The sequence below is a fragment of the Streptomyces sp. BE20 genome (assembly GCF_036322525.1).
Classification (GTDB): Bacteria; Actinomycetota; Actinomycetes; order Streptomycetales; family Streptomycetaceae; genus Kitasatospora.
Map to the genome: position 1 here is coordinate 1 of NZ_JAQYWW010000533.1, position 54954 is coordinate 54954.

The following is a 54954-nucleotide window of genomic DNA, read 5'->3' on the forward strand; positions in this document are numbered from 1 at the left end:
CGACGGCTACCGCCTGCTCGTCAACCCGACCGGCCGGTTCGAGATCGGCGGCCCGATGGGCGACGCCGGCCTGACCGGCCGCAAGATCATCATCGACACCTACGGCGGCATGGCCCGCCACGGCGGCGGCGCCTTCTCCGGTAAGGACCCGTCCAAGGTGGACCGCTCGGCCGCGTACGCGATGCGCTGGGTGGCGAAGAACATCGTCGCCGCCGGCCTCGCCCGCCGCGCCGAGGTGCAGGTCGCGTACGCGATCGGCAAGGCCGAGCCGGTCGGCCTGTTCGTGGAGACCTTCGGCACCGAGACCGTGCCGGTCCTCACCATCCAGAAGGCCGTCACCGAGGTGTTCGACCTGCGTCCGGCCGCGATCATCCGCGACCTGGACCTGCTGCGGCCGATCTACTCGCAGACCGCCGCCTACGGCCACTTCGGCCGTGAGCTGCCGGACTTCACCTGGGAGCGCACCGACCGCGTCGACCAGCTGAAGAAGGCCGTCCAGGCCTGATCCGGTCGTCCGACCGTTTGAGCTCTGACCGCAGGTGGTGGCCGTCCGGTGTGCCGGACGGCCACCACCTGCGGTTTTCTGTCGGTGGGACCTGGTAGTACTTGGGGCGATGAGCAGCACGCAGGGGAGTGACGAGGGCGGGGCGCCGGAACAGCTGGCGTTCATCCGGGAGACGGTCCGCCGGGCCAAGCCGCGCACCTGGCACGGGGCCAAGCGGGCCGAGCACCTGCCGGTGGCCCGGGTGGTCGTCGACAAGGGCGTCCTCACCATCGACAAGTTCTTCGACTACGCGGTGCCCGCCGCGATGGCGGAGGAGGCGCAGCCCGGCGTCCGGGTCCGGGTGCGCTTCGGGGCGCGCGTGGTCAAGGGGCAGCGCGAGGGCGGGGAACTGCACGACGGGTTCGTCGTCGCCCGGCTGGAGAAGAGCGACTTCCCCGGGCCGCTGGCCCCGCTCGCCCAGGTCCTCTCGCCCGAGCCGGTCCTCACCCCGCAGCTGCTCCGGCTCTGCCGCACCGTCGCCGACCGGTACGCCGGCACCCTCGCCGACGTCCTCCAGCTGGCCGTCCCGCCCCGGCACGCCAAGGCCGAGGCCGAGCCCTCGCCGCCGCCGGGCCCCCGCCCGCCCGTGCCGGAGCCCGGCGGCTGGTCGCGCTACCCGGCCGGACCCGACTTCCTCACCGCGCTGGCCGCCGGCGGCGCGCCGCGCGCCGTCTGGACGGCGCTGCCCGGACCGGGCTGGCCGTACGAGGTCGCCCGCGCCGTCGCCGCCACCCTGGCCGGCGGGCGCGGCGCCCTGGTCGTCGTCCCGGACGGGAAGGCGGTCGCCCGGGTCGACCGGGCGCTGACCGAGCTGCTCGGCGAGGGCATGCACGCCACCCTGGCCGCCGACCTCGGCCCGCGTGAACGCTACCGGCGCTGGCTGATGGTCAGCCGGGGCTCGGTGCACGCCGCCGTCGGCACCCGGGCCGCCATGTTCGCGCCCGTCCGTGACCTCGGGCTGGTCGTCGTCTGGTCCGACGGCGACTCCAGCCACAGCGACCCGCGCGCCCCGCACCCGCACGTCCGCGAGGTGGCCCTGCTGCGCGCCGCCGAAGAGGGCGCTGCCGTGCTGCTCGGCGGGCACGTGGTCACCGTGGAGGGCGCGCAGCTGGTGCGGACCGGATGGGCCCGGCCGCTGGCCGCCGACCGGGAGACCGTCCGGAAGGTCGCGCCGCGGGTGCGGACCGTCACCGACCAGGACCAGCACCGGGACGCCGCCGCGCAGGCCGCCCGGCTGCCCTCGATCGCCTGGGAGGCGGCCCGGGAAGGGCTGGCGGCCGGCGGGCCGGTGCTGATCCAGGTGCCCCGGCGCGGCTACGTGCCCCGGCTGTCCTGCGGCCGCTGCCGCACGCCGGCGCGTTGCCGGCGCTGCGAGGGCCCGCTGGAGGCGGCCGGCGCCGACGCCCCGCTGCACTGCGGGTGGTGCGGGGAGGAGGAACGGGACTGGCACTGCCCCGAGTGCGGATCGTTCCGGCTGCGGGCCTCGGTGGTGGGGGCACGGCGGACGGCGGAGGAGCTGGGCAAGGCGTTCCCGCAGGTGCCCGTGCGGACCTCCGGGCGGGACGCGGTGCTGACCACGGTGCCGGACGAGCCCGCGCTGGTGATCTCCACCCCCGGCGCCGAACCGGTGGTCGAGAGCGGCAACGGCTACGCGGCGGCGCTGCTGCTGGACGGCTGGGCGCTGCTCAGCCGCCCGGACCTGCGGGCGGGGGAGGAGACGCTGCGGCTCTGGCTGGCCGCCGCGGCGCTGGTGCGGCCGTCGACCGAGGGCGGCACGGTGGTCGTCGTCGCCGAGCCGACCACGCGGCCGGTGCAGGCCCTGGTGCGCTGGGACCCGATGGGGCACGCGGGGCTGGAGCTGGACGAGCGGGCGCAGCTGCACTTCCCGCCGGTGGCGCGGATGGCCTCGGTGGCGGGCAGCCCGGCGGCCGTGGCCGACCTGCTGGGGCTGATCCGGCTGCCGGAGGGGGCGGACGTGCTCGGGCCGGTGCCGGTTCCGGCGTTGCGGGGGGAGGCGCAGGAGCGTGCGCTGCTGCGGGTCCCGCCCGGGCAGGGCGCGGCGCTGGCGGCGGCGCTGAAAGCGGCGCAGATCGCGCGGATCGCGCTGCGCACGCCGGAGGCGGTGAAGGTGCGGATCGATCCGACGGACATCGGGTGAGGGGCGGGACGGGCTGAGCCGCCCCCCAGCCCGGTGGCCGGTGGGTTGGTCAGCCGCGGAGGGGGACGCCGGGGCGGTCCAGGGGGGAACGGTCGATCGGCGTGCGGTCGATCGGGGCTCGGTCGAGGGCGGTGCGGTCCAGGGGGGAACGGTCGAGGGCGGTGCGGTCCAGGGGGGAACGGTCGATCGGGGTGCGGTCCAGGCTGCCGCGCTCCATCGCGGCCCGGTCCAGGCTGCTGCGGTCGAGCCCGCCCTGGCGGGCGGCCGGGACGGTGGCGGCGAGGCCGGTCGGGGCGGGTGCGGGGGCCGGGTTGTGGCCCGGAGCGTGCGCGGCGGGCAGTTCCTCGGAGCGGTCCGGGCGGCTCGGGTTCGGCACGGTGCCGCCCGCGGCCAGCAGTTCGCCGGCCGGTCGGCGCATCCCGTAGCGACGGTGCACCGCCTGCTTGGTGACCCCGAGAGCGGAGCCCACCGAGTCCCAGGAGAAGCCCAGCGCGCGGTCGAACTCGACCGCCGCCGCCACCAGCGTCTCCACGCTCTCCCTGAGTTCCTGCGCCAGGCGCACCGTCGGCGCGGGGGCGCGCCCGTAGACGACGAACCCCGCCGAGGTGCTCGGCCGGCGGGGCCGGTAGACGTTGCCCAACTGGGCGGTGAGCGTCCGCAGCGCGTCGACCTGCCGCCTCACCCGCTCGATGTCCCGCACCAGCAGGTGCAGGCTCGCCCGCGCCCGGGCGTCGTGGTTGATCTGCTCGGCCATGGCCTACGTGCCACCTTCCGTACGGTTCGGCTCGACCGGAGCGCCCTTCCCGCGCGCTCCGGCGTTGGTCAATCCCACTTGACCAACGCCGGACCGCCCACCGGGGTCACGCGGCAAGGTGGGTCGGGATATGCCAGAAACCGGCGCGGACGGATTGCATAGACTGATCGGCGGCCGATTCCGACGGCCGAAGCCAGCCGCCCGCACCCGATCAGCACCCCGACGGACAGGAGCCCGCATCCGTGGCGATCCAGCCGATCCGCATCTTCGGAGACCCCGTCCTACGGGCCACCGCGCAGCCCGTCACCACCTTCGACAAGGAACTCCGGAACCTCGTCAAGGACCTCACCGACACCATGCTCGACGCCCCGGGTGCCGGTCTGGCCGCGCCTCAACTCGGCATCTCCCTGCGGGTGTTCACCTACCACGTGGACGGTGTCACCGGTCACCTGATCAACCCGGACCTGTCGCTGAGCGACGAGGAGCAGGAAGGCCCCGAGGGCTGCCTCTCGCTGCCCGGCCTGCGCTACGACACCCGGCGCTCGTACGGAGTCGTCGCCAAGGGCTTCGACATGCACGGTGAACCGGTCACCGTCGAGGGCACCCAGTTGCTCGCCCGCTGCATCCAGCACGAGACCGACCACCTCGACGGCATCATCTTCATCGACCGCCTGGACACCGAGCAGCGGAAGGCCGCGCTCAAGGCGATCCGGGACTCGGACTGGGGCAGCGGCCCCGCTCCGGTGGTCAAGGTCTCCCCGCACAGCACCTTCGGCTCGGCGCGCTGACCGTCCCGGCCCGCGCCGCTCCGCCCGTTCCCGACCCGGCACCGCCCCGACCTGGCACCGCCCCTCCCCGGCACCACCCCGACCCAGCACCGCCCCGACCAGTACAGCCGGGCTCCGTACAGCCCGGACCCGGTACAGCAGAAAGGCACTTGATGCGCCTCGTGTTCGCCGGCACCCCCGAGGTCGCCGTTCCCGCCCTGGACGCCCTGCTCGCCTCCGACCGGCACGAGGTCGTCGCGGTGGTCACCCGCCCCGACGCCGTCTCCGGACGTGGCCGCAAGCTGGTCGCCAGCCCCGTCGCCCAGCGCGCGGAGGAGGCCGGGATCGAGGTCCTCAAGCCGGCGAAGCCGAGCGACCCCGACTTCGTCGCCCGCCTCACCGAGCTCGCCCCCGACTGCTGTCCGGTCGTCGCCTACGGCGCGCTGCTGCGCCCGGGCACCTTGGAGATCCCCGTCCACGGCTGGGTCAACCTGCACTTCTCGCTGCTCCCCGCCTGGCGCGGCGCCGCCCCCGTCCAGCACGCGGTGATGGCCGGTGACGAGGTCACCGGCGCGTCCACCTTCCTGATCGAGCAGGGCCTGGACTCCGGGCCGGTCTACGGCGTGCTCACCGAGGAGGTCCGCCCCACCGACACCAGCGGCGACCTGCTCGGCCGCCTCGCGCACTCCGGGGCCCGCCTGCTCGTCGCCACCATGGACGGCATCGAGGACGGTGCCCTGCACGCCCGCCCGCAGCCCGGCGAGGGCGTCACGCTCGCGCCGAAGATCAGTGTCGAGGACGCCCGGATCGACTGGACCACCCCCGCCCTGCGGATCGACCGCGTGGTGCGCGGCTGCGCCCCCGCTCCCGGCGCCTGGACGCTCTTCCGCGGCGAGCGGCTCAAGGTCACCGGCCCGGTCGGGCTGCTGCCGGGCTCGGCGGAGCTGGCCCCCGGTGAGCTGGCCGTCGGCAAGAACTCCGTCCGGGTCGGCACCGGGAGCCACGACGTCGAGCTGGGCGAGGTGCGGCCGCAGGGGAAGAAGGCGATGCGGGCCGCGGACTGGGCGCGCGGCGCGCGGATCGAGTCCGGCGAGCGGCTCGGCGAGGAGCCGATCGGGGAGCCTGACGCGTAGTCCGGCGGTCGGGCCGGAGAGGCCCCGGCACGGGTCGGTCCCGCCGGTGAGCCCGCGGTCCGGGTTTCGCGTTACTGTTCCAGAGATCCCGGGATCCGGAGATCCCGAGATAACCCCCGCAGCACTTTGAGGCACATCCCATGAGCACGCCCAGCAGCACCCCCGGCACCCGCGGCGCCAAGCAGGCGCCCCGTCCGCACCGCCGGCCGAAGAAGGACCCGGCGCGGATCGTCGCCTTCCGCGCCCTGCGCGCCGTCGACGAGCGTGACGCCTACGCCAACCTGATCCTGCCCTCGCTGCTCCGCGAGGCCGAGCAGAAGGGCATGGACCGGCGCGACGCGGCGCTCGCCACCGAGCTGGTCTACGGCACCCTCCGCCTCCAGGGCACCTACGACGCGGTCATCGCCGCCTGCGTCGACCGGCCGCTGAGCAAGGTCGACCCGCCGGTCCTCGACGTGCTCTCGCTCGGCGCCCACCAGCTGCTCACCACCCGCATCCCCAGCCACGCGGCCGTCTCGGCCACCGTCGAGCTGGCCCGGGTGGTGCTCGGCGACGGCAAGGCCAAGTTCGTCAACGCCGTGCTGCGCCGGATCAGCGCCCACGACCTCGACGAGTGGATCGGCCTGGTCGCCCCGCCGTACGAGAAGGACGCCGAGGACCACCTCGCCGTCGTCCACTCGCACCCGCGTTGGGTGGTCGCCGCGCTCTGGGACTCGCTCGGCCGCTGGCAGCCCGACGCCTCCGGGCGCGCCGCGGTGGAGGAACTGCTGCGCGCCGACAACGAGCGCCCCGAGGTCACCCTGATCGCCCGGCCCGGCCGGGCGACCGTCGGTGAGCTGGCCGAGGCGCTGCCCGAGGCCGAGCCGGGCCGCTGGTCCCCGTTCGCGCTCCGGCTCGCCGAGGGCGGCGACCCGGGTGCGCTGGCGGCGGTCCAGGAGAACCGGGCCGGTGTCCAGGACGAAGGCAGCCAACTGGTCGCCCTCGCCCTCGCCGCCGCCCCGCTCGACGGCCCCGACCGGCTCTGGCTGGACGGCTGCGCGGGCCCCGGCGGCAAGGCCGCGCTGCTCGCCGCGCTCGCCGCCGAACGCGGCGCCGCGCTGGTGGCCAGCGAGAAGCAGCCGCACCGGGCCCGGCTGGTCGCCCGCACGCTCGCCGGCAACCCCGGCCCGTACACCGTCATCGCCGCCGACGGCACCCGGCCGGCCTGGAAGTCCGGCGGCTTCGACCGGGTGCTCGTCGACGTGCCCTGCTCCGGCCTGGGCGCGCTGCGCCGCCGACCGGAGGCCCGCTGGCGGCGCCGCCCGCAGGACGTCGCCGCCTTCGGCCCGCTCCAGCGCGACCTGCTCACCGCGGCGATCGACGCGGTGCGGGTGGGCGGTGTGGTCGGCTACGCCACCTGCTCGCCGCACCTCGCCGAGACCCGGGCCGTCGTGGACGACGTGCTGCGGGCCGAGGGCGGCAGGGTCGAGTGGATCGACGCACGACCGCTGCTGCCGGGCGTCCCGGCCCTGGGGGAGGGGCCGGACGTCCAGCTCTGGCCGCACCTGCACGGGACGGACGCGATGTACCTGGCGCTGCTGCGCCGTACGGCGTAGCGGGGCGCGGCAGGACGGACGACGCGACGGGCCGGGGCCCGGTGGACGGCCCCGGCCCGCCCGCCGCGCCCGGCCGGGCCGTCCGCCGGCCCCCGGCGGGCGGTGCGGGTACGGCCTCAACGGCCGCTGAGCGCCGGTGAGTGGGGTGTCTCCCTGGGCGTCGTGGCGCGGGCCGCAACCGTGGCCGAGCCCGCCGCGTGGGGCCTCGTGGCGGCCGGGACTGTGGTGGAACCGTTCGGGGCGGTGCTCGGCCCGGCCTGGGAGGTCACCACGCCGCGGACCAGCTCGCGCAGCCAACGATGGCCCGCGTCCTGGTCGTTGCGCGGATGCCAGGCCATGCTCAGTACCACCTCGGGCAGCTCCACCGGCAGCGGGAACGTGGTCAGCCCCAGCGCGGTGGCCGCCGCGCCGCCGAGCCGGGCCGGTGCCAGGCCGACCAGCTCGGTCTCGCGGAGCAGGAACAGTGCCGCGGTGAAGCTCGGCACGATGGTCACCACCCGCCGGGAGAGTCCGACGTCGGCCAGCCGTTGATCGACCGGGCCGGGCCCGCGGCCGTGCCGGGAGACCGCGAGGTGGTCGGCGTTCGCGAACTCACGGGCGGTGGGCGGCGGGCCGACCGTCAGCGGGTGCCCGGTGCGGGCGACGCCGACCAGACCGGTGGTGGTGAGGGGCTCGGTCCGGGTCTCGGGGTCCAGATGGTCGATCACGCCGACCTCCAGGTCCACCACGCCGTCGCGCATCGCCGTCGTCCCCTCCAGGTGTTCCCCGAGGAAGCGCAGCGTCACGGCCGGCGCCTGCGCGCGGACCGTCTCGACCAGCGTGGAGCCTATCGCCGTCAGCAGGACGTCCCCGGTCTGGAGGGTGAAGCGGCGGTTCAGCTGGGCGGGTTCGGTGGCGGTGTGGGGGACCAGCAGCGCCTGGCCCCGGCTGACCAGCGCCCGGACCTCCGCCCGTAGTTCCACCGCGCGCGGGGTCGGGACCAGGCCGCGGCCGGCCCGGACGAGGATCGGGTCGCCGAGGACGCGGCGCAGCCGCCCCAGGGTGCGGCTCATCGCCGGAGCCGAGGTGTGCAGCCGCTCGGCTGCGCCGGTGACGCTGCCCTCGTCGAGCAGGGCGTCCAGGGCGACGAGCAGGTTGAGGTCGAGATCGGGCATGGGCTTCTCCGCGAGTGTTCGGTCGACTGGGTGGGGGTGGTGGGGGAGGTGGATGACCAGAACTGGAAAGTGTGGTGACCAGGCTTTCACTGGAGTGCATGCAGATTCGGCATCTACCGTCGATCGTGACAACTCCCCTTCGGAGTAAAGGATCTGACGCGATGAATGACAATGACATGTTGGCGGTAGCCTGCCAAGGCGGCCGTGTGCTGGTCTTTCTCTCTGCGGACGGCTCTCGGCGGCTCGGTGAGGTGCCGCTGCCGCCCGAGCCGCACGAGATATTGTTCGACGCCGACCGGAGGCTGCTGTACTGCACGGTCACCTACCGCTCGGGCTTCTACGAGCACCACGGCGAGCAGGCTACCGAGTTGGTCCTGATCGATCCGGATCACTGGGTAGTGGTCGAGACCATTGACCTGGCGCCGGAGTGCGCCCCGCACGGGCTGGCGCTCGATGCGGCGCGCGCGCTGTTGTACGTGAGCGTGGAGGCCGGGCCTGCCGGGGACGGGGCGGTGCTCACGGTCGACCTCGCCGCGCGCAAGGTGGTGGAGCGGACCGGGATCGGCGCGCCGGGGCCGCACTGGTTCGCGCTCACGCCGGACGGGACCAAGGGCTACACGACGAACAAGGAGGCCCCGTTCCTCACCGTCGTGGAGACGGCGTCCGGTCCCGGCGGCCGGGGCCGGACCGGGCGGACGGTGGCGGTGCCCGGCAGCGAGGGCATCGCCATGAGTGCCGACGGGCGGTACGCGGTGGTGGCCACGCCGAAGCTGGACCTGACGGGCGCCCTCGCCGCACCGCCCGCCCTGACGGTGGTCGACCTCCGGACCGACCGGGTGGTGCGCACGCTCCCGCTGGCGGCGCCGGCCGTCCCGGTGCACCGGACGGCGGGCGGCCTGGTGCTGGCCGGGGAGGTCCACCTCGCGGCCCCGGCGGCGGACGGCGGGCCGGTCCCGGCGGCCGGGCGGCTGCGGATCTTCGGTGCGGCCGGCGGTGGGCACGCGGCACCCGAGGAACTGGTGGAACTGGGGGAGGTGACGGTCGGACAGGTGCCGCTGACCGTCCACTCGTCGCCGGACGGCAGGTTCGGGTACGTCGCCACCATCGCCTCGGACACGGTGACCGTGGTGGACCTGACCGAGCGCCGGGTGGTCCGCGAGGTGGACCTGGGCCGGGGCGCCGGACCGCACGGGCTGGCGTACGTGCCGGCGCCCCGGTAGCGACGCCGGCACCGTCCCGGGCGTGGCCGATCACGGTGGTGCCCCGCCCGGCGAGCAGGTTCGCGGTTCGCGAGGTGCGGGCGGGGCGGGGACCTCGTGGTCCCGGGCGTGGCCACAGGGCGGGGAGGGGGGCACGGGCGTCGGGGGGCGTCGGGGGGCGTGGGGTGGGGCCGGGCGACTCGCCGCCGGAGCGGGACGGTTCCCGGCCCGTGGCGGGCCGTCTCGTGCCGGGACGGAAAGGAGCGCGCAGGGTTCTCAGGGCGCGCGAGATGTCTGACGCGCGGGGCGTGCGGCCCGTCCTGGGCGCCCCGTTTCGCCGGTCCCGGGGCGACGGACGGGACCGGTCCTTCCCGCTGGACCGCTGCGGATCCGGCACCTGACGGCCGCTATCGTGCGGGGATGACCACCGGTGCCGGGCTGTTGCCGCTGCTCTTCCTCGACGTCGACGGAACGCTGATCCCGTTCGGGGGCCCGGCCGGGCGGTATCCGGTGTTCCCGCAGAGCGAGGATCCGTCGAATCCGCTGCTGGGGCGGCTCGATCCGGCGCACGGGCGCCGGTTGGCGGCGCTGCCGTGCGAGCCGGTGTGGGCGACGACGTGGGGGCCCGACGCCAATGCGCACCTCGCGCCCCTGCTCGGGCTGCCGGAGCTGCGCGAACTGCCGCAACGGGCGGAGGACGGCGAGGCCGCGGCCGACGCGTGGGCGGGGCTGAGCCCGAAGACGCGCGGGATCGTCGCGTTCGCGGCCGGCCGGGACTTCGTCTGGGTGGACGACGAGATCGGCGGCCCCGACCGGGCCTGGGTGGCGCAACACCACCAGGGGCGGGCGCTGCTGTGGTGGGTCGATCCGGCGGTCGGGCTGACGGACGGCGACTACGCGGCGGTCGGGGCCTGGTTGCACGAACGGGCGGGCGGGTAGCGCGAGGACGAGGGCCCGTGGCTTGCCGGACGGGCCGGGGGAGGACTCCCGGAGGGGGCGTCGGTGGGACGGACGGCGGGTCGGACCGTGGCGGGCTGGGGGGCGGCATGCGCCGTCCTCGGCGCTGCGGTGATGCTGTGGAACCTGGCGGTGGGGTGGCCGTGGGTGGCCTGGTCCGCCGTGCTGCTCGGCGCGGGGCTGGTGGCCGCCTCGGCCGGGCTGCTCCTCGCTCCCGGCGCGGACCGGTGGTTCGACGCGCTGGTGGTCGGCGGGCTGGCGGCGCTGGTCCTGGTGGCGGTGGGGACCACGGCCGGCACGGCCGGGAACGTCCTGCGGTGGGGGCGGACGACCGAGCGGGTGACGGTCGTGCTCGGGGACTGCCGGGTGACGGACCGGCAGTGGGACGAGGTCGGGGGGTGGTCGGAGCGGGTCGAGTGCCGGCACACCTGGTCGGTCGGCGACCGGGTGTTCGACGAGCGGCGTGCGGCGGACCGCCGGTACCCGGACGGGCACGAGCTGCGGAGGTGGGCCACACCGGGGCGGGCGGAGCTGGACGAGCACGGTTGGACGTCGGTCGCCGTGCCGGGGGCGTTCGCGGTGGTGACGGACGGGCTGGTGCTGTTCCTGGCGTGGGTGGTGGCGTGGAGCCGGGTCCGGGGGCCCGGGAAGCGTGCGGCGGGCGCGGCCGGCCCGGACGGCGCTGCCGACGACGGTGCCCCCGACGGCGGTGCCGGGAGTGTTGAGGGGGCCGAGGACGTCGGGAACCCCCGTGTCGGGGGCGGGGAGCGTTCGGCGGCGGGTGCGGCGGGCACCTGACGGTCGGCCCCCGCGCGGCGGGGGCGCCCTCCTGCTCGGCACGGGCGATCGCGCACCCGTGACCCCGCGCGGCGGAGAACGCGCGGGCGGGGCCGACGGCGTCCGGCGGGCGCGCCTGCGGGCCGATCAGCAGGCCGGTGCGGCCCGGTCAGCCCGTGGCGGACCGGGCGGCGCGACGCCGACGCTTGCCGAGCGGGGCCTGTGAGAGGTCCTCGCACTGGGAGCGGAGGTTCTTGTGACCGTAGCCGCGGTCGTCGAGCCAGGTCCGGGCGGACCGCTCGGCACGGTCGGCGGCTTCGAGGATGTCCTCCTCGGCCTCGCCGGTGTCCTGGAACCGGAAGGTGAAGACGGCGCGCGCGTCGAGGTCGTAGCTGAGGTGCCCCTCGGGGGTGAACGACGCGTGGAGCACGTCGTGCTCGGCGGCTCGGGACCGGAGTTCGGCGAGCTGCTCGGGGGTGAGGCCGTCGAAGACGCCGCGGACGGTGATGCGGAAGGTGCGGGTGGTCATCCGTCGAGCCTAGTGAGGGGCTCGGAGCGGGTGCCACGGGTTTTCGGCGGACGCGGTCCGGCCCCCGCCACGGGGGTGGGCGGGGGCCGGACGTTCGGGGGTGGAGGCGCTCAGACCTCCTCGGGGCCGCCGGCGGTGGTGCGGACGCAGCTGTAGGGGAGCGGGGGGATGCCGTTGAACCCCTGGGTGGTGTAGGCGGTCGAGTAGGCGCCGCAGGAGAGGATCCAGACCGGGTCGCCGGAGGCGGCGTCCCGGGGCACCGGCATACCGGGGCCCTCGTCGGCGTAGGCGTCGTCGCTGTCGCAGGTGGGGCCGGCGACCACGGCGGGGACGGTCTCCGCGCCGGCCCGGCCGGGGAACTCCAGCCGGTACCGGAGCTCGTCCATCTCGTACAGGCCGTTGAACTTTCCGCAGCTCAGGTAGAGCCAGTGCACCCTTTCACCGTCGAGCTGCTGACGTTCCGTCAGGCGCGTCACACGGGCGCGGATGGCGCCGTGGTCGGCGACCAGGTGGCGGCCGGGCTCGATCAGGAAGTCCAGCGGCGCGGCGGACGCGTCGCGCAGGCGCTGGATGCCCTCCCGGATCACCGCGAACATCTTGTCCACCGGCGGGTCGAGCGGGCGGCCCTTCCGGTCCAGGACTCCGAGGGCGGGCAGGCCGCCGCCGAGGTTGACGTGGTCCAGCAGGATTCCGCGCCGGCCGGCCTCCTCGACCACGGCGGTCAGGGCTTCCAGGGCGTTCTGCCAGGCCTCCGAGGTGAGCTGCTGGGAGCCGACGTGCACGGAGAGCCCGGCCGGGGTCAGTCCGGCGGCGCGGGCCGCCTCCAGGACCAGGACGGCGTCCTCGGGCGAGCAGCCGAACTTGCGGCTGAGGCCCCAGAGCGCGCCCTCGCCGGTGGTGGCGAGCCGGCAGAAGATCCGGGCGCCGGGGGCGTGCACGGCGATCGCGGCGACGTCCGCCAGGCTGTCGGTCGCGAAGTCCCGTACGCCGAGCCCGTACGCCTCGGCGATCTGGCGGTCCGACTTGATGGTGTTGCCGTAGTGGATCCGGTCGACCGGGACGCCGGTGCGCAGGGCCTGGGTGATCTCCTGGGGTCCGGCCGCGTCGAAGCCGGAGCCCCGTGCGGCCAGGGCCGCCAGCACCTCGTCCACCGGACAGGCCTTCATGGCGAACCGGACAGCGACATCGGGCAGTTCGCGCAGCAGGGCGTCGTACTGGGCCTCGATGCCGTCCAGGTCGAGGACGAGTCGGTCGTCCTCACCGGTGGCCAGGGCGGCGCGCAGCCGGTCGTACTCAGGCATCGTCGGTACTCCAACCGGGGCCGGCGGGGGCCGTGTCGGGCCCGTCCGGCGAAGAGCTGCGGGCGTGCGTCTCCGGGGCGGGCGTCGTCGACAGCTGCCGGACGGCGCGGACGTCTGCGGCGGAGGTGGTGCGGGCGAGGAGGGACTCGCCGTCGTCGCTGAGGCAGGGGTGCTCGGAAGCGGCTCGATACAGGTACCCGTCGGGCTTCGGTATCACGTCACTCCAAGGTTCGGGTCGGGGCATCGGGCTGATGGCCGTGCAGGCGGGCGGCGCCCGGGCATGCCGGAGCGCCGGTTCGCGCGCATGGTGAGGCAGGGCCGGACGCGGCCCTGAGGAGAAGTCGGACGTGCGGTGGTGCCGGCTGACGGGCGTCAGACGGCGGGAGGGTCAGGTGGTGGGCTGTCGGATGTCGGCGCAGGAGGGCGGGATGCGGGAGGCTCCGGCGGCGCGCCGTCGCGCGGCCGGGCGTACCGGGGCGCCGGTCGGCGGTCGGCATCGCCAGGCGTGCGGGCGGATGCCGTGGCCGGAATTCCTGGCCTCCTTCTCGGTCGATTCCCCCGCGTGGGGGCTGACACCCTCGCTGGAACAGGTGGCGTCATTCGTCAACTCGCGTGTTCGCCAAGGTGTCTCGGGAGGTGTTCCGGCCTCGTTAAACGTGCGTTCCCCCTACCGTGGACTAGACCAACTTGCGGTGTCAACCCTTGCTCGGGAGAGCTCTGGGGGTGGCTTCGTGAAGGTGGCGAACCGGGCATGACCTGCGCCGGAGCCTCCGGATCCGTCCTCGCCCGAACGGGTTGTGGAGGTGTCCGGCCGAACGGGCAGCGGAGGGTGCCTGTTCGCGCAGGGCGGCGTCCGAAAGGGCACCAACCACACTCCTCTCGGCGGGCATTGACGATGCGTCCGGCCTTCGCGGGGGCCCGGTCGGCCGTGCGGCCCGGGACGGCCGATGCCCCCGGGGCGTCGGAGCACCGGGGGCATCGGGCGGGGCGGGCGGGCTGGAGGGGGCGGGCCGGGGCGGTCGGAATCCGGCCGTGAGGCCCCGGCCCGGGGAGGTGGTGCGGCGCCGGCGATGGGGCTACGGGTGGACCTGAAGGACGAGCTTGCCCCGGAGGTGTCCCTGCTCGGCGCGCCGGTGCGCGGCCGCCGCCTCTGGGAGCGGATGGACGCCGTCGACGTGGACACGGATCCGGCCGTCGTCCAGCAGGGCGGCGAGCTCGCCGAGGTCGCCCCCGTCGGACCGCACCTGCTGCATCCGGTCGGGCAGTGAGATGCCGAGTCCGGTGGCCCGTTCGCGGTGGTAGTCGCCCAGGTAGACGGGCAGGATCAGGCCGCCGCGCCGGACGGCCGGGAGCAGGCGGTGGGCGTCCGGCCCGCCGACCGTGTCGACCAGGAGGTCCGCCGCGTCCCGGGCGGCCTCGGCCGCGGGCGTCCGCGTGTAGTCGACGAACTGGTCCACGCCGAGCCCGCGGAGGAACTCCTCGTGCCGCCCGGAGGCGACGCCGATCACCCGCTCCGCGCCGGCGAGGCGGGCGAGTTGGACGGCGAAGTGTCCGACCCCGCCCGCCGCGCCGTTGACCAGGGCGGTGCCGCCCGACAGGGGACGCAGCTCCCGGATCAGGAACTGGTAGGCGGTGAGCCCGGCCATCGGTACGGCGGCGGCCTCGACGTGGTCGAGCGCCGCCGGCTTGGCGGCCAGGTGGTCGGCGGGTGTCGTGACGTACTCGGCGTACCCGGAGCCCTGCCCCGGGAAGCGGATCATCCCGAAGACCTCGTCCCCGGGCTGCCAGGCGGTGACGCCGTCGCCGAGCGCGGCCACCACGCCCGAGATGTCGCTGCCGAGGACGAGCGGCGGCGTCCACGGGGGCCGGAGCCCGGCCGGGATGCGGGCGAAGCCGGTGCGCGCGTACAGGTCGGGCGGGTTGATTCCGGCGGCGTGCACCCGGACCAGCACCTCGCCCGGCCCGGGCACCGGCCGGGGGACCTCCTCGTACACCAGTACCTCGGGGCCTCCGAAGGCGTGCAGGCGGACGGCCCGCATGGTCGCGGCGTGGTTTCCCATGGCTGTCTCTTCCTCTCCCCGTGCGCCCCCGGGCCTCTCCCCGGCCGCGGGGGCGACCGCCCGGTAGAATCCGGAGCGGTGCTCCGTTAAGAAAACCGGAGCAGTGCTCCACTTGTCAACGGTGAGGATTCCCATGCCCGTCGAGCCCGCCCCGCCCTCCGCCGGGCGCGCCCCGCGCGCCGACGCGCGGCGCAACCGCGACCGCGTGCTGGAGGTGGCGGCGGAGGTGGTCGCCGAACAGGGGGCCCAGGCGTCCCTGCGCGACGTCGCCCGCCGCGCCGACGTCGGCCTCGGCACGCTCTACCGCCACTTCCCGACCCGGGACGCCCTGTTGGAGGCCCTGCTGCGGCGGCGTTTCGAACTCCTCGCCGACCGGGCGGACGCGCTGGCCGTCGCCGGGCCGCCGGAGCGGGCGCTGAGGGTCTGGCTGCACGAGTTCACCCTCGGTGCGGGCGCCTACCAGGGGCTCTCGACCGCCCTGCTGGCCACTCTCGGCGACCCCGGCTCACCCCTGCACGCCGCATGCCTGACGATGCGTCGGGCGTGCGGTCGGCTGCTGTCGGCGGCGCAGCGGGACGGCCTGGTCCGTGCGGACGTCGACGCCGTCGACCTGTTCGCCCTGGCCAACGCCCTCGCGTGGATCGCCGACCAGGCCCCGAGTCTCGCGGAGCGGCGCGATCGCCTCTTCGGTCTGGTGCTGGACGGCCTGGCACCCCGGGGCGGAGATGCCGCGTCCGCGGGGTGCTGAACATCGGGGCGCCGACGCCCGGATACAAACCCGGGGCGCCGAGGTGCGGGGTGCCGATTCCGGGGCGGCGCGTGAGGACCCGGCCGAGGGCGGTCGCCGGTGCCGGCGACCGTCGCGGACCTGCCTGGCCCGTGCCGCGCCATCGTCGGTGGCCGGTCGCGAAGGGCACCGGGCGCCGGTACGGAAGGGCGGGCCGGTGGACGCCCGGTGCACGGGCGGGCAGCGCGGCGGTGGCCCGCCGGGTACTCCGGTGGCGGTTCCCGGACCGGAGTACCGTCCGGGAACCGCCACCGCCACCGCCACCGCCCCGCGGCGCGGGCGCGCCGCGGGGCGGGTCGTCAGAACCTGACGGTCTTCAGGTACGAGGAGTCGCCGCGAATTCCGGCCAGGTAGAGGGTGTGCCCGCCCGGGGCGAGGGCGGTCGCGGAGACCCCGTCCAGGCCGAAGCCGGTGAGCGTCTCACCGGGGAGGCCGGCGTTGGTCGCGGTGTCGTAGGCGAGCACCGAGGCGTGCGGGGTCCAGCCGTCCTTGAGCACGTGGATTCGGCCGCCGTCCGTGCCGACCGCCACGTAGTGGAGGTCGACCGGTCCGTCGGCGAAGGTGAAGACGGGTCGGGCCGTGTCGTTGACGGTGTCGACCGCGTAGCCGGTCCCGGCGTTGACCTGGGCGCCCAGGGCGTACACGTGCAGGCCGTCGGGGGAGGCGGCCAGCTCCTTGGTGGCGCCGATCCTCTCGACGGTGCGCAGCACGGTCGGGACGGGCGCGGTGGTGTCGAGGTGTTCCAGGCCGGCGTCGGTGGAGACGTAGGCGTCGGCACCGCCCGGCTGCAGGGCGATGGCGTCGACCGCGTGGCCGCGCAGCGGCACGGTCGCGGTGAAGGCGCCCTGCTGGGTGCCGAACACCAGCACCCGGCCCGGCCGTACGCCCTGGCCGTGGAGCTGCGGACCGTACTGGTCGACGTAGACCTTGGATCCGTCGGGGCTGACCGCCAGGTCGGTCAGGCCGCCCGCCGACCAGCCGGCCGGCCTGGGCTGGTCCGGTGCGGGAGTGCGGGCCACCACGGTGTTGGCGGCCGGGTCGACGGCGACCAGGTGGTCCGACACCAGGACGTAGAGGCGCCGGCCGTCCTGGCTGACCACGGGCCGCCCGGCGGTGCCGTCGTCCGCCAGCGGCAGTTCGGCGACCACCGCGCCGGACCGGGTGTCGACCGTCCGCAGGACGACCGGGGTCCGGCTGCCGGCCCGGTCGGACGCCACGACGTAGGCCCTGTTCCCCTCCGGACCGACCGCCAGCCCCAGCGCCCGCCACCCGATGGCGGTGCCGTCGTGGCCGCCGGGCGTACCCGGTACGGTGTCGGCGACGGCCGCCCCGGCGCCCGCGCCGGTCAGCAGGAGGACGGCCGAGGCCGCCAGTGAGCCCGTCCAGCGGGCCTTTGACACGCGCGAATTCATGATTCTCCACCCTGTGGTCTAGACATCATGTCGTGGTGCGAGGGTCAGGCTAGAGCACCGGGAGGGCGTTCCGGGGGCGGTTTCCGGCCCTGGTGCGGACGGGGGCGGGACGTGGCCGGCCGGCCACGCGGGCACGGCTCGATCGCACCCGGTCGGTCCGGTGCCGGTCCGGTGCCGGGTCCGGTGCCGGGGCCGACGGGGCCGCGGTCCGGAGGCGGGGCCCGGGGCGCCGGGAAGTTCCCGAACCGGCCATAGGTCAGCTCTATGACCTCATAGATCCACACCGACTACTGTCGGCACGTACCACCCGTGTTGGCTGGTCGTGGGGTCGCCCTCGCCCTCCTGCCCGCCCGTCCGTGTTCCCGTTCGGAGGATCGCCCCGCCATGTCCCGTCCGATCCGAGTCGCGATAGTCGGCGCCGGCCCCGCCGGAATCTACGCCGCTGACGCCCTGCTCAAGTCCGACGCCGCCCAGCAGCCCGGGGTCTCGGTCGACCTCTTCGAGCGGATGCCCGCGCCCTTCGGGCTGATCCGGTACGGCGTGGCGCCCGACCACCCGCGGATCAAGGGGATCGTCACGGCGCTCCACCAGGTGCTGAGCAAGCCGCAGATCCGGGTCTTCGGCAACGTCGACTACCCGGCCGACGTCACGCTCGACGACCTGCACCGCTTCTACGACGCGGTGGTCTTCTCCACCGGCGCGATGGCGGACCGGGCGCTCGACATCCCCGGTGTCGGACTCGAAGGCTCCTACGGGGCGGCCGACTTCGTCTCCTGGTACGACGGCCACCCGGACGTGCCGCGCACCTGGCCGCTGGAGGCCGAGAAGGTCGCCGTGCTCGGCGCGGGCAACGTCGCGCTGGACGTGGCCCGCATCCTCGCCAAGACCGCGGAAGAGCTGCTCCCCACCGAGATCCCGCCGAACGTCCACGAGGGCCTGCGCCGCAACAAGGCCCTGGAGGTGCACGTCTTCGCCCGGCGCGGACCCGCCCAGGCCAAGTTCAGCCCGATGGAGCTGCGCGAGCTCGACCACTCGCCGACCATCGAGGTGATCGTCGCCCCCGAGGACATCGACTACGACGAGGGCTCGATCGCCGAGCGGCGCGGCGCCAAGCACGTCGACATGGTCGCCTCGACCATCGAGAACTGGGCGATCCGCGACGTCGGCGACCGCCCGCACCGGATCTTCCTGCACTTCTTCGAGTCCCCGGTGGAGGTGCTCGGCGCCGACGGCAAGGTGATCGGGCTGCGCACCGAGCGCACCGAACTCGACGGCACCGGCAACGTGCGCGGCACCGGCAAGCACACCGACTGGGACGTCCGGGCGATCTACCGGGCGATCGGCTACTACTCGGACGAGCTGCCCAAGCTGCCGTTCGACCCGGTGTCCGGCACCGTCCCGAACGCGGCCGGCCGGGTGCTCGCGGCCGACGGCTCGCACCAGGCCGCCACGTACGTCACCGGCTGGATCAAGCGCGGCCCGGTCGGCCTCATCGGGCACACCAAGGGCGACGCCAACGAGACGGTCGCCTGCCTGCTCGCCGACCGGGCCGAGGGCCGCCTCCCCGGCGCCGTCGAGCCCGAGCCCGACGCGGTCCTCGCGCACCTGCGCGAGCGGGGCGTCCGGTTCACCACCTGGGAGGGCTGGCAGCTGCTCGACGCGCACGAGCGCGCGCTCGGTGCGGCGGAGGGGCGCGAGCGGGTCAAGGTCGTGGAGCGCGAGGACATGCTGCGCCACAGCGGGGCGTAGCCGGTCGGAGTGCCCTCGGTCCGCGGGCCCGGCGACCGGTTCCGGTCGTCGGGCCCGGTCCGTTCGCCGGGTCCGTTCGCGGGCCCCGGCCTCCGGATCCGGTCGTCAGGTCCTCGGGCCGCCGGACCCCTCGGGCCGCGTCCGCCCCGGCGGGTGCCGGGGCGCCGGCGCGGGGGAGTCCGGTCGGCGCCGCCCGGTCAGCCCCGGAGGTGGTCCGGGTCCGGCAGGTCGTCCGGGGCGTCGGCGTCCGGCGCCGGCGGCGGGGAGAGCAGGACCGGCCAGGCGTCGTCGCCGGCGAGCACCTCGTCGAGGGTGCGGTCCGGTGCGGCCGTGAAGACGGCGGTTCCGGTGTCGGCGGCCCGCGCGTACAGCGCCGGGTCCACCGCCGTCTCGGCGCGCAGCACCAGCGTCGCCTCCGGGACGATCGGCGAGCGCGCCGGGAAGTCCGCCGGGTCGGCCCCGATCTGCTCCAGCGTGAACGGGTAGACGGCGACCTCGACGGCCAGCCGGTCCCCGTCGAGGGCGTGTTCCGCCCACCCGTCGGTCGGGAGCAGGAAGAGCGCGCCGTCCCCCTCGTGCCCGTACCAGCCCAGTTTCGCGACGGCCTGCTCGCCGGGCGGGCCTTCCGGGTCGACGAGCAGCGCCACCACGGGCGCGTCCGGGTCGTCGGGGTTGATGCCGGTACGGACATGCAGCCGGGCCACGGGTGACCTCCGATGAGCGGAACGGGCTGGGGAGCGGGGCATGGAGCGGTGGAGTGCGAATCTACGGCCTGCCGGGACGGGCGCCGCGGCGTCGGTGGGAGCGCGGCATCCTTTTGTCATGTTCGCGACTATGTTGCCGACTATAGCTTTCCCGGCCCGGGACCGGCAGGTGAACCCCGTACTCCGGATCGCCGGGGTGGCGGGCGGGTCGGGGCGTCGACGGCGTCGCCGGTTCAGGGGGTGTGCGGCCGGGGGTGGACCGTGTCGAGGAGGAGGGCGAGGAGGCGGTCGGGGGTGGGGGTTCCGGCCGGGGCGGGCCGCGAGGCGGGGCGGGAGGTGGTGAGGGCGATGCCGAGCGCGAGCAGGAGGAGTTCGGGGGCCGAGAGGTCGGGGCGGGCGGTGCCGGACCGCTGGGCGTGGGTGAGGACGGCGGCTCCGGCGTTCCTGATGTCCTCGTGGCAGTTGGCGTTGAGGGTGTCGGGGGCTTCGAGGAAGAGCGCGCTGGCGAGGCCGTGGTAGGCGAGGTTGTGGGCGATGAAGGCGCGGAGCCATTCGGCGAGGGCCTCGTCGGCGGGCCGGGTCTCGGTCAGGTGGTCGGCGTAGGCGCAGAGGCGTTCGATGCGTTCGTGCAGCACGGCGGCCAGCAGCGCGGACCGGGTGGGGAAGTGCCGGTAGAGGGTGCCCGGGCCGACGCCGGCCCGCCGGGCGATGTCGTTGAGCGAGGCGTCGGCGCCCGCCTCGGCGAAGGCCTCGTGGGCGGCGTCGAGGAGGCGTTCGCGGTTGCGTCGGGCGTCGGTGCGCTGGGTCGTTGGCATCGGCGGGTTCTGGTCTCCAAGGGGCGGGCGGTCGGCGGGTCGGGGGTCGGGGCCGGCGTCCCGGCCCTGGGTGGGTGGTCAGGCGGAGAGGTTCTCCGTATCGTAGGGCCGGGGGAAACGGAGAGGCTCTCCGGATGTGTCCCCGGTCGGGTCGTGCCCGTTCGGGCCCTCCCGTAGGCCCTGCGCCGGGACGGCGCGCTCGCGAGGAATCGAGGAGCCCTGATGACGCACGACACGGCCTGGGATGTCGCGGACACCCCCGACGCCCCCGACGCCCGCGCGGTCCCGGGCACCGGCGGCACGGGGGACCGCCGGGACGCTCGGAGCCGCTGCGACCGCCGGGTCCGCCGTCGCTCCCCGGGCGGCACCGGGCGGTAGCTCCGGGGCGCACCGGGCGGGGCCGCCGGGGCCCGGTCCTCGCGGGGTGCTCAGTCCTCCCCGCCCTGGCCGGGGAGCGTGACCGGCTGCCAGCGGTAGCCGGAGTCCTCGTGCCAGCAATGGAGTTCGCCCTCCACCACGGCGGCCAGGCAGAGCCGCCAGTCGTCGCCGACGGCCAGTGCGACCTGGGTGGCCGGGCGCAGCGTCGGCCGCCACCAGCGGGGGCGGCGGGAGCTGCCGACGGCCGGCAGGCGCAGCCGTACGCCGCCCTCGCCGGCCAGGGCGACGGTCGGGCCGCCGCGGTGTCCGGCCATCGCGACGTCGAGCGCCGGTTCGCCGTCGCCGATCTCGCTCGCCGCCCCGGCCGGGTCGGCGCCGTGCAGTTGGACCGAGCCGTCCCGGCGCAGTGCGGCGGCCTGCGGGCCGGCCGAGGAGCGGGCCAGTGCCCCGGCCCGCACCGGGCCGGGGCGGCCCAGCGGCTCGGGCCGTTCCTCCGCCCCCACCCGCCAGCGCAGCAGCCGTTCCCGGTGTTCGACGAGGAGCAGCCAGACGCCCGGCCGTTCCTCCATGGCGGCCAGGACGCGGTCGGCCGGGCAGCCGGCCAGCTCCTGGCCGGTCAGGGTGAGGCCGGGCGCCCAGCGGTACGAGCGCAGGGTGCCGCCGGAGGCCGTCCACACGGCCAGCTCGCCGGCCGAGTTGACCGCCCCGGCGAGCCCGCCGACACCGCGGGCGGCCTCCCACCAGCCCGCCGCGTTGCCGACCCAGAGGGTGCCGGTCTGGTCCTCGGCGAACACCACGAGTTCGGCCTGCGGCCCGGCCCAGCCGCAGACCAGGGTGCGGACGGCGCGAGGCCCGGGGCCGGGCGGGGGCCGGTGCCCGGCGAGGCCCGGGCCGGCGAACACCACCCCGTCGGCGCCGCCGGCGACCAGCAGCGGCCGACCGGCCGCGTCCGGCAGGACGGCCAGGCAGGAGGTGCGCGGCATCGTCCGGTGGGCGCGCAGGAGTTCGCGTCCGCGCGCGGCCCACGGACCGAGCGGGGCGGGCCGGCGGTCCGGTTCGCGGGCGAGCGGTTCACAGGCCCACTGGGCGAGGTCCTCGCCGAACCCGGCGGCCAGCAGCTCGCTCCGGGCCTGGTCGGCGGCGAGCCGGTGGTCGAGCCGTCCGTGCTCGGGCAGCAGCAGGGTCCGGGCCAGGGTCCCGACGGCGAACAGGTCCTTGGCGGTGGTCGGGAACCCGCCGACCCGCTCGGCCTCCGGCGGGACGTGCCCGGGGGTGAACACCGCGACGGTGAGTGCGTGGTCGAGCGGCGCGAGGAAGGTGAGGTCGATGAGCTTGACCTGGCCCTCGCCGTCGACCAGGACGTTGGCGGGGGAGATGTCCCGGTGCACCCAGCGCTTGCGGTGCAACTCGTCGACGATCAGGCAGAGCCGGGCCAGCACCTCGGCCGCGGCGGGCAGTCCGCCGCGGTTGGTGCGGGCCCAGGTGTGCAGCGGCACGCCCTCGACCCAGGGCGAGATCTGGTAGCCGAGCAGTCCGCCGGTCGGCCGGCTGCCCGGCCGGTGCGGGGAGGGGCCGAGCAGGAAGCTGGGCACCACCAGGTCGTTGACGCCCAGTCGGTGGGCGTTGTGCGAGACGTCGTCCCAGCGTCCGAGCCAGCGACGCACCTCGGAGGGGTCGCGCTCCAGCATGATCTTCGCGGCGACCAGTTCCTTGAGGCCGCTGTGGCCGGTGCGGACGGCCCGCCAGACCTCGGCCTCGCCGCCCCGGTGGTGGAACTCCAGGAGTTCGTACTGCTCGGGGTCGAACTCCGGCCCGAACCGGAGCCCGGGAACCCAACGCGACTGTGACACTCGACCCCCGACCGACGACCGGCACCGACTCGCCGTCGGTCTTTCGCGGAACTCAGGATAGTGCTCTTTTCTGTTCGTCCGCCCTGAAGAGGGCCTATCCTGATGGCCACCGAGCAACATCATGAAGAGCCGTCAACTCGTGATCGACAGAAGGATGTTGATCATGAACTGGGCGGATTCCGGACTGCAGGGGGACAGTGCATGGCGCAGCTCGTGGTGCTGCTGCTGGTCGTGGCGGCACTGGCAGGCGCGGGCGGCACCGTCCTCGTCCGCCGCCGACAGGCCCATGACCCGGCGTCGGTGGCGACGGCGCTCAGCCGGGCCGCCGCCCAGCTCGCGGCCGGCAAGCCGCAGCGTGCCCGCCGCCGGTACGCCCGGCTGGCCAAGCGGCTGGCGGCGGCGCCCGAGGCGCTCCGGCCCCAGCGCGGCCTCGCCCTGCTCGGACAGGCCGAGGCGGCCACCGCGGCCGGGGACGCCGCGGCCACGTCCGCGCTGCACCGCGAGGCGTTCCCCCTGCTGTCCGACCCGGCCCGGCAGCTCCCCCGGTGGAGCCTGCGGCGGATGGCCGAGGAACGGATGCGGGCCCCGGACGGTGAACTCGGGCCGCTGCTCGCCTTCCTCCGGGCGATGGAACCGGCGGCGGCCGGGGCGGCCGGGACCGCCGACGGGACCGACCCGGTCACCGGCCGGGGCGTCACGCAGAACGGTGTGCAGGGCGGCGTGCAGACCGGCGTGCCCGACGCCGTTCCGGACACCGGGCGGGCGCTCGACCTGACGGCCGAGGCGGGCGCCGACGCCGCGACGGCCGCCCTGGCCCTGGACTGGCTGCAACGTCTCTGCCGGGAGGGCACACCCGAGTGGCGGGAGACGGCGACCGCCCAGGCGATGGCCGCCCTCCCGAACCGGGAGTGGCCGGTGCTGGCCCGCGCCGCGCTGCTGCGCGCACTGGCCGACCGGGCGGCCGAGACCGAACCGCTGCTCGCCGCCGCCGCCCCCGGTGGCAGCGGCGAACTCTGGTTCCGCTGGGGCACCCAGCTCTACGCCCTGCACCAGGACACCCCGGCCGTGGCCGCCCTCGACGAGGCGCTGCGACGCGGTCCGGGCGAGACCTCCCCGTGGTCCCGGGGCGCCGCCCTGCGTGCCGAGATCCTGCTCTTCCGCGGCCTCGCCCAGCAGCGGCTGGGCGACACCGGGGCGGCCTGGGCCGATCTCAACGCCGCCGCCACCGAGGCCCCCGCGGACCCCCGCCCCCGGTACGCGCTCGGGCGGCTCGCCCTGCTGCTCGGCGCCGACGACCGCGCCCAGGAACAGTTCGCCGCCGCGCTGGCCGCCCGGCCCTCGTTCGCCCCCGCCCGGCTCGGACTCGCCCTGGTGCACGAACGCGCCGGGCACCCGGCCGAGGCCGCCGTCGACTACCAGGCGGCGCTCGCCCTCACTCCCGGCTGGCGCCCCGCGCGGGTCAGGCTCGGCGCGGCGCTGCTCGCGGCCGGACGCACGGCGGAGGCGGAACCGCTGCTGCGCGCCGAGTCCGGGACGGACTCCCGCTGGGGACAGATCGCCGCCTTCCACCACGGCCTGGCCCTGGCCCGGACCGGCGACCCGGCCGGTGCGCTCGAACGCTGGGAGCCCCTGCGCGCGGCCGACCTGCTGGACCGGCTGGCGCTGCTGCGTGACCGGCTGGCCCGCGAGCGGCTCGCCACCGACCCGGTGGCGGCCCGCGAGCTGTGGCAGCGGGCCGCCGCGGACGACCCGGCCGCACCCGGCTACCCGGTGGCGCTGGCCGAGGCCGCGTTGCGCGAGGCCGCCCACCTGCTGGTCACCGGACGGGACCGGGCCGAGGACCGGGACCGGGCCGGCGCCGCGCTCGACCTGGCCGACTCGCTGCCGGTGGAGGCGCTCCCGGCGCCCCGGTCCGGCGGGGCCTCCCCCGAGGGGGCTTCCGTCGGCGGGGCGCCGCCGGCCGGACCGGCGACGCCCCGGACGGGCACGGTCGTGCTGGGCCCGCCTCCGGCGACGGGCCCGGCTCCGGGCTCCGGTCCGTCGGGACGGCCGGCCGAAGCGCCGCTGGTCCTCGGTCGGGTCCTGCCGCAGGCGGACCCGACCGGCGCGCCGGCCCCGGTCGGGGCGGCGGCGGGCGCCGGGCCCGCGACACCGGCGCCCGCGTTCACCCCCGCGCCCGGTGTCGCCCTGCTGCGGCGGAACCGGCTGCGGGCCGCGCTGGCCCTGGCCGAGGGCTCGGCCGAGCGGACGGGCGGCCTGCTGGAGGCCGCCGCCGCACCGCGCGACCGCTACCACCTGGCCGCCGTCGCCCTGCTGACGGGCCGCCCGGTCCAGACGATCGCCCTGCTCGCGCCGCTCGAACCCGACCCGGCCGGCGACCCGGGCGTCGCCCGGCTCCGGGCGCTGCTCGCCGAACGGGCCGGTAACTGGTCCGGTGCGCTGGAGTGGCACCGGCACTTCCTCTCGGCGCCCGCCGCCCCCGGCGCCCGGTCCGAGCCGGACACCCGGTCCGGCCCCGCCGTCCCCGCGGCCCGGTCCGCTGCCGCCTCCGGGACCGTACCCGGCCTCCGGTCCGCGTCCGCCACGGATCCCGACCCCGCGGGCCCGCCGTCCGGCACCTGCACCACCTGCGAAGCCCCCGCGACCGCCACCTGCGGCGGCTGCGGCCGGGAGGGCTGCGCCGCACACCTGCACCGGCCCGGCTCCGCCGCCTCGCCGCGGTGCGTCCACTGCGCGGCCCCCGCGCTGCGCGCGGTGCTGGACTGCGCCCGCCGGGCCGGACTCCCCGAACAGGCCGAGGACGTGCTCGCGGACTGGGCCGAGGCACTCGGCGACAGCCCCGCCGCCGCACCCGTCCGGTTCGACCTCGCGTTGCTGCGCGCCGAACTCGGGCTGCTGGACGCCGCCCTGGCCCAGCTCCCGGACACGGCCGGCCGGGAGCGCGCGGCCGTGCTGGTCCGCCGGGCGGCGGCCGCGCTGGAGGCGGGGGAGGCGGGCCGGGCCGCCGCGGACCTGCGCCGGGCGCTGGAGCCGGTACCGGACCACCCGCAGGCCGCCGCCGCCCTCGGCCTGCTGGCCGAGCACGAGGCCCGGCAGCACGCGGTGGACGGCCGGCACCGGGAGGCCTGGGAGGGCTACCGGGCGCTGCTGCTCAAGGATCCCGCCCACCCCCGGCTGCTCCACGCGCTGGGCCTGGCCGGCTACCGGCTCGCCGCTCCCGGCGCCGTGTCCGCGTCGGTGTCCGCGTCCGCGTCCGCGTCCGGGTCCACCACGGAGGGGGCGGGGAGCGCGGCCCCCGGCGCCGCCGCCCCGCTCGCCGACGAGCAGCTCTGGGCCTGGACCGTCGGCTGCCTGACCGCGGCCCTGCACCTGCCCGACCTCTGGGCGGAGGCCGCCCGGGTCACCGGCCGCCCGGCCGAGGAGCAGCGCGTCGCCGCCGCCCGGACCGCGCTCCTCGACCGGCTCCGTACGGACCTGCGCGAGCTGGACGTGACCCGCGGCCGGAGCGGCGACGAGCTGGACGCCTGGACCGTGCGCCTCGGTATGGAGACGCACTGCGCCGCCGCCTTCGCGGGGGAGGACGCGCGGATCACCCTGCCGGACCGCCCGCTCCGGCGCCTCGTGATCGGCCCCCTGCTCCACCGGGAACTCTGCGACGAGCCCGGGGTCCCTTTGTGGGAGCGGCAGTTCAACCGTGCGGTGCGGGCCTGGCGGGGTGAGGAGAACCACCCGCTCGGCCAGTCGCTCGGCCTGTTCGACGAGCTCGGCCCGCAGCGCTACCTGCTGCTCCAGGGACGCCAGTCCGCCGCCGTCAGCGCCCTGGACGCGATAGCCGGCGGCGATCGCGGCGAAGCCTGGCGCGACCTGCTGACCGAGGCACTGGTCGGCCAGGCCCGGGAGCACCACCGGCACCAGGAGTGGCGCGAGGCGCTGGACTGCCTGGCCCGGGTCCGGACCGTCCCGGGCGTCGATCTCCCCTCGGACGTCGCCGACATCGCCGCCGAGTCCGGCGTGCGCGCGGCCCGCGCCCTGCTCAAGGCCAGCGACGACGACCAGGAAGGGGCGGCGAAGCTGCTGGAACAGGCGCTGGAGCTGGCTCCGGACCACCCCGAGGTGCGCGGCGACCTCGGCGCGACCTACGCCCAGTGGGCCCGCAAGATCAACAACGAGAACAAGGACTACTTCCGCGCCCTGGCACTGCTCCGCAAGGGCATGGCCCTCGCCCCCGAGGACCCGACGGCCCGGCACTTCCTGGAGGCCGTGCTCGGCAACCGGGCCGGCGCCCTGACCGAGGCCGACGCCCCGGAGGCCGACCTGCTGGAGGCGGCCGAGCTCTGGAAGGAGCTGCACGCGCTCAACCCGGACGCCGACCACCTGCTCGGCTACGTCTTCGTGATGCGCCACCTGGCCCGTCACGCCGCGATGGCCGACAAGGCCGCCCTCGCCGTCAGCCGGATGACCGCGGCCCTGGAGGCCGATCCGGAGTGGACGGGTGAGACCGGGCACGAGTCGCGCCGCAGGGTCTCGGTGATGCTGGCCAACCACATGCTCGACGACATGACCGGCCGCCCGTTCTCCGAGCGCGCCGCGATCCTCCGCAAGGCGCGGTCGTTCGACGACTCCGTCGACATCCGCCAGCTGATGGTCGGGGTCTGGCGCAGCGAGGCGGCCGACCTGTTCGAGGCCACGCGCTACCTGGAGTCCACCAGACTGCTGGAGCAGGCGCTGGAGTTCTCCCCCTCGCAGGAGGAGACGGCGAAGCTCCACCGGGAGCTCGGCGTCGTGTACGGCAGCTACGCCGTCGCCCGGGCCAACCTGCGGGAGTTCCGGCAGGCCCGGGAGCTGGTCAAGACGGCCGTCCAGTACTGCCCCGACGACCGGGAGCTGAAGAAGCTCCAGAAGAAGATCAGCTCGCTCTACTGAGGCCACCACCCCCGCCGTCCGGTGGCCGGGGCCGCCCGGTCACCCGGGGCCCCGGCCGCCGGGGCGACCGGTCGGCGCGGCCCGGCCGTCAGACGCGGCCCGGCCGTCCGCCCGGAGGAGAGAAGGAGAGACGACCCTCGCCATGCCACTGCACGAACCGTCACCGTACGAGGTCCTGGGCGTCCCGCTCTCGGCCGGCGTGCGCGAGATCAACCTCGCCGTAGGGCCCGCCATGCGGGCCGGCCGCTTCAGCCGTCAGCAGATCCAGGAGGCCGCGGCGCAGCTCCGCAACCCGGACCGGCGGCTGGAACTCGACCTCCAACAACCGCTGCCGCCCGAGCCGGTGGACCAGGCGGCCGGCCTGCTGGCACCCGCGCTGAACGAACCCCTGCTGGTGATCGACCGGCCGCCGCTGCCGCCCGTCTCCTCGCTGCTCGTGCTGCACGGGGCCGAGCTGGCCGCGGACTTCGCCGAGCCCGCCCCGGCCGGGGTCGACCCCGAGCCCGCCGTCCCCGCCCGCTTCGCCGCCGACCTGTCGGTGCTGCCGCAGATCGAGATCCCGGAGTGAACCACGTGACGACGCCCGAGCCGCGCAAGCCGCTGGAGGTCCCGCAGCGGGCCCTGGAGGTCGACCTGCCCCAGGCCTTCGGCCAACTGCTCTTCCGGGCCTCGATGCTGCAGCGCCGCCGGGCCGAGGAGGCCCAGGCGGCCAAGGCCGCCCAGCGGGAGCTGATCGCAGCCCTGGTCGAGGTGGACGACGCGCTGGCGTCGCTGGGGCTGGACCGTGAACTGGTGCTCCTGGGCCGGGGCGGCGGCATCGAGGCCACCCGCCGCCGGCTGCTGGGCAAGCTCGCCAAGGCCGGGGTGCGGCCGATGCGGCTGGACGGGCTCGCGGCGGACCCGGCGCTGACCGAGATCGTGGGCAGCGAGCCGAGGCGCGGCGTGGAGCCGGAGACGGTGGTGGAGACCGTCGTCACCGGCTTCTTCTGGGGGGACGAGGTGCTGCGCCGGGCCCAGGTCGTGGTGGCCGCGCACGTGCCCGCGCCGGCGGAGCACGTGCCGTGGGAGCCGGGGCCGGGCTCCGGGCAGGGGCCCACGGCCGGTACCGGGGCCGGTACCGGCGTCGATGCGGACGCCGACACCGTGTACGTGCCGCAGCCTGCCGCCGGGACCGCCGGCGCCGACCCGCGCGCCGACCCGCGCGTCGCCGGACCCGCCGGACCCGCCGCCGCAACCGGCGCCGCCGCGGTCGAACCGCCGGCCGCCGAACGGACGTCTCCCGAACCGCCGGCCGCCCCCGAGCAGGCGAGGCGGACCAGGACCGGGAGCACCAGAGGCGGTCCGGCGGCCAACCGGCGCAAGCGGAAGAAGCGTTAGGAACACGAGGGGCAAGAGGGGAACGACATGTACCGCACACTCGGTATCGACTTGGGCACCACCAACTCCGTGGTGGCCCACCTGCGCCGCGGCGAGCCGGAGATCGTCTTCAACCGGCAGAACCAGGAGGCCACACCCTCCGTCGTCGGCCGCGGCCGCAAGGGGGAACTGCTGGTCGGTTCCACCGCCCGCAGCCGCCTCGCCCTCGACGGCGAGAACGTGATCCGTTCGGTCAAGCGCTTCATGGGGCGGAAGTTCAAGGACCCCCAGGTCCAGGCCGCCCTCGGCGAGCTGGACTACCGGGTCACCGCGGGCGCCGACGGCGACGTCAACGTCTGGTTCGACGGCCGTTCCTACACCCCGATCGAGATCTCCGCGATCATCCTGCACCGGCTCAAGGAGGACGCCGAGCAGCGGTTCGGCGAGCCCTTCCACCGGGCCGTCATCACCGTCCCCGCCTACTTCGGCGAGCGCCAGGTCGCGGCCACCCAGGAGGCGGGCCGGATGGCCGGCCTGCACGTGCTGCGGGTCATCAACGAACCCACGGCCGCCGCCCTCGCCTACGGGATCACGGCCGAGGCCGGGGTCGACGGCCGGACCGTCCTCGTCTACGACCTCGGCGGCGGCACCTTCGACATCTCGATCCTGCTGCTGGTGCCCGGCTCGGTGTCGGTCCTCGGCATCGAGGGCGACAACCTGCTCGGCGGCGACGACTTCGACCGCGCCATCACCACCGCGCTGCTGGAGGACATCAGGGCCGAGTACGGCTCCGACTACCAGCCCGACCTGCGGGACCGGCCCAAGATCGCGTCCACGGCGGAGACCGTCAAGATCGAACTGTCCCACCAGGAGGCCTCGGAGGTCATCCTGCCGGGCCTTGGCGCCGGTCAGCTGGTGCTGGAGACGGAGTTCGAACGGGCCCGCTTCGAGGAGCTGATCGAGGCCCAGATCGAGCGCACCATCGAACTGACCCACAAGGCCATCATGCAGGCCAACCTCACCGTCGGGGACATCGACGAGGTGCTGCTGGTCGGCGGCTCCACCTCGATCCCGCTGGTGGCGCGCCGGCTGGGCGAGGTGTTCGGGCCCCGGCGGGTCCGCCGCGGGGTCAACCCGATGCAGTGCGTGGCGCTCGGCGCGGCCGTACAGTCCGCGCTGGTCGGCGAGGTGGAGTGCCCGGAGTGCCGGGCCCCCGCGGACCTGGCAGCCTCGGCCTGCTCCAACTGCGCGACCTCGCTGCTGGGCGGCGACCGGGTCTCCTGCCCCGGCTGCCACGTCCCGGTGGACACCGCGGCCTCCGAGTGCCCCAAGTGCGGTCAGGCAATGGCGGGTTCGGCCGACGGTGCGGCCCCGCAGCCGTCCCGGGCCGCCACCGTCGTCCGGAGTGACAACTGCCCCCGCTGCGGCACCCCGGCGGCCCCCGGCGTCACCTCCTGCGAACTCTGCGGGGAGGCGCTGAACTCCGCCGCCCCGGGGAACACCCGGGTGGGCCCGTCCGCCGCCGAGGACATGGGCCTGCGCTGCGCCTCCTGCGGCATCGTCAACCCACCCGGCGTCGAGGTGTGTACGGGCTGCGGCGAGCTGATGCAGGTCACCAACCCCTTCGACATCACCCCGAAGAACCTCGGCATCGAGCTCAACGACGGCCGTCTCGCCGTCATCATCCCCAAGAACACCAGCTACCCGACGAGTTCGCCGGTCAGCCGGCAGTTCGTGGTCTCCGGCAGCGGGCGCCAGCGGCTGGAGGTCGCCGTCTACGAGGGCGAGCACGAGACCGCCCAGCGGAACGAGCTGATCGGGCACCTGACCCTGCGCCTGCCGGCCGGACTCGGTGGCCGTACCCCGATCGACGTCTCCTTCGGCCTCGACCGGGACCGCACCATCACCCTCTCGGTACGCATCCAGGGCGGCGGCGAGAAGACGGTCAAGCTGGAACGCGTCACCCTCGACCCGGAGTTGAAGGTTCAGGTGGAGGAGCAGCAGCGGCAGATCGAGAGCTTCACCGACCGCTGGGGCACCGAGCTCACCGAGGCCGAGATGCGCGACGCGCAGCGGCTGATGGACACCCTCGACGACCTGGCCGCCGGCCAGAGCCGTGGCCAGTCGGTGGACGAGGCTCTGGAGCGGGCCCAGCGCCAGCTCAAGGCCCAGCGCTGGGTGCGCGGTTCGGAGGCGTACCTGAGCCTGTTCCTGCACTACTGCGAGAAGCACCTCGATCCGAGCGACCTGGACCGGCTCCGTTCGGTGGCCGCGGAGCTGCGGCTGCGCCGGGAGGCGGCCGACTGGGAGGGCGCGATGGCCGCCGCCGCCCGCGCGGACGAGCTGTGCGACTCGCTCGGGCACACCTTCCGGATGCTCACCATGTGCAACGTCTACGTCAACCAGAACCTGGTCTCGCCGGCCCTGGCCCAGCGGATCATGGCGGAGCTGCGCGGCCTGGACTCGGCGGTCGAGTCGGCCAACATGGAGGCGGCGAACCGGCACACCTCGGCCCTGCTGCAGCTGTACGCGGAGGCGCAGCGCGAGATGGGCAGCGAGCCGACGGCCGAGTCGCTCGGCCCGGTCCGCCCGGAGGAGGCGGGGCCGCGATGAGCGAGGCATCCGTGGACGGGGGGCGTGCGGGCGGGGAGCGTGCGGGCGGGGCGCCGGTGGGTGACGCGTGGCCGGGTGAAGCCCCGCCCGGCGACGCGCCGGCGGACACGGTCGCGCCGATCGAGGTGCCCTGCCCGCAGTGCGCCGTCCCCGCCGATCCGGAGACCCTGCGCTGCCCCTCCTGCCGGGAGGACCTGGCGGCCCTGGTGAGGCTGCGGTACGCCGGGCGGATCGACTACAACGAGGCGCTGGAGCTGGCCCGGTCCGGCGACGGCCCCTCCGCGCTGGTGCTGCTGCGGCGGGCGCTGGCGGTGGAGCCGGACCTGTACCCGGCCCGCGAGTTGTTCACGGCCGTCTCGGCCCGGCTCGCGGCGGCCCGCCGTCCGGCGGACTGACGCTCCGGCAGCCCGCTTCCGAGTCCGTCCGGCCCGTGGCCCACCCCCTCGCGGAGGGGGTGGGCCACGGGTTTTTCCGCCGCCGTCCCGGTCCTGTTGCGGGTTCGCGGGAATTCGGGAATCAATTCCGAGTGGCGCCGGGGCGTTGTTTTCCGTGTTTCGTGAATTCCCTTTCGGTGCGACCGCGCGTGTGGTTAACCTGCTTGCAGGTCGAGTTTCTCGCAACGAATTCGGCGTTGCACATGACAGAAACCGTTCGAGGGGGTTCCGTGACCGCGAATATCTCCGTCCCGTCGTCGATCATCAAGCGACTGCTCAACACCGGCGTGGGCGAGGCCGTGTCCGCCTACTGCGACAACAAGGCCTGCCGGCAGGTGACCGACCAGGTCAGGATCAGCAACGCCAGGGCCTTCGGGGCCAAGCCCGGCACCTTCAGCGAGGTCGTCAACCGGATCGGCGCCGACTGGAATCCCATTTTCAACCTCATCGCCGGCCAGCCGACGATCTGCCGGAAGTGCGGTTCGGTCAACTGGGACTGACCCGTGAAAAGAACGCCGCGGCGGTCCGCCCCTCCGGGACCGGAGGAGGGGCGGACCGCCGCGGCGTTCGGCGGGGCGCGGCCGCGTCACCGAGGTGGTGTCACCGGGGTTCGCGCCACCGGGGCCGGGCCGCCGGGGTGGTGCTACCGCGCACGGGCCGCGGAGGCCGCCTTGCGCTGGTGGATCAGCAGGCCGACGAAGCCGGCCATGAACCCGCTGATCAGGCCGGACACGGCGTGGTTGACGGCGTTCGCCGTCTCGTCGTCCGGGGTGCCGACGATCAGGTAGTTGGCGGCCGCGCTCATCACCGCTCCGATCACGCCGCCGATGACACCGCTGACCAGGGAGGTCCGCACGACACCCGGTGTTCCGGCGTCGCGAATGTCGGTGTTGGTGGTGCTGGGCGCGGTCATGTCGGCCTCCTGGCACGGTCGCTGGGTACGGGCCCGTGGTGTCGGGCGCATGTGGGGCACAGTCTGTCAGGAACCTCCGTGAGCGGAACCCCCTGTTCCACCCGGTGAGAACGGAGGTGCCCGGCCGTGATCAGGTCGGCCGGGTCGGCGTGGCGTCGGCCGGAGCGGTCGCGCCGGCGGCGGTTCCGGGGCCGGCGGCCCGCCCGGCCGAGGTCCGGTCCCGGCGGGGCGGCAGCAGGTGACGGGCCAGGGCGAGGGCCGCGAGTACCGCGACGAGCGTGCACACGCCCGGCCAGCCCGCCCGGTCGTGCGCACGCAGCCCGAGCCAGGACCCGGCGCTGCCGCCCAGGTAAGCGCAGCTCATGTAGGCGGTGTTGAGCCTGCCCCGGGCGTCGGGATCGAGCGCGTACACCCGGGTCTTGTTGGCCACCATGCCCGACTGCATCGCCACGTCCAGCACCAGCGTGCCGACCACGAGGGCCGTCATACCCGCCGCGCCGCCCCACCCGCCCGCGGCGAGCACCCCGGCGGAGGCGAGGGTCCCGACCAGGCAGACCAGGTTCACCGGGTCCGGCCCCCGACGGTCCGCCAGGCGGCCGGCGAGCGGGGTGCAGACCATGGTCGCCGCACCGACCAGGGCGAGCAGGCCCACCGCCTGGGCGCCGAGCCCGTACGCCGGGCCGGTGAGCAGCAGCGGCAGGCACGTCCAGGCGGCCGAGAACCCCGCGAAGACCGTGGCCTGGTAGAAGCCCGAGCGGCGCAGCTCCGGTTCGGTGCGCAGCAGGCGCAGCGGTTCGGCCAGCAGCGCGGGGTACGGCCGGTGCGAGGCCGGCGGGGCGGCTCCGGCCGGCAGGACGCGGGCCAGGACGGCGGCGAGGAGCAGGACCACGGTGCCGGCCGCCAGGTACGGGGCGCGCCAGCCCAGCCACTCGCCGAGCGTCCCGCCGAAGGTGCGGGCCAGCAGCATGCCGCCGATCGACCCGCTCATCAGGGTGCCGACGACCGACCCGCGCCGGTCGGCGGGCACCAGTCCGGCCGCCATCGGCGAGATGATCTGCGCGGCCACCGTGGTGACGCCGATGACGGCGCTCAGGGCGACGAGTGCGGGGAGGACCGGTGCGCAGCCGGCGGCGAGCAGGGCGATGCCGGTGAGGCCGAGCAGGGTGACGAGGAGCGACCGGTTCGGGAGCCGGTCGCCGAGCGGGACCAGCAGGAAGATCCCGACCGTGTAACCGATCTGGGTGGCGGTCACCACGAGGGCGGCGGCGTCGGTCGGCTCGCCCAGGCCGTCGGCGACCAACGGGGTGATCGCCTGCGGGAAGTAGAGGGTGCCCACGCCGACGGCGCAGGTCAGCGACAGGAGCAGGAGAAGCCGGCGGCTCACCTCAAACCACCGCCCCGAGAGGGGCGTTGAGGCGCTGCGTCCGGGTTGCCAGGTGTGTCATACCCGAAGTGCACGGCATCCCCGCGCCGCCGCCAACCGATGTGGCGTGGGGCTCAATGATCAGCTTCGGGTTGGGCGTCGAGGATCTCGGGGACACCCGTTCGCGCTCTCGACCCTGCACGAGACCGTGCTCAGCCTCCGGGTCCTGCGCGAGCCGGGGCCCTCCGCGCTGCACTTGCCGTGGCGGCGGGCCGTCCTCGGCCGCCTCGGCGTGCTCGACCCGTCTGCTGCTCTCCCCGGTCGCCGTGCGGCGCACCGTGCCGGACGAGGCGCCGACGCTCGCCTACCCGAGCCGGGGCGTGGCGACGCTCTGGCTCCGGCCGCCGGCCCCGGACTCCGCCGCGCCGGTGGCGCTCCTCGGCGCGCCCAAGGCCCGGCTGCTCGGCCTCCTGGACGAGCACCTGCCCACCGTCGAGATCGCGCGCCGCCCCCCGGGTCACCCCGAGCGCCCGCACCTCCGCGTCCTGCACGCCACGGGCCTGCTGACCCGTGCCCGCGACGGCCGCCAGGTGCTCTACCGCCGCAGCGTGCTGGGTGACGGGTTGACCGGCGCGGCAGGCGAGGCGGATGAGGCGCGGACGGGTGCGGCGGGGTTGGCGGGCGTGGCCGAGTCGCGGAACGGGAAGACGCGGCCGGGAGCGTGAGGCGTTTGTGCCGCGGTCTGGGAGTATCGCCGGCACCGTGCGAGTACGAAGGTGGGAAGACATGATCGGTCTGGTGCTGCTGGGGATCCTGGTGGTGGTCGTCGGCGGGTGCGTGTGCGTGGTGTGGGCGGAGCGCGGCGGGCCTCGCTGGGCGCGTCGGGTGGCCGCCGTGACGCTCGGCGCCGGCGAGTTGGTGCGCCGGTCCGGGCGGAACCGGCGGCGGGGCGGGAGGGGGATCACGGCCGACCGGGGCGGTGACGGAGGCGACGGGGAGTGACCCGGCCGCCGGGCCGGGCGCAGGCGTCGGGCCCGGCGCGGCCCCTCACCCGCGCGAGGCTCACGGCGAGGCGACGGCCCGCTCCAGCAGGCCCCGGAGGGGCGCCCTGTCCCTCCGGCCGGGGGTGCCCGCCGTGGCAGGCACCCCCGGCCCGTGCCTCAGGGGCGGTGGAACACGACCTCCGGGTCGGCCGCGGTCGGGCCGTCCAGCCGGGGCGACGCGAGGCCGCGCAGGTGCAGGTCGAAGAACGCGCCGACGTAGCCCCGGGTGATCTGGTGCGAGCGGGTGCCCGAGAGCGGGGTCTCCGGGTGCGGGTAGCCGGCCGAGTCGCCGAGCACCGGCCAGTCGGTGAAGGCGGGATGGCCTGCCCCGGTGACGGTCAGCCAGCGCTTCCAGCCGTCCAGCCGGGGCCAGGTGTCCTCCCAGGACGTGTCGGGGAAGTCCGGCGGCAGCAGGGCGGGGTCACCGGCGAGCATCAGGAAGGGGCGTCCACCGAGGCCCGCCTCGGGGACCGGGGTGAAGAACGTCCCGTCCATGTTCACGCCCGCGTCCACCCGCGGGTCCGTGGCCATGGTGGCCGAGGCCGCCGCGCCGCCGATGGAGTGACCGGCCATGCCGATGCGCCGGGCGTCGATCAGCCAGGAGTACCGCCACGCCGGGTGCGGGCCGGTCAGCCGGTCCAGGACGAAGGAGACGTCGCGGGCCCGGCCGTCGGACACCCGGTGCAGCGAGCCGTCGGGGAACACCTGCTCGCACGCCTTGCAGGTGAGCACCCGTCCGCCCGGGAAGACGGTGCCGTCCGACTCGTACGCGTGGTCGACCGCGGCCACCACGTAGCCGCGGCTCGCGAGGTCCTCGGCCAGGCTGGTCAGCGCGGCGCGCGGCATGGTGAAACCGGGGGAGAGCACGACCAGCGGGTAGCGGTGGGAGGAGATCCGGGGCACCGCGCCGGTGCGGGCGTGGGTGCGGGTCGCCGCCACGCGCTCGGGGGTGGTGTACTCGCCGAGCTGTCCCCGGTCGGTGAGCAGGGCCTTGGCCTCGGCGACGGCCATGTAGGGGGCGGGGGATCCGGTGCGGGCGACCGCCGGGTAGGAGAGCGACAGCATCAGCTCCCGGTCCTCGGTGGGCACCCACGGGTCCTTGCGGCTCCGGTCGACCAGGTGGAGGGTGTCCCGTCCGACGGCGAGGTCGCCGGTGGGGCGCGGGAGTTCGAGCCGGGCCGGGCTTCCGGCCGGGCTCTCCGACGGGCCGGTGGCGGCGGTGGCCGGGGCCGCGACGACACCGGGGGCGGCCAGGATCAGGCCGACGGTGACGGCCGCTAACGTGCGGATGATCTTCTTCATGGATCGCATCCTAGAGAACATAGGCAAGGCTTACCTAAATTCTCCGGAAGGTGGCAGGAGGGAGGGGTGCGCACCCGCCCCGTCCGGGCGCACACCCCTCGACCCCGCGTGCCGATCCGACGTGAACTGCCGGACAGGCGTTGCTACGTGACCGGACCGCCGGTCCCGTCCCGCTCGTCGTCTGTGAGGGTGCGGAGGTCGGTGTTGGCGCCGCAGAGGATGACGCAGACCTTCTCGCCGTCCTCGGGCCGGTAGGCGGCGGTGCCGGGACCGGCGGCCGGGTCGGAGGCGGCGGGCAGGGCCGCGAGCGCGGTCGCGGCGGCGTGCTCGACCGCGAGGCGGTGGTCGTCCCACAGGGCCCGGCGGGCCCGGACGATCCCGCCGTCCGGCACGAGCACCGGGCGGACGTCGCCCCGGCGGGCGGCCTGCACGGCCAGGGAGGTGGCGCGGCGGGCGCCGAGCGAGTCGGAGGCGACCGAGTCGACGGTGACGTCCACCGGCCCGCCGGCCGCGAGCGCGGCGTCCAGCGCGCGGCAGTTCTCCGGCTCGACCGCCACGGTGCGGACGCCGTGCTGCCGGGCGGCGGTCGCCACCCCGGCGAACAGCCCGCCGCCGCCGACCGCGACCACCACCGTGTCCAGGTCCGGGATCCGCTGCTTGATCTCCTCCATCAGCGTGCCCGCCCCGGCGGCGATCAGCGGGTGGTCGTAGGCGTGGCTGGCGAGCGCACCCGAGGCGGCGGCGAACTCCTCGCAGGCCGCCAGCGCCTCGGCGTACTCCGTGCCGACGAGCCGGACGTCGGCCTCGTACGAGCGGAGCCGGGCGACCTTCACACGCGGCGCGTTGGCGGGCAGGAAGACGGTGGCCCGCACGCCCTGGCGGAGGGCGGACCAGGCGCAGGCCAGGCCGGCGTTGCCGCCGGAGGCGATGGTGACCCCCGCGTCGGGGAGGGTGCCGGCCTCGCGGTGGGCCCGGAGGAAGTTCTGCGCGCCCCGCGCCTTGAACGAGCCGGTGTGCTGGAGGTGCTCCAGCGCCAGCCACACCCCGTCCGGCCCCGGGGCGATCGCGACCGGGCGCACGTGCCCCGCGATCCGGTCGGCGGCGGACTTGATGTCGTCGTACGAAAGGTCGTGCACGTCGTTGCTCCTGTGGGGAAACGGTCGGCCGGTGGCGGGGGATCGGGTCCAGCCTCGCAGCCGCCGCGGCGTCGGGGAAATCCTTTGCCGGTGCCGGTGCCGGTGCCGGTGCTGTGCCCTGTCCCGCCGGGCCCTGTCGTCCCCGGGGGCTACCGCTCGGCGGTGGCCGTGTCCGCGAGGCGCTGGAGGCGGAGGGTGGCCGCGCCCCAGATCCACGCGGCGGAGAGCGGGACCGTCAGGACCGTGAGGCCGACCGCCCCGCGGATGCGCCCGTCGATGACGCGGGCGCAGCGCTCGCGGGAGTAGGTGCGCGGGGAGTCGTCGACGAGCGCCGGCGACCCGCAGCCGGTCGAGCTGCTACTGCCCGCCGCGACCGGAAGGAAGGCGAGGCCGATCGCCCAGATCCACCCGACGACCGCCAGTACCCCGAGGAGGTTCACGCCCCAGCGGTGGCGGCGGTGGGCGTTCCGCCACGCCCGCTCGTCGTGGTCCTGCAGAAGCTCCGCTACCGCCATGGCCTCCCCTGTCCCCGGTGTGGTGGAAGGGAAGAGCATTCCACAGGCCGTGATCGCGGCGGCAGTCGGGCGGGTCCTGAAGGGCCGCGCCCCCGGGCGGTTCGGCCGGTGGCCCGGTCGGTGCCGTGCCGGACGACCTCACCGAGCTCCGCCGCGCCGATGACCACGTCGTCCGCGTCCACCGGCTGCACCGGTTCGCCCGCGGGGGCCGCGTCGTCGGGCGGGCGCGACAGCGGTGGTGGGGCGGCCGGGGGTCAGACGGTCACGGCACTGCCGCTGCTGCCGCCGCCGCTTCGGCCGGTGTCGGCGCGGAGGAGGGCGGCGGAGCGGGCCAGCCGGATCACGGCGATGCCGGGCAGGCAGGCGCCGACCAGGCAGGCGGCGAGGACGGCGAGCGGGCCCAGGCCGATCGAGGACATCGAGAGGGCGCCCGCGACCAGGGGCGTGACCAGGACCGGTGAGAGCAGCAGCAGGGTCGCCTGCCTCTTCTCCCGGCGGTCCCACTGGGGGGACCGCCAGATCCTGACCAGGGCGGTGACGGCGGCAGCCGTCGCGAGGACGGGCCCGACGGCCGGGACGACCAGCAGCGGCAGCGAGAGGAGGACGAGGCCGAGCGTGAGGTGGGTGCGGACGGCGCTCTCCGGCTCGGGCCGCCCCTGGCCCTCCTCGGCGAGAGCGGCGCCGGCCACCTCCTGCGGGCGGCCCAGCCGGTCGAGGACCTGCCGCACCGCACCGTCGTCGACGGGGCCGTGGCCGTGGCCGTGCTCGGCGAGCGCGACCTCGACGTGCTCGCGCAGGTCGGCCAGGAGTTCGCGGCGGCGCTCGGCGGGCAACGCGGTGGTGCGGCGGGTGATCTCGTCGAGGTAGGCCAGGACCAGCGGGTGCTCCATCGGGGTGTTCATGACTGCTCTCCCGGGGTGAGGACGTGGTCGACGGCCGTGCGGAAGTCGGGCCACAGGGTGGCGAACTCCTCCAGCGCGCTCCGGCCGGCGGGGGTGAGGGTGTAGTAGCGGCGCGACGGGCCGGTGGCCGAGTCGCGGAGGAAGGTGTCGGCCAGGCCGGTGCGGCGCAGCCGGGACAGCAGGGGGTAGATCGTGCCCTGGCTGGTCGCCAGCATCGGGAACCGGCCGAGCTCCTGGAGCAGCTCGACGCCGTAGCGCGGGCCGTCCCGGAGCAGGGCCAGCACGCAGTACTCCAGCACTCCCTTGCGCAGCTGGGTGGCCACCGACCCGTCGGCTGCGCCGGCCCCGTCAGGGTCTGTCATACCAGGTACCATGCACAGCAAGATAGCAGGCGAAGCAAGGATCCGCAGGTGGGTGACGCGGTCCCGGGGGACGGAGGGGCCCGGCGGAGGGGCCGGGGCGGGTTCGGTCCGGGGCCGGGGGAGACGTGCGGCGGCCCCGGCCCCGCCCGTGGCGGGCGTGGTCCGGGGCCGCCGAGGGAGGGTCCGCCCGCCGGGTCAGAAGGCGAAGACGGCGCCGGTGGTGTGGGCCAGGGTGCAACGGTTGCCGTAGGTGCGCCGGAAGGAGAGCGGCCGGCCCCGGTACGTGCCGGAGGCGGTGACGGTGTACGGGTCGTACTCGGCGGTGCAGATGCCGGGGTCGACGTCGAGGCGGTCGAGATCGCCGTCGACCGCGTCGACGAGGCGGCACGCCGTGACCGGGTCCGGGTGGGTGGTGGCGCTGCCGGGCGGGCACTCCAGGGTGGCGAGGCGCGGGGTGCCGGCGACGGGGGTCGCGCCGTGGGTGACGGTCAGACGGAGGCTGGTGACGGCTTCGACATCGGCTGCGGCGGCGGCTTCGGTGTCGACTTCGGCGGCGGTCGCGGTCGTCGTCGCGGTCACGGCGGCAGCGGTGAGGCCTACGGACAGCAGGACGGCCGCGACGGCGGCGGAGGCAGAGGCTCGGGTCTTCACACCCCGGGAAACGAGCGTGTGCGGACGTGGGTAACCCCTGGCCCGGCGTGCGTGGCCCGCGATCCGGCGCGCAGTCCCGGTGCGCAGCCCCGGGGTGCGCCTTCGGCGTGCAGCCCGTGGCAGGACGGGCCGGAGGGGCGGGAGTCCGGGGTCGGCCGGGTGGCGCCCCGGCGCAGGACCGGGGATCGGATCGGATCAGGTCCGGACCGGGTCAGCGGCGGACCATCCGGACACCGGAGACCTCCAGCAGGCCGTCCAGTTCGACCTTCCCGACGGTCTGGTCGGGGCTCACCACGAGCCCGTCGCGACGGACGATGTCGAGGAGGCGTTCCGCCAGCGGCAGCACCATGTGCCGCCCCCAGCAGCGCTCGTTGGCGTGCCCGAACGGGAGGTACCCGGGGTGGCTCTCGGGGTCGAGCTCGGCCCACCGCTGCGGGCGGAACTCGTCGGGGGCGTCCCAGAGCCGGGGGTCGCGGTGACTCAGCAGCGGGAGCATCAGGATGTCGTCCCGCACCCCGATCCGGTCGTCCAGGGCGTGGAACTCGGGGGAGGCCACCCGGAGAATGTTCCAGGAGGGGGGCAGCAGCCGCAGGGTCTCCCACAGGATGTCCCGGTTCGGTACGTCGTCGTCGAACGGGGAACCCAGCCAGACCGCGTTCGTGACGAGTGCCGCCACGGTGAAACAGATCGGAGCGGCGACCCGCCGGTACAAATACATGGCGTAGCGCCGGTCGGCGTACGAATCGGCCTCCATCACCCGGGCCGCCAGATGGGAGAGCGGGATTTCCGTCCCGGGCTTTCCGAGCATGGCGGTGCCCGCCGCGACGGCCATCCAGGTCAGTTTGGGCGTGAGTTCCAGCTTTCGGTCCACGAGGATTCTGAAACGCAGGCTCTCCCGACCGAAGACGAGGTCCCGGAGGTGGACGTGGGGGGCGTGCGGCCACCTCCCCGTGAGGTCGTCCGTCTCGTCCAGGGGCTTCCTCAACGCGGCCCGGACATCGGACGACACGGCCTGCATGAGGGCCGACGCGTCCGTCCGGCCGATCTGCCTCCCCAGGACGGGCTTGAAGGTGGGCCGCTCCTCGGGGGTGGCCGGCCTGGCGCGGAGCAGGCCGTCCAACAGGTCGGCGCCGGCGACCCCGACGGTGTCGCGCTCCAGGCGGAAGAGGTCCGCCCCGCGGTGCGTGCGGAGGAGTTCTTCGATCCGCGGTGCGAAGACGGTGACCCGGGCGTTTCTTCCCGTGCTGGACAGGGACATCGGTTGCACTCCAGGGGTGAGCGGCCGGCTCGTGAACGGATCGTGCCCGGCGGGTTCGAGTCCGCCGGGCACGAATCGGGAAGGGGAGCCGGACGGTTAGATCCAGCGGTACCAGGCGTAGGCCTTCAGGCTCTTCTCCGGCATGGCCTTCCTCACGAAATGCACGAGCTTCATGGAAAATCCCTTCGACAGCCGGCGAACCGGGCGATTCATGGAACGGTGCTCGACGGGTCGCGGCGGAAAGCCCTGCGGATCCCGTGGAATCCGAGGTCCGCCTCCCGTCGCCCAGAAGTGAATCTTCGTCGGGATTTAGCGTCAAGTGGTCGGTTCCGTCTGCCGATTACCGCGAGGCTGCATGTTTGAAGTTCGCCGGGATCTGGTTGGTGGCGGAAAGGGGGAGATGGTCCGATTCGGGCGGATTCTGCCGATGGGGGTGGTTGTTGCGACGTGAGGTGCACGCGACAGCGCTGGTCGGAGGCGCTGCGCCCGCGGCCCGCGGAAACGTGAACGGGGCATTGCGGCAACATGTCGCCGACCCGGCGTCGGGATGGCCCGCTGCCCGACCGAACGTTAGGTATGCCCCTTTGGGCAGTACGCGATCAAGTGGCGCGGGCCGGTGCGGCGGGGAGATCGCGTCGTCGGCCGGGGCGGCCCGTGTCGTTGGCCGAGCGGGGCCGGGACACCCGGTTTCATGGTCGGAACGCCTAAGCCTCCCTGGGCGCACCGTGACACGGTGGCTCAGGCCCGATGTCCCGGAGAACCCCATGAGGATCCACCTGACCAGCGTCTTCGTCGACGACCAGGAGAAGGCCCTGCGCTTCTACACGGACACGCTGGGCTTCGTGAAGAAGACCGAGGTCCCCGTGGGTGCGGACCGCTGGCTGACCGTCGTCTCGCCGGAGGACCCGGACGGGACCGAACTGCTGCTGGAGCCCGACGGCCACCCCGCCGTGAAGCCGTACAAGACCGCGCTGGTGAGGGACGGCATCCCGGCCGCCTCGTTCGCGGTCGAGGACGTGCCCGCGGAGTTCGAGCGCCTGCGCGCGCTCGGGGTGCGGTTCACCCAGGAGCCGCAGGAGATGGGGCCGGTCACCGTCGCGGTCCTCGACGACACCTGCGGCAACCTGATCCAGATCACCCACCACGCGTAGGGACTCGGCCGGCACGGGAAGTCGGCGGGTCCGACTTCCCGTGCGCGCGGGGGAGCGCGTGGCGCGTTCCGGGGGTTCCCGCCGGGTGCGCGTCGGTCCGGACTATGCTGCGGGCGGACGTGTACGGAGGGGGAGTTGATGCGGTCCGAGGGCGGGGAGGATCCGGGGTTTCTGCCCGATCCGGAGGGGCTCGACGAGGAGGGGGCCTGGTCGGAGTTCGCGGAGGACGTGCCCCGTCCGGCCTCCGGGCGGGTGGGGCCGCTGTCGTGCCTGGCGTTCGTGGTGGCCGTCGTCGGGTTGGTGGCGGGAGGCGTCCTCTGGGTGCTCCAGGACCAGTTGTTCCACCCGTTCGGGGATGCCCGGGCGTGCAAGGGCAGTGACACCATGCTGCCGCCGGTCATCTCGGCCGGGGGAACGGCGCTCCCCGCCGACGCCTCGGACATCCACTACGTCACCAGGGCCGGCGTCGCCCGAGTCTCCTTCCTGAGCGACCGGATGCCGGACCACCTGCGCCGTGCGGGGTTCGTCACGAAGGGGACGTCCCTGTTCGACAGGGGCGACGGCGGTAGTTCGTACGGTCTGGGGCCGGACGAACGCGAGCTGCCCGAGGGGCTCTGCGGCCCGGCCCTCAGGGGGCCGGCCTGGCGGTACGACAGGCCGGGCCCGGGTACGGCGGTCACGTTCACGGTCGAGGGTTCCCCCGTCGACGGCAACGCCTTCCGCACCCCGGCCCGCGTCGTCGCCTCCTTCGGCGTCGGTTGAGTCGGCGCAGGTCGGGCCGGGGCAGGGGCCGGTGCCGCCGGAGGCCCTGCCGGGATGGGCAGGGCCTCCGGCTTTCGGTCAGGCGGTGAAGTCGGGGGAGCCGCTCGTGATGGCCTTGGCGAAGGCGGCCCACTCGGCCTGGTCGAAGGCGAGGTGAGGGCGGTCGGGGTTCTTGTCGTCGCCGAGCCAGACATCGCCGTTGGGGAAGCGGGCGATGATCACGCAGTTGCCGTTGGAATCGCCGGAGAAGGGGGACTTGCTCCAGCCGGCGTCCGCGGGGTCGTGGTCGTAGGGGTCGTGCTTCTCGCTCACGTGATCTCTTCCAACTGGCGGTTTAGGGCAGTGGCGGTGTCCTCTGGCGACAGTGCGCACCGTTTCAGCCGCGCGAATGCCCGCTCGGCCCGTCGAACATCCCGTCCCGATCTACGGGGGAGCGTACCGCCGACGGCCTCGGTGAAGACGAAACCTCCTTCGGGCTCGTCAGGGAAGCGTAGAAGGGTGAGCCCTGACGCGAGCATTCCCGGTCGACCGGCGCTGAGCGGCACCATTCGCAGAGTGACGTTGGGGTATTTCGACACCTTGATGACATGGCGGATCTGTTCTGCGAGTACCTCCAGATCGCCCGCGACCAGCAGCGCCACCTCTCCGAAGTAGACCTCCAGCTTGAGGCGGGGCTCCTCCGTGAGTCTGCGTTGACGCATTATCCGGATCTCTGCCGCGGCTTCGTTCTGATCCTCACTGAGACCGTCAAGCCCGGCGGCGATCATCTCGCGTGCATACTCCGGCGTTTGGAGCAGCCCGGGGAATCCGGAGAGAAAGTAGTCGAGCCTGTGGGTGGCCGCAGCTTCGAGGCCGAGGAACTCCCCGAACGCCGCACTGATCGTGTCGGCGAACTCGTGGTCTTGCCACCAGTTCTTCTCCAGCAGCGCCGCCCGCGCCGCTTCGGTGAGGGCGGCCGGGGACCGAGATGGTCCGTCGGCTCGCCTTCGACTTCGGTGTCGTGATCAGGCGGGGGGTCGGCCAGCGGGTGTGGGTGCGGGTCCTGCTCGACGAGCGAGTCGATCCCCCTCCGGAGATCCGGAGTTGACCCCATGTCCAGCAGCGGCGACCGGCCTGCCCCGGTCGAGGTCGCCGCCGCGGGGCTCGGGTCCCTCGCCTCCTCCCTCGCCTTCTCCCTCGTCGATCCGCCCTCCGCCGGCCTCATCCGGTGGATGACGTTCGCCACTGCCGTGAACCGGGAGACCCGTTGGTCCGACGACTTCCTCGACACCCGCCGCCACGCCAGGGAGTGACACCCGCCCCATGCACCCCGCTGCCATCGCTTTCCAGGACCCCGGCCGCCTCCACGCGCGCTGCGAGATCGCCGGCGTCCGGCGCCTCACCTTCCAGCCCGGGTACGAGAGCTCCGTCGTCCTCCCCGACGGCGCCTGGGAACCGCTTCCGGCCGGCTACCCCGAGCGGTTCGCGCCCGGCCTCCTCACCCGGGACGGCGGGCTGGTCGAACTCTTCCGACTCCCCGACTCGGTCGTCGACATCCGCACCCTCGCCACCCTGGTGTACGGGCTGGGCGACCCCTTCCCCGTCACCCTCGGTGAGACCTGCGACGCCCCCGGCCTGCCCGTCACCCACGTCAGCCCCGACTCCGGCCTCCGTCCCGGCCTCCACGTCGACAACCACCAGAGCCTCGCGTACGCCGATCGTGAGACCGCCCGTCGACGCCTCTGCGTCAACCTCGGCCCCGGCAGCCGGTACGTCCTCCTCGCCGACACCGACATCAAGTCCGTCTGCCGCACCGTCCACGACCGCTACGAGAGCCACCGCCCCGCCACCTCCGACCTGGGCCTCTACGTCACCCTCCGCCGCCCCCTGCGGGTCCTGCGCCTGCGTATCGACCCGGGTGAGGGCTGGTTCGCGCCCACCGCCGTCCTCCCGTACGACGAGTCGACCGACGGCCAGACGCAGCACTCCGTGACCGCGTCCTGGCTCGGCCACTGGGAACGCGGGGTCTTCGGTCCGCTGATCTGACCGGTTCGACCGGGTGTGTCACGCTGGGGGGTGGGGCGGGGCTGGAGCACGACCGAGGTCGGGAGGCTCGCGATGGCCGAGATCAGGGTGAACGGGGTGTCGCTGTACTACGAGACCCGGGGAGCCGGGCCCGGCCTGGTCCTGGTCCACGGGTCGTGGACCGACGCCGACAGCTGGGCGCGCGTCCTGCCCGGTCTCGCCGAGCAGACGACCGTCGTCGCCTACGACCGGCGCGGGCACAGCCGCAGCGAGGACCTCCTCACCCAGGGCTCCGTCTACGAGGACGCCGCCGACCTGGCCGGCCTGATCCGGGGCCTCGGGCTCGCGCCCGCGTACGTCTGCGGCGACTCCTACGGTTCGCTCGTCGCCCTCCGCCTGGCCGCCGCCCGGCCGGACCTGTTGCGCGGCGTGGCCGTGCACGAACCGCCCGCCACCGGGGTGCTGCTCGCCGACCCCGAGCTTCGTCCGATCGGTGTGGCCTTCGCGGAGCGGATCAGCGCCGTCCGGGAGCTGCTGGAGCAGGCGGAGTCGGCCGCGGCGGCCGAGCTGTACGTGGACACCATCGCCCTCGGCCCGGGGGCGTGGGAGCAGCTGCCCGCGCCGGTCCGGCACACGTACATCCGCAACGCGCCCACGTACCTGGACGAGCTTCGCGACCCCGACGCGCTCGACCTCGACCTCACGGCGCTGAACCGCTTCACCGAACCCGTGCTGCTCACCCAGAGTGACGACAGTCAGCCGATGTACGGCGAGGTGCTGGACCTGATCGATCTCTCGCTGCCCAAGCCGGAACGCCATCTCTACCACGGCGCCGGTCACGCTCCGCATCTGTCGCAACCCGAGGAATGGGTGCGGGTCATGCTGCCGCGCGTCTTGGGGTGAGGCGCACGGTGGGGGCGTGCGGGGCGGGGTTCACGCCCCAAGGCCGGTCGTGGGTCGGTCGTGGGGCGTCGGCTCACGCGGGCGCGGAGCGCCGGGCGGCGCGGTCGGCATCCTCGGTCGCGAAGCGTTCCTGCGCCGCGAGGACGGCGTCGCCGTGGACGGCGGACCAGGCGCCCAGCGCCCGGATCGGCCCGATCAGGGCCGCACCGGCCGCCGTCAGGGTGTAGTCGACCCGGGGCGGGCTCTCGGCGTAGCGCCTGCGCTCGACCAGCCCGTTGTACTCCAGCCGCCGCAACGCGTCGTTCAGCACCTTCGGGCTGATCCCGCCGATCCGGGCGAGCATCGCGCGCGGGCGCATCGGACCCTGCTCGCCGAGGACGTAGACCACCACGCTGTCCCAGCGGTTGGCGATCACCTCGAAGGCGATCCGGGCCCGGCAGTCGGCCGCGAACACGTCTCCACCGAGGTCGTCCGGCCCGTCCGGTCCGTCAGGCCCGGCCGTCCCGACAGCCCCCGCCCCGGCCACTCCGGCGGTCCCGACCGGTCCGTGCAGGCTGCGCAGGCTCTCGGCATCTCCCATACGCACATCCTGCCGGTCCATTGCCTACCGGATGGTGCGTATCGGCCCGCCTAGGGTCCGTGATGCGGCAGTCGGCCGCCATCGGGACAGTGGTGGGGAGCGCGGTATGCGGATCGGCATTCTCGGAACGGGCGCCATGGCGGCGGGCCTCGGCGGAGCCTGGGTGCGGGCCGGACACGAGGTCGTGGTGGGCGGGCGCAACCCCGGCGCGGCAGCGAGGACGGCCGCCCGTATCCGGGCCGTCGGCAGCGGCGGCCCGGCGGACGCGGCACGGTTCGGCGAGGCGGTGCTGGTCGCTCTGCCTGCCGAAGTCGCGGCCGAGGTGGTGGCAGGGCTTGCGGGGGACCTGGCCGGCCGGACCGTCCTCGACTGCACCGTGCCCATGGCCCCCGGCTCGGGCGGCCCGGTCCTGACCACGGCCGGCGGTGGCGACTCCATGGCGGTCCGGCTCGCGGCTGCGGCGCCCGGCGCCCGGGTGGCCAAGGTGTTCGGCATCTGCCACGAGAGCATCTGGACCATGCCGCGCCCGGCCTTCGAGGGCGTGTCGCTCACCGTGCCCTTCTGCGCGGACGCGCCGGCCGCGGCCGAACTGGTCACCGAGCTCGTCGCGTCGATGGGTTGTACGGCCGTCCGCTGCGGGGGACTGGAACGGGCGGCACTGCTGGAGGCGGCGGCGGTGTTCGCGATCGGCGTGTGGTGGGACGGCGGAGAGGCCCGACACGCCTTCCCGGCACCGCCGTTGGCGCCCGGCGCGGTGGACGACGAGCAGGTCTGATCCGGGACGTCGGGGACGGGGCCGGCCCGTGCAGGGCTCACCGCTTCGGGGAGGTGAGCCCTGCACGGGCAGCTCGATCCGGCCCGTCTGCCCGGCAGGCCGACGACACGGCACCGTGGACACACGGCACCACCGACGACACCGCACCGCCGGCTCCACGACCTGGGGCAGGGCCCGGAGCGCGGTCTACAGCACGACCTCCGCGAGCTTGCCGGTGGCCACGTCGAAGACGAAGCCGCGCACCGCGTCCGTCTTCGGGACGAAGGGGCTGCTCGTGATCCGCGCGATCGACTGCCGCACGTCGGTCTCCAGGTCGGCGAAGGCCTCCGCGGCCCACGGCGGCTTGACGCCCGTCTCCTCGCGGATCGACTCCCGGAAGGCGTCGTCCCCGAAGGTCAGCATGCCGCAGTCGGTGTGGTGGATGAGGATGATCTCCTCGGTGCCGAGGAGTCGTTGGCTGATGGCCAGCGAGCGGATCGCGTCGTCGGTCGCGACGCCGCCGGCATTGCGGATCACGTGCGAGTCGCCCTCGTTCAGGCCGAGGACGCCGTAGACGTTCAGCCGGGCGTCCATGCAGGCGAGCACGGCGGTCCGGCGGGCCGGGGGCAGCGGCAACGGGCCCTCGAAGCCGGAGGCGTAGGCGCTGTTGTTGTGGAGGTAGTGCTCGGTGGCGGAGTTGAACGCGGTCATGGGTGTCCCTTGAGGGAAGGATGCGAACGGGGAAGGGGAGGGCACCACGGGGCGGAGGCGTACGGGCCTCGACGCCCGGACCGTGCGGCCGGAGGAGGCGGGCGCGGTCAGCGGCCGGCGGGACAGCCCGCGCCGGCGATGTAGCCGTAGTCCACATGACGACGGCGGACAAGCTCGGTCATACGGCGACGGTAGTGCGCCGCACGGGCGCGGCGCCACGGCAATGCCCAAACCCCACCCGAACGAGGGGAGTTCGCGGCCCGGCCGCGGATCGCCGACCGGCGTGGACGCCGTGACCGCGTCGACGTCCGGTGACCGTCCGTCAGTTCCGCCCGTGGTCTCACGCGGACTCGTGCTGGATTCACGCGGTCTCACGGGGCCCTGCGGGGTTGCGCGGGGCCGCGCCGTGCCCCTCCCTCACCGACCCTGGCACGGCACGGTCGGTGAGGGAGGGGCCCCGGAGCGGAGAGAGCCCGGGGTGGTCGGCCGCGTCCGCACAACCCGGGCGACACGGGAGGACGGAACCGGCAGGATGAACGGATGAACGAGGTCATCATCAGCGACGAGGACCGTCGCCTTCTCGGGCTCTGGACCGCCGACTGCGCCGAACGGGCGTTGGCGCTGTTCGAGGCCAAGGCCCCGGCCGACACCCGTCCGCGCGAGGCGATCGAGGGCGCCCGCACCTTCGCCCGCGAAGGGAAGCGGACGGCGCTCCTGCGCGCCCAGGCCCACGCGGCGCTCGCTGCCGCACGCGAGGTCGACGACCCCGCCGCCGCGGCCGCCGCCCGGGCCGCGGGCTACGCGGCGGCGTCCCCCTACATCCACCCGCTGGCGACTCCGCACCAGGTGAAGCACGCCTTGGAGCCCGCCACGCACGCGGCCCTCGCGTGCGAACTCGCGGCGGCCGACGGCGGCGACGTCACCACGGACGCCGCCACCGACGTCGGTGACGCGGAGATCCGTTGGGCGATCGAACACGCCCCGCCGGCCGTCCGCGAGCTGGTGGGCCGGTTCCCGGAGTGCACCCCCGGCCGTACCCGCCAGGCCGTACTCCGCCGCCGCCTCGACGAGGCCCTGCGCACCTGACCGCGAGGTGCGGTGCCGCCGCCGGGCCGCCCGGACTCCCCGTCGGGAGCCCCGTCCAGGACCCCGGTCCGGCGATCCGCCGGGGGACCGGCCCGGAGGTGTTGCGGTCCGGGTGGCGCCGTGGCAGCGTGCGGCGGATGGACGACGAACAGCACGGGACGGCCCTGGCACAGGCGGTGCGGCTGCGCGAGGAGGGGACCCGGCAGGCGTGCGAGCAACTGATCGCCCTGTCGGACCGCTACCCGGAGGACGCCGCGATCGCGTACCAGGCGGCATGGGCGCACGACGCCCTCGGCCTGGAGGCGGAGGCCGTCCCCTGCTACGAACGGGCGTTGGGCACTGCGGGTCTGTCGGAGAGCGAGCGTCACGGGGCACTGCTGGGGCTCGGCAGCACCTACCGGGTGCTGGGCCGCTACGAGTCGTCGCTTCGGACGCTCCGCCGCGGTCTGGAGGAGTTCCCCGGGGACGCCGCGCTCCGGACCTTCCTGGCGATGGCGCTGTACAACGTCGGCGAATCGCGGGAGGCGGTGCGGACCCTGCTCCAGGTGACGGGGGAGACCAGCGCGGACCCGGGCGTACGGAAGTACCGTCGGGCGGTCGGGTACTACGCCGACCACCTGGACGAGACCCCGTAGGAGCGGCGGGGCCCCGGACGGCACTGGCCGGCATCACCAGCATCGGCCTCGGCGCGCTCCTCGCGGCGCACACCGGTCGTGACACGTTCAGCGACGGCGACGGCGTCTACCGGCCGAGCACGCTGCTCAAGATCACCGAGAGCGGGGACGGCTACCTCGGAGTCATCGGCCTCGCGGTCGACCCCGACCACGACGGCACGTAGGCCCCGGCGATCGTCGGCGTTGCCGGCCCGCCGTGGCCGTCGCCGTGGCTCCGGCCTTCCGGCCGCAAGCCGCAGACCTGGGGCCGGGGGCCGTCAGGCGGTGCCGAGGGAGGTGCGGACGGCGTCGACGAGGTGGCCGGCGCGGGCGTCGCCGTGGCCGATCATGCGGTTGGAGAGGTACGCGAAGCCGATGCCGAACTCGTCGTCGCCGAAGGCGAACTGGCCGCCCGCCCCCTCGTTGCCGAAGCTCCGGGCGCCGAGCATCGGGCGGGACGCGGACGAGTCGAGGACCACGCCGGAGCCCCAGCGGGAGCCCGTGTCGAAGCCCAGGAAGCTCTCCCCGGAGGAGAGTTCGCGCAGGGCGTCGGTCACCGTGTCGGGGGAGAGGAGACGGCCCGCCCGGCCGTCGATCCCGGTGACGGCCCCCGCGTACAGGCCCGCCAGCCCGGTGGCAGAGGCGACGGCCCCGGCCCCGGGCAGTTCGAGCCGGTGCACCGCAGGGTCGTTCCAGCCGTGCGGCTCGTCCAGGCCGGGGAAGACCAGCGCGCCGTTCATCGTCACGATGCGGGTCAGCAGGTGCTCCGGTCCGGGCATCGGCGGACGGCCCTCGGCCTCGGCCAGCCGGGCCAGGCGCGGCAGCCCGTCCTCCGGCAGACCGAGCCAGGCGTCCAGCCCGCCGAGCGGTTCGGCGACCGCCTCGCGGAAGAACCGGCTCGGGGCGAGGCCGGTGATCCGGCGGATCACCTCGCCGACCGCGAAGCCGAACACGTGGCCGTGGTACTCGTAGGTGGTGCCGGGCTCCCAGAGCGGCCGCTGGTCCTCGATCGCACGGACGACGGGCGTCCAGGCCGCGATCTCGTCGAACGAGAGCACCGCGTCCAGCACCGGGATCCCGGCCCGGTGGCTCAGCACCGCGCGGGTGGTGATCGCCTCCTTGCCGTGGCGCGCGAACTCGGGCCAGTAGCGGGCGATCGGTGCGTCGAGGTCGAGCAGTCCCCGCTGGGCGAGCAGGTGGGCACTGACCGAGACCAGGCCCTTGGCACAGGAGAAGACGGGGACGACGGTGTCCGCCTGCCAGGCCCGCCCGGTGCGTTCGTCCGCCACACCGCCCCAGAGCTCGACCACCTTCCGGCCGTCCGCGTAGACGGTGACGGCGGATCCGAGCTCGGGGAAGTCGGCGTAGTTGCGGGCGAAGGCGTCGGCGACGGCGCCGAACCGCTCGTCGGCCCAGCCGTGGTGACGCTGCACGGTGTCGGTCCTGTTCGTGGGTGGGCGCGGAGACGGGGGCGCGGCGCCGCAGGGGAGACGGAGGAGAGGGTGGGGCGGAGGGCAGGGCAGGGCGGAGGGTCTGCGCTGATCAAGATCCTCGACAGGTCACCGTACGCGGCAGTGGTCGCGGGCGGAAACGATTTGACGACGCGGACCCGGGGAGGAGCTTCGGTGCCGCTAGGGTGACCTCCGTGACAGGGGTGAACGGGGCACTGGTCGGGGGTCGCTACCAGCTGCGGGAGTTGATCGGCCAGGGCGGCATGGGGCGGGTCTGGCGCGGTTGGGACACCACCCTGGGACGTGACGTCGCCGTGAAGGAGGTGCTGCTCCCGCAGGGCGTCACCGAGGCCGAACGCGAGCAACTGGTCCAGCGCGTGCTGCGCGAGGCGCGGGCCGCCGCGCGGCTCAACCACCCCGGGATCATCACCGTGCACGACGTCGTCGAGCACGAGGGCGCACCGGTGATCGTGATGGAGTTCGTCACCGGTGTCTCGCTGGCCGCCGCGATCTCGCGGGACGGCGCGCTGCCGTTGTCGCGGGTCGCGCTGATCGGCGTGGCGATGGTCAAGGCGCTCCAGCAGGCCCACGCGGCCGGCATCGTCCACCGAGACCTCAAGCCGGACAACGTCCTGCTGATGGGCGACCGCGTCATCCTCACCGACTTCGGCATCGCGCACATGGCGGACGCCACCACGGCGCTCACCCGTACCGGCGCGGTGATCGGCACGCCGGCCTACATGGCCCCCGAGCAGTTGGAGGGGAGGCCGCCGGCGCCTGCCAACGACCTGTGGTCGCTCGGCACGACGCTGTACGCGGCGGTCGAGGGCGAGACGCCGTTCAGCGGGGACACGTTCGGGGCGCTGTGCGTGGCCGTGGTGACCAAGGAGCCGCGCCCGCCGTTGCGGGCGGGCGGGCTGACGCCGTTGCTGGGCGCGCTGCTCGCCAAGGACCCGGCGCGGCGGCCGACGGCGGAGCAGGCGCTCGCCGCGCTGGAGTCGGTCGTACGGGCCGGTGCGGGGCTGGTGACGGGGCCGGTCCGGCCGGTGGAGCCGACGCCGACGGCCCCGGGCGGGTCGCCGTCGCCGCCGTCGCCCGGCGCGTCGTCAGGGGCGCCGGCGGACGGGTGGCAGTCCCGGGCGGCGGGCGGGGCGTGGGTCCCGGCGCAGCCGTCCGCCGTACCGGCGGTGACGGCGGGCCCGCCGGCGCAGCCGTTCGACGGTGCCGTCGGCGCGCCGACCGGAGCGTTCGGTGGTTACGGAGGCGGCTACGGGGGCGGTTACGGCGGCGGTGCGGGTGGTTCCGGCGGTGGTCACGGCGGCGGCCCGGGTGGTTACGGAGGCTACGGCGTGCCCGGTGGCTACGGCGGCCCGAACCAGGGCTACGGGACGCCCGTCCCGGGCTACGGCGCGCCCGCCGAGGGCTACCCCGCGCCGGCCCCGGGCCACGGCACACCTGTTCCCGCCGCCGCCCCCACCGCGACCCCGGCTCCCGCCGCCGCCGACCGTCCGGTGCCGCATCCGGCGTCGGCGATGCTGGTGCGCTTCATCGGCTGCATGGCGCTGATCTGGATCGTCGGGTCGACCCTGCCGTGGAACTACCTGGACCTGGTGGACCGGGACTTCGTGCCGGTCGCCCTCGGCGTCACGGCCGCGCTGGCCCTCGTGCACGCGGTCCCGCGTCCGCGCTGGCACCCGATGGCCGTCTGGGCGGTGGCCGTCGTCGCCGACGTGGGGCTCTGGTGGCTGACCGGGTCGTTGCTGGAGTACTGGTTCGGCTACTGGGAGACCGGTTTCGGTTCCCTCCCGTGGCAGATCGCCGTCAACATGCTGATCCTCGGCACCGGTGCCTGGCTGCTCTGGCTGGTGGTCCCGGGAAGCCGTCAGCAGGCCGCCCGCAGCCGGAGCTGACGCCCCGGCAGGGTGCGGGCGGGCCGCTGCGCGCGGTTACTCCTCCGGTGGTGCGAGGACGGCCGTGATCACCCGGTTCAGCGCCCGGTCGAAGGTCGCGTCCAGGTCGCTCGCGGGCGGCCCGGTGGTGGCGAACGCGGCGGCCAGGTGGGGGTATTCGCCGCTCCCGGCGGCGCGGGCGAGGTAGCCGACGAGGTCGGTCTGCCACTGGGCGCCGGCCGCCGCCGTCCGCTCGTACTGCGCGTACTGGCAGATGAACCCGTTGAGCAGTGCCAGGGCCTCCATGCGTGTGCCGCCGTCCAGGCCGCTGGGCTCGGTGACGGCGAGGAAGTGGTCGGTGTAGCGCAGCGCGTTCGGGCCCAGGCCCGGGCGGGCGATCACCAGGGCGGGAAGCCAGGGGTGCCGGCGCAGCGCGGCGAGCTGCTCGTGCCCGAGCCTGTGGAGGTCGGCGCGGCAGTCGCCGGTCGGGGTGAGGGTGCTGTAGTCGTACTCGCCGACGGCGGCGTCGAGCATCAGGTCCAGCAGGTGTTCCTTCTTCGGCACGTAGTTGTAGAGCGACATCGTGCCCGCTCCGAGCGCGGCGGCCACCCGGCGCATGGAGACGGCGTCCAGGCCCTCGGCGTCCGCGACGACGATCGCGGCGGCGGCGATCGACGCGCGGCTGTGGGCGGGCCGGGGGCCGCGTCCGGTGCGCTCGGGGCGCAGCCAGATCAGCTCGGGTGCCTCGGCGGGCAGGGGGGCGGGTGTTCTGCCGCCGGGGCTTTCGGGTCGGCTCGCGGGTCGTTCTCCGGTCCGGTGTCCGGACGGCGGATTGCTGGTCGGCACTGATTGATCACCTCGGTTCCCCATTCTAGATACGTACGACGTACGTAGTACGATGTGCTCACGCTCGCTTCTGCGTACGCTGTACCTAGTGAGAGGGAAGAGCCATGTCCGACACCAGTCGGTCCACCACCGCCACCGAGATGATCGGCGTCGAGAAACGGTTCGGCGCCACCCGCGCCCTGCGCGGCCTCGACCTGGTCGTCCCCGCGGGCACGGTCTGCGGCCTGCTCGGCCCCAACGGCGCCGGCAAGACCACCGCCGTCCGCGTCCTCGCCACCCTCGTCGCCCCGGACCGGGGCGCCGCCCTCGTCGCCGGCCACGACGTGGTCCGCGAGCCCGAGGCCGTCCGCCGCAGCATCGGCCTGGCCGGCCAGCACGCGGCCGTCGACGAGGGCATCACCGGCCGCGACAACCTGCGCCTCCTCGGCCGGCTGCACCACCTCGGCGCCCGCGCCGCCCGGGCCCGCGCCGACCGGCTGCTCGACGACTTCGGCCTCACCGGGGCCGCCGACCGGCTCGTCCGCACCTACTCCGGCGGCATGCGGCGCCGGCTCGACCTCGTCGCCAGCCTGGTCACGGCGCCGCCCCTGCTCTTCCTCGACGAACCCACCACCGGCCTCGATCCGCGCAGCCGGCAGCGGATCTGGTCCTTCGTGCGGGAGTTGGCGGACGGCGGGACCACCGTGCTGCTCACCACCCAGTACCTGGAGGAGGCCGACCGGCTCGCCGACACCGTCGTGGTCGTCGACCACGGCGCCGCCATCGCCACC

At 75.0% G+C, this 54954-nt stretch carries 55 protein-coding genes (1 of these 55 only partly in view); 29 read left to right on the forward strand and 26 right to left on the reverse strand.

The features are described 5' to 3' along the window. A partial coding sequence (locus PUR61_RS08385) for a methionine adenosyltransferase domain-containing protein (RefSeq protein WP_329877310.1) occupies positions 1-505 on the forward strand: 505 nt, incomplete at its 5' end. Positions 506-614: 109 nt separating this feature from the next. Beyond that, positions 615-2702 (forward strand): primosomal protein N', encoded by a 2088-nt coding sequence (locus PUR61_RS08390; RefSeq protein ID WP_329877312.1) that lies wholly within the window; start codon positions 615-617, stop codon positions 2700-2702. Positions 2703-2751: 49 nt separating this feature from the next. On the opposite strand, the gene PUR61_RS45230 is transcribed toward PUR61_RS08390, so the two are convergent. Continuing rightward, positions 2752-3456, reverse strand: a complete 705-nt coding sequence (locus tag PUR61_RS45230) for a hypothetical protein (RefSeq protein ID WP_443035137.1) — start codon at positions 3454-3456, stop codon at positions 2752-2754. A 242-nt stretch (positions 3457-3698) separates the two neighbouring features. On the opposite strand from PUR61_RS45230, the gene def reads away from it, so the two are divergent. The 3 genes from def (at position 3699) to PUR61_RS08410 (ending at position 6951) form a co-directional block, all read left to right on the forward strand. Beyond that, on the forward strand, positions 3699-4244 hold the full coding sequence (gene def, locus PUR61_RS08400; protein WP_329877314.1) for a peptide deformylase: 546 nt from the start codon (positions 3699-3701) through the stop codon (positions 4242-4244). 152 nt (positions 4245-4396) lie between these two features. Beyond that, positions 4397-5356 (forward strand): methionyl-tRNA formyltransferase, encoded by a 960-nt coding sequence (gene fmt / locus PUR61_RS08405; RefSeq protein ID WP_329877316.1) that lies wholly within the window; start codon positions 4397-4399, stop codon positions 5354-5356. A 140-nt stretch (positions 5357-5496) separates the two neighbouring features. Next, a complete protein-coding gene (locus PUR61_RS08410) occupies positions 5497-6951 on the forward strand; it encodes an RsmB/NOP family class I SAM-dependent RNA methyltransferase (RefSeq protein ID WP_329877318.1) in 1455 nt (484 codons plus the stop codon). A gap of 116 nt (positions 6952-7067) precedes the next feature. Here PUR61_RS08410 and PUR61_RS08415 read toward each other — a convergent pair whose 3' ends face one another. Beyond that, positions 7068-8105 (reverse strand): LysR family transcriptional regulator, encoded by a 1038-nt coding sequence (locus PUR61_RS08415; RefSeq protein WP_329877320.1) that lies wholly within the window; start codon positions 8103-8105, stop codon positions 7068-7070. Positions 8106-8311: 206 nt separating this feature from the next. Between PUR61_RS08415 and PUR61_RS08420 the strand changes: the two genes are divergently transcribed. From PUR61_RS08420 to PUR61_RS08430, 3 genes are all read left to right on the forward strand, one after another. Further along, positions 8312-9325, forward strand: a complete 1014-nt coding sequence (locus tag PUR61_RS08420; RefSeq protein ID WP_329877322.1) for a YncE family protein — start codon at positions 8312-8314, stop codon at positions 9323-9325. A gap of 399 nt (positions 9326-9724) precedes the next feature. Further along, a complete protein-coding gene (locus PUR61_RS08425; protein ID WP_329877324.1) occupies positions 9725-10243 on the forward strand; it encodes an HAD domain-containing protein in 519 nt (172 codons plus the stop codon). Between the two features lie 132 nt (positions 10244-10375). Beyond that, the gene (locus tag PUR61_RS08430) at positions 10376-11059 is read left to right on the forward strand and encodes a hypothetical protein (protein WP_329877326.1); all 684 of its coding nucleotides are present in this window, start codon (positions 10376-10378) and stop codon (positions 11057-11059) included. A gap of 148 nt (positions 11060-11207) precedes the next feature. Here the strand turns inward: PUR61_RS08430 and PUR61_RS08435 are convergent, their stop codons facing one another. The 4 genes from PUR61_RS08435 to PUR61_RS08450 form a co-directional block, all read right to left on the reverse strand. Next, positions 11208-11567, reverse strand: a complete 360-nt coding sequence (locus PUR61_RS08435) for a DUF6204 family protein (protein ID WP_329877328.1) — start codon at positions 11565-11567, stop codon at positions 11208-11210. 110 nt (positions 11568-11677) lie between these two features. After that, the gene (locus PUR61_RS08440) at positions 11678-12868 is read right to left on the reverse strand and encodes a type III PLP-dependent enzyme (RefSeq protein ID WP_329877330.1); all 1191 of its coding nucleotides are present in this window, start codon (positions 12866-12868) and stop codon (positions 11678-11680) included. Beyond that, positions 12861-13085, reverse strand: a complete 225-nt coding sequence (locus tag PUR61_RS08445; protein ID WP_329877332.1) for a hypothetical protein — start codon at positions 13083-13085, stop codon at positions 12861-12863. The genes PUR61_RS08440 and PUR61_RS08445 overlap by 8 nt, the downstream gene beginning before the upstream one ends. 859 nt (positions 13086-13944) lie before the next feature. Continuing rightward, positions 13945-14928 carry an NADP-dependent oxidoreductase gene (locus tag PUR61_RS08450; RefSeq protein ID WP_329877334.1) on the reverse strand — a complete coding sequence of 328 codons (984 nt, stop codon included), beginning with the start codon at positions 14926-14928 and terminating at the stop codon, positions 13945-13947. A gap of 133 nt (positions 14929-15061) precedes the next feature. Here PUR61_RS08450 and PUR61_RS08455 point away from each other — a divergent pair, with 133 nt between their 5' ends. Then, positions 15062-15676, forward strand: a complete 615-nt coding sequence (locus PUR61_RS08455) for a TetR/AcrR family transcriptional regulator (protein ID WP_329877335.1) — start codon at positions 15062-15064, stop codon at positions 15674-15676. 338 nt (positions 15677-16014) lie between these two features. On the opposite strand, the gene PUR61_RS08460 is transcribed toward PUR61_RS08455, so the two are convergent. Next, positions 16015-17127: a YncE family protein gene (locus tag PUR61_RS08460; RefSeq protein ID WP_329877336.1), complete on the reverse strand. Its 1113-nt coding sequence runs from the start codon at positions 17125-17127 to the stop codon at positions 16015-16017. Between the two features lie 384 nt (positions 17128-17511). Between PUR61_RS08460 and PUR61_RS08465 the strand changes: the two genes are divergently transcribed. Further along, complete coding sequence (locus tag PUR61_RS08465) at positions 17512-18876, forward strand: FAD-dependent oxidoreductase (protein ID WP_329877338.1); 1365 nt, start codon at positions 17512-17514, stop codon at positions 18874-18876. 197 nt (positions 18877-19073) lie between these two features. Here the strand turns inward: PUR61_RS08465 and PUR61_RS08470 are convergent, their stop codons facing one another. Together PUR61_RS08470 and PUR61_RS08475 are read right to left on the reverse strand one after the other, a co-directional pair. Next, on the reverse strand, positions 19074-19580 hold the full coding sequence (locus tag PUR61_RS08470; RefSeq protein ID WP_329877340.1) for a hypothetical protein: 507 nt from the start codon (positions 19578-19580) through the stop codon (positions 19074-19076). A gap of 233 nt (positions 19581-19813) precedes the next feature. Next, positions 19814-20395 (reverse strand): TetR/AcrR family transcriptional regulator, encoded by a 582-nt coding sequence (locus tag PUR61_RS08475; protein WP_329877342.1) that lies wholly within the window; start codon positions 20393-20395, stop codon positions 19814-19816. Between the two features lie 222 nt (positions 20396-20617). Here PUR61_RS08475 and PUR61_RS08480 point away from each other — a divergent pair, with 222 nt between their 5' ends. Next, entirely contained in the window at positions 20618-20773 is a 156-nt protein-coding gene (locus PUR61_RS08480) for a hypothetical protein (protein WP_329877344.1), read from the forward strand. A gap of 50 nt (positions 20774-20823) precedes the next feature. On the opposite strand, the gene PUR61_RS08485 is transcribed toward PUR61_RS08480, so the two are convergent. Continuing rightward, positions 20824-22623 (reverse strand): protein kinase domain-containing protein, encoded by a 1800-nt coding sequence (locus PUR61_RS08485; RefSeq protein ID WP_329877346.1) that lies wholly within the window; start codon positions 22621-22623, stop codon positions 20824-20826. A 201-nt stretch (positions 22624-22824) separates the two neighbouring features. On the opposite strand from PUR61_RS08485, the gene PUR61_RS08490 reads away from it, so the two are divergent. The 6 genes from PUR61_RS08490 to PUR61_RS08515 all read left to right on the forward strand — a co-directional run bounded on the left by PUR61_RS08490 (position 22825) and on the right by PUR61_RS08515 (position 32449). Further along, on the forward strand, positions 22825-27546 hold the full coding sequence (locus PUR61_RS08490) for a hypothetical protein (RefSeq protein WP_329877348.1): 4722 nt from the start codon (positions 22825-22827) through the stop codon (positions 27544-27546). Between the two features lie 142 nt (positions 27547-27688). Continuing rightward, positions 27689-28114 (forward strand): hypothetical protein, encoded by a 426-nt coding sequence (locus PUR61_RS08495; RefSeq protein ID WP_329877350.1) that lies wholly within the window; start codon positions 27689-27691, stop codon positions 28112-28114. A 5-nt stretch (positions 28115-28119) separates the two neighbouring features. Next, positions 28120-28923 (forward strand): nucleotide exchange factor GrpE, encoded by an 804-nt coding sequence (locus tag PUR61_RS08500; protein WP_329877352.1) that lies wholly within the window; start codon positions 28120-28122, stop codon positions 28921-28923. Positions 28924-28950: 27 nt separating this feature from the next. Continuing rightward, on the forward strand, positions 28951-31515 hold the full coding sequence (locus tag PUR61_RS08505) for an Hsp70 family protein (protein WP_329877354.1): 2565 nt from the start codon (positions 28951-28953) through the stop codon (positions 31513-31515). Continuing rightward, on the forward strand, positions 31512-31910 hold the full coding sequence (locus PUR61_RS08510; protein WP_329877356.1) for a hypothetical protein: 399 nt from the start codon (positions 31512-31514) through the stop codon (positions 31908-31910). Before PUR61_RS08505 ends, PUR61_RS08510 begins: the two co-directional genes overlap by 4 nt. A 269-nt stretch (positions 31911-32179) precedes the next feature. After that, the gene (locus tag PUR61_RS08515) at positions 32180-32449 is read left to right on the forward strand and encodes a hypothetical protein (protein WP_329877358.1); all 270 of its coding nucleotides are present in this window, start codon (positions 32180-32182) and stop codon (positions 32447-32449) included. Between the two features lie 143 nt (positions 32450-32592). Here the strand turns inward: PUR61_RS08515 and PUR61_RS08520 are convergent, their stop codons facing one another. Together PUR61_RS08520 and PUR61_RS08525 are read right to left on the reverse strand one after the other, a co-directional pair. Next, positions 32593-32862, reverse strand: coding sequence for a hypothetical protein (locus tag PUR61_RS08520; RefSeq protein WP_329877360.1), 270 nt, complete (start codon positions 32860-32862; stop codon positions 32593-32595). Positions 32863-32992: 130 nt separating this feature from the next. Continuing rightward, entirely contained in the window at positions 32993-34246 is a 1254-nt protein-coding gene (locus PUR61_RS08525) for an MFS transporter (protein ID WP_329877362.1), read from the reverse strand. Positions 34247-34551: 305 nt separating this feature from the next. Between PUR61_RS08525 and PUR61_RS08530 the strand changes: the two genes are divergently transcribed. Continuing rightward, complete coding sequence (locus tag PUR61_RS08530; protein ID WP_329877364.1) at positions 34552-34950, forward strand: hypothetical protein; 399 nt, start codon at positions 34552-34554, stop codon at positions 34948-34950. A 61-nt stretch (positions 34951-35011) separates the two neighbouring features. Beyond that, a complete protein-coding gene (locus PUR61_RS08535; RefSeq protein WP_329877366.1) occupies positions 35012-35227 on the forward strand; it encodes a hypothetical protein in 216 nt (71 codons plus the stop codon). 158 nt (positions 35228-35385) lie between these two features. On the opposite strand, the gene PUR61_RS08540 is transcribed toward PUR61_RS08535, so the two are convergent. The 8 genes from PUR61_RS08540 to PUR61_RS45235 form a co-directional block, all read right to left on the reverse strand. Continuing rightward, positions 35386-36570, reverse strand: a complete 1185-nt coding sequence (locus PUR61_RS08540; RefSeq protein WP_329877368.1) for an alpha/beta hydrolase family protein — start codon at positions 36568-36570, stop codon at positions 35386-35388. Between the two features lie 143 nt (positions 36571-36713). Next, a complete protein-coding gene (locus tag PUR61_RS08545; RefSeq protein ID WP_329877370.1) occupies positions 36714-37706 on the reverse strand; it encodes a serine/threonine dehydratase in 993 nt (330 codons plus the stop codon). A gap of 149 nt (positions 37707-37855) precedes the next feature. Further along, on the reverse strand, positions 37856-38221 hold the full coding sequence (locus PUR61_RS08550; protein WP_329877372.1) for a hypothetical protein: 366 nt from the start codon (positions 38219-38221) through the stop codon (positions 37856-37858). Positions 38222-38475: 254 nt separating this feature from the next. Beyond that, on the reverse strand, positions 38476-39123 hold the full coding sequence (locus tag PUR61_RS08555) for an HAAS signaling domain-containing protein (protein ID WP_329877374.1): 648 nt from the start codon (positions 39121-39123) through the stop codon (positions 38476-38478). Beyond that, entirely contained in the window at positions 39120-39485 is a 366-nt protein-coding gene (locus tag PUR61_RS08560; protein WP_329877377.1) for a PadR family transcriptional regulator, read from the reverse strand. Before PUR61_RS08560 ends, PUR61_RS08555 begins: the two co-directional genes overlap by 4 nt. 195 nt (positions 39486-39680) lie before the next feature. Next, positions 39681-40136 (reverse strand): SSI family serine proteinase inhibitor, encoded by a 456-nt coding sequence (locus tag PUR61_RS08565; RefSeq protein WP_329877379.1) that lies wholly within the window; start codon positions 40134-40136, stop codon positions 39681-39683. A 211-nt stretch (positions 40137-40347) separates the two neighbouring features. Beyond that, positions 40348-41394: a cytochrome P450 gene (locus tag PUR61_RS08570; RefSeq protein ID WP_329877381.1), complete on the reverse strand. Its 1047-nt coding sequence runs from the start codon at positions 41392-41394 to the stop codon at positions 40348-40350. Positions 41395-41490: 96 nt separating this feature from the next. Continuing rightward, on the reverse strand, positions 41491-41607 hold the full coding sequence (locus tag PUR61_RS45235) for a tryptorubin family RiPP precursor (RefSeq protein WP_355405772.1): 117 nt from the start codon (positions 41605-41607) through the stop codon (positions 41491-41493). A 551-nt stretch (positions 41608-42158) separates the two neighbouring features. Here PUR61_RS45235 and PUR61_RS08575 point away from each other — a divergent pair. Then, positions 42159-42545 (forward strand): VOC family protein, encoded by a 387-nt coding sequence (locus PUR61_RS08575; protein WP_329877384.1) that lies wholly within the window; start codon positions 42159-42161, stop codon positions 42543-42545. Positions 42546-42683: 138 nt separating this feature from the next. Next, a complete protein-coding gene (locus tag PUR61_RS08580; protein ID WP_329877386.1) occupies positions 42684-43307 on the forward strand; it encodes a hypothetical protein in 624 nt (207 codons plus the stop codon). 78 nt (positions 43308-43385) lie between these two features. On the opposite strand, the gene PUR61_RS08585 is transcribed toward PUR61_RS08580, so the two are convergent. Both PUR61_RS08585 and PUR61_RS08590 read right to left on the reverse strand, forming a co-directional pair. Further along, positions 43386-43619 (reverse strand): DUF397 domain-containing protein, encoded by a 234-nt coding sequence (locus PUR61_RS08585; protein WP_329877388.1) that lies wholly within the window; start codon positions 43617-43619, stop codon positions 43386-43388. Further along, positions 43616-44233 carry a DUF5753 domain-containing protein gene (locus PUR61_RS08590; protein ID WP_329877432.1) on the reverse strand — a complete coding sequence of 206 codons (618 nt, stop codon included), beginning with the start codon at positions 44231-44233 and terminating at the stop codon, positions 43616-43618. The genes PUR61_RS08585 and PUR61_RS08590 overlap by 4 nt, the downstream gene beginning before the upstream one ends. Positions 44234-44398: 165 nt before the next feature. Between PUR61_RS08590 and PUR61_RS08595 the strand changes: the two genes are divergently transcribed. The 3 genes from PUR61_RS08595 (at position 44399) to PUR61_RS08605 (ending at position 46214) form a co-directional block, all read left to right on the forward strand. After that, on the forward strand, positions 44399-44599 hold the full coding sequence (locus tag PUR61_RS08595; protein ID WP_329877390.1) for a hypothetical protein: 201 nt from the start codon (positions 44399-44401) through the stop codon (positions 44597-44599). A gap of 10 nt (positions 44600-44609) precedes the next feature. After that, complete coding sequence (locus PUR61_RS08600; RefSeq protein WP_329877392.1) at positions 44610-45332, forward strand: hypothetical protein; 723 nt, start codon at positions 44610-44612, stop codon at positions 45330-45332. 72 nt (positions 45333-45404) lie between these two features. After that, positions 45405-46214: an alpha/beta fold hydrolase gene (locus tag PUR61_RS08605; RefSeq protein WP_329877394.1), complete on the forward strand. Its 810-nt coding sequence runs from the start codon at positions 45405-45407 to the stop codon at positions 46212-46214. Positions 46215-46287: 73 nt separating this feature from the next. Here PUR61_RS08605 and PUR61_RS08610 read toward each other — a convergent pair whose 3' ends face one another. Continuing rightward, a complete protein-coding gene (locus PUR61_RS08610) occupies positions 46288-46794 on the reverse strand; it encodes a winged helix-turn-helix transcriptional regulator (protein ID WP_329877396.1) in 507 nt (168 codons plus the stop codon). A 106-nt stretch (positions 46795-46900) separates the two neighbouring features. Here PUR61_RS08610 and PUR61_RS08615 point away from each other — a divergent pair, with 106 nt between their 5' ends. Next, a complete protein-coding gene (locus PUR61_RS08615; protein WP_329877398.1) occupies positions 46901-47569 on the forward strand; it encodes an NADPH-dependent F420 reductase in 669 nt (222 codons plus the stop codon). A 186-nt stretch (positions 47570-47755) separates the two neighbouring features. Here PUR61_RS08615 and PUR61_RS08620 read toward each other — a convergent pair whose 3' ends face one another. Then, positions 47756-48259, reverse strand: coding sequence for a beta-class carbonic anhydrase (locus PUR61_RS08620; RefSeq protein ID WP_329877400.1), 504 nt, complete (start codon positions 48257-48259; stop codon positions 47756-47758). 540 nt (positions 48260-48799) lie between these two features. On the opposite strand from PUR61_RS08620, the gene PUR61_RS08625 reads away from it, so the two are divergent. Both PUR61_RS08625 and PUR61_RS08630 read left to right on the forward strand, forming a co-directional pair. Next, the gene (locus PUR61_RS08625; RefSeq protein WP_329877402.1) at positions 48800-49345 is read left to right on the forward strand and encodes a putative immunity protein; all 546 of its coding nucleotides are present in this window, start codon (positions 48800-48802) and stop codon (positions 49343-49345) included. Between the two features lie 137 nt (positions 49346-49482). Continuing rightward, positions 49483-49980 carry a tetratricopeptide repeat protein gene (locus PUR61_RS08630; RefSeq protein ID WP_329877404.1) on the forward strand — a complete coding sequence of 166 codons (498 nt, stop codon included), beginning with the start codon at positions 49483-49485 and terminating at the stop codon, positions 49978-49980. 296 nt (positions 49981-50276) lie between these two features. Here PUR61_RS08630 and PUR61_RS08635 read toward each other — a convergent pair whose 3' ends face one another. Next, on the reverse strand, positions 50277-51431 hold the full coding sequence (locus tag PUR61_RS08635) for a serine hydrolase domain-containing protein (RefSeq protein ID WP_329877406.1): 1155 nt from the start codon (positions 51429-51431) through the stop codon (positions 50277-50279). A 212-nt stretch (positions 51432-51643) separates the two neighbouring features. Between PUR61_RS08635 and PUR61_RS08640 the strand changes: the two genes are divergently transcribed. Next, positions 51644-53359, forward strand: a complete 1716-nt coding sequence (locus PUR61_RS08640) for a serine/threonine-protein kinase (RefSeq protein ID WP_329877408.1) — start codon at positions 51644-51646, stop codon at positions 53357-53359. Positions 53360-53395: 36 nt separating this feature from the next. On the opposite strand, the gene PUR61_RS08645 is transcribed toward PUR61_RS08640, so the two are convergent. After that, positions 53396-54184 carry a TetR/AcrR family transcriptional regulator gene (locus tag PUR61_RS08645; RefSeq protein WP_329877410.1) on the reverse strand — a complete coding sequence of 263 codons (789 nt, stop codon included), beginning with the start codon at positions 54182-54184 and terminating at the stop codon, positions 53396-53398. A gap of 104 nt (positions 54185-54288) precedes the next feature. On the opposite strand from PUR61_RS08645, the gene PUR61_RS08650 reads away from it, so the two are divergent. After that, positions 54289-54954: the 5' portion of an ATP-binding cassette domain-containing protein gene (locus tag PUR61_RS08650; protein ID WP_329877412.1), read on the forward strand. It continues 360 nt past the right edge of the window; only the first 666 of its 1026 coding nucleotides appear in the window; the start codon lies at positions 54289-54291; its stop codon lies off the right edge, out of view.

Bases quoted from the DNA above. Each gene is read 5' to 3' on its own strand.
- PUR61_RS08435 (WP_329877328.1), bottom strand. From the start codon at position 11,567: ATGACCACCCGCACCTTCCGCATCACCGTCCGCGGCGTCTTCGACGGC.
- PUR61_RS08505 (WP_329877354.1), top strand. From the start codon at position 28,951: ATGTACCGCACACTCGGTATCGACTTGGGCACCACCAACTCCGTGGTG.
- PUR61_RS08595 (WP_329877390.1), top strand. From the start codon at position 44,399: ATGTCCAGCAGCGGCGACCGGCCTGCCCCGGTCGAGGTCGCCGCCGCG.
- PUR61_RS08480 (WP_329877344.1), top strand. From the start codon at position 20,618: ATGACGCACGACACGGCCTGGGATGTCGCGGACACCCCCGACGCCCCC.
- PUR61_RS08520 (WP_329877360.1), bottom strand. From the start codon at position 32,862: ATGACCGCGCCCAGCACCACCAACACCGACATTCGCGACGCCGGAACA.
- PUR61_RS08575 (WP_329877384.1), top strand. From the start codon at position 42,159: ATGAGGATCCACCTGACCAGCGTCTTCGTCGACGACCAGGAGAAGGCC.
- PUR61_RS08560 (WP_329877377.1), bottom strand. From the start codon at position 39,485: ATGACAGACCCTGACGGGGCCGGCGCAGCCGACGGGTCGGTGGCCACC.
- PUR61_RS08615 (WP_329877398.1), top strand. From the start codon at position 46,901: ATGCGGATCGGCATTCTCGGAACGGGCGCCATGGCGGCGGGCCTCGGC.
- PUR61_RS08495 (WP_329877350.1), top strand. From the start codon at position 27,689: ATGCCACTGCACGAACCGTCACCGTACGAGGTCCTGGGCGTCCCGCTC.
- PUR61_RS08600 (WP_329877392.1), top strand. From the start codon at position 44,610: ATGCACCCCGCTGCCATCGCTTTCCAGGACCCCGGCCGCCTCCACGCG.
- PUR61_RS08535 (WP_329877366.1), top strand. From the start codon at position 35,012: ATGATCGGTCTGGTGCTGCTGGGGATCCTGGTGGTGGTCGTCGGCGGG.
- PUR61_RS08625 (WP_329877402.1), top strand. From the start codon at position 48,800: ATGAACGAGGTCATCATCAGCGACGAGGACCGTCGCCTTCTCGGGCTC.
- PUR61_RS08580 (WP_329877386.1), top strand. From the start codon at position 42,684: ATGCGGTCCGAGGGCGGGGAGGATCCGGGGTTTCTGCCCGATCCGGAG.
- PUR61_RS45235 (WP_355405772.1), bottom strand. From the start codon at position 41,607: ATGAATCGCCCGGTTCGCCGGCTGTCGAAGGGATTTTCCATGAAGCTC.
- PUR61_RS08630 (WP_329877404.1), top strand. From the start codon at position 49,483: ATGGACGACGAACAGCACGGGACGGCCCTGGCACAGGCGGTGCGGCTG.
- PUR61_RS08430 (WP_329877326.1), top strand. From the start codon at position 10,376: ATGCTGTGGAACCTGGCGGTGGGGTGGCCGTGGGTGGCCTGGTCCGCC.
- PUR61_RS08605 (WP_329877394.1), top strand. From the start codon at position 45,405: ATGGCCGAGATCAGGGTGAACGGGGTGTCGCTGTACTACGAGACCCGG.
- PUR61_RS08510 (WP_329877356.1), top strand. From the start codon at position 31,512: ATGAGCGAGGCATCCGTGGACGGGGGGCGTGCGGGCGGGGAGCGTGCG.
- fmt (WP_329877316.1), top strand. From the start codon at position 4,397: ATGCGCCTCGTGTTCGCCGGCACCCCCGAGGTCGCCGTTCCCGCCCTG.
- PUR61_RS08540 (WP_329877368.1), bottom strand. From the start codon at position 36,570: ATGAAGAAGATCATCCGCACGTTAGCGGCCGTCACCGTCGGCCTGATC.
- PUR61_RS08570 (WP_329877381.1), bottom strand. From the start codon at position 41,394: ATGTCCCTGTCCAGCACGGGAAGAAACGCCCGGGTCACCGTCTTCGCA.
- PUR61_RS45230 (WP_443035137.1), bottom strand. From the start codon at position 3,456: ATGGCCGAGCAGATCAACCACGACGCCCGGGCGCGGGCGAGCCTGCAC.
- PUR61_RS08555 (WP_329877374.1), bottom strand. From the start codon at position 39,123: ATGAACACCCCGATGGAGCACCCGCTGGTCCTGGCCTACCTCGACGAG.
- PUR61_RS08410 (WP_329877318.1), top strand. From the start codon at position 5,497: ATGAGCACGCCCAGCAGCACCCCCGGCACCCGCGGCGCCAAGCAGGCG.
- PUR61_RS08455 (WP_329877335.1), top strand. From the start codon at position 15,062: ATGCCCGTCGAGCCCGCCCCGCCCTCCGCCGGGCGCGCCCCGCGCGCC.
- PUR61_RS08620 (WP_329877400.1), bottom strand. From the start codon at position 48,259: ATGACCGCGTTCAACTCCGCCACCGAGCACTACCTCCACAACAACAGC.
- PUR61_RS08475 (WP_329877342.1), bottom strand. From the start codon at position 20,395: ATGCCAACGACCCAGCGCACCGACGCCCGACGCAACCGCGAACGCCTC.
- PUR61_RS08415 (WP_329877320.1), bottom strand. From the start codon at position 8,105: ATGCCCGATCTCGACCTCAACCTGCTCGTCGCCCTGGACGCCCTGCTC.
- PUR61_RS08465 (WP_329877338.1), top strand. From the start codon at position 17,512: ATGTCCCGTCCGATCCGAGTCGCGATAGTCGGCGCCGGCCCCGCCGGA.
- PUR61_RS08450 (WP_329877334.1), bottom strand. From the start codon at position 14,928: ATGGGAAACCACGCCGCGACCATGCGGGCCGTCCGCCTGCACGCCTTC.
- PUR61_RS08440 (WP_329877330.1), bottom strand. From the start codon at position 12,868: ATGCCTGAGTACGACCGGCTGCGCGCCGCCCTGGCCACCGGTGAGGAC.
- PUR61_RS08390 (WP_329877312.1), top strand. From the start codon at position 615: ATGAGCAGCACGCAGGGGAGTGACGAGGGCGGGGCGCCGGAACAGCTG.
- PUR61_RS08610 (WP_329877396.1), bottom strand. From the start codon at position 46,794: ATGGGAGATGCCGAGAGCCTGCGCAGCCTGCACGGACCGGTCGGGACC.
- PUR61_RS08490 (WP_329877348.1), top strand. From the start codon at position 22,825: ATGGCGCAGCTCGTGGTGCTGCTGCTGGTCGTGGCGGCACTGGCAGGC.
- PUR61_RS08550 (WP_329877372.1), bottom strand. From the start codon at position 38,221: ATGGCGGTAGCGGAGCTTCTGCAGGACCACGACGAGCGGGCGTGGCGG.
- PUR61_RS08425 (WP_329877324.1), top strand. From the start codon at position 9,725: ATGACCACCGGTGCCGGGCTGTTGCCGCTGCTCTTCCTCGACGTCGAC.
- PUR61_RS08460 (WP_329877336.1), bottom strand. From the start codon at position 17,127: ATGAATTCGCGCGTGTCAAAGGCCCGCTGGACGGGCTCACTGGCGGCC.